55 protein-coding genes and 5 pseudogenes are annotated in these 57,671 nt (G+C 49.9%); 29 read left to right on the top strand and 31 right to left on the bottom strand.

The genetic code is table 11. From position 1 onward, the window contains the following. Positions 1–290 precede the first annotated feature (290 nt). From JK621_RS00555 to JK621_RS00525, 7 genes are all read left to right on the top strand, one after another. Entirely contained in the window at positions 291–1,064 is a 774-nt protein-coding gene (locus tag JK621_RS00555) for an SDR family oxidoreductase (protein ID WP_212558223.1), read from the top strand. Positions 1,065–1,173: 109 nt separating this feature from the next. Further along, complete coding sequence (locus tag JK621_RS00550) at positions 1,174–1,932, top strand: type 1 glutamine amidotransferase domain-containing protein (RefSeq protein ID WP_006319324.1); 759 nt, start codon at positions 1,174–1,176, stop codon at positions 1,930–1,932. A 67-nt stretch (positions 1,933–1,999) separates the two neighbouring features. Then, on the top strand, positions 2,000–2,269 hold the full coding sequence (locus tag JK621_RS00545; RefSeq protein ID WP_212558222.1) for a hypothetical protein: 270 nt from the start codon (positions 2,000–2,002) through the stop codon (positions 2,267–2,269). Beyond that, positions 2,262–4,031: a monovalent cation:proton antiporter-2 (CPA2) family protein gene (locus JK621_RS00540; protein ID WP_212558221.1), complete on the top strand. Its 1,770-nt coding sequence runs from the start codon at positions 2,262–2,264 to the stop codon at positions 4,029–4,031. The genes JK621_RS00545 and JK621_RS00540 overlap by 8 nt, the downstream gene beginning before the upstream one ends. A gap of 5 nt (positions 4,032–4,036) precedes the next feature. After that, positions 4,037–4,618: a DUF924 family protein gene (locus JK621_RS00535; protein WP_212558220.1), complete on the top strand. Its 582-nt coding sequence runs from the start codon at positions 4,037–4,039 to the stop codon at positions 4,616–4,618. A 127-nt stretch (positions 4,619–4,745) separates the two neighbouring features. Then, positions 4,746–5,687 (top strand): LysR family transcriptional regulator, encoded by a 942-nt coding sequence (locus JK621_RS00530; RefSeq protein ID WP_212558219.1) that lies wholly within the window; start codon positions 4,746–4,748, stop codon positions 5,685–5,687. A gap of 765 nt (positions 5,688–6,452) precedes the next feature. Then, a complete protein-coding gene (locus JK621_RS00525) occupies positions 6,453–6,815 on the top strand; it encodes a transposase (RefSeq protein ID WP_212558218.1) in 363 nt (120 codons plus the stop codon). Here the strand turns inward: JK621_RS00525 and JK621_RS00520 are convergent. Next, positions 6,796–8,050: pseudogene (locus JK621_RS00520) on the bottom strand (IS3 family transposase). The gene JK621_RS00525 and the pseudogene JK621_RS00520 sit on opposite strands and share 20 nt — an antisense overlap. A 4-nt stretch (positions 8,051–8,054) precedes the next feature. Between JK621_RS00520 and JK621_RS00515 the strand changes: the two are divergent. From JK621_RS00515 to JK621_RS00505, 3 genes and pseudogenes are all read left to right on the top strand, one after another. Continuing rightward, positions 8,055–8,341, top strand: a pseudogene (locus tag JK621_RS00515) (transposase); the annotation flags it as partial. Between the two features lie 81 nt (positions 8,342–8,422). Then, positions 8,423–9,118, top strand: a complete 696-nt coding sequence (locus JK621_RS00510) for an IS6 family transposase (RefSeq protein WP_212558216.1) — start codon at positions 8,423–8,425, stop codon at positions 9,116–9,118. A 282-nt stretch (positions 9,119–9,400) separates the two neighbouring features. Then, positions 9,401–9,571, top strand: a complete 171-nt coding sequence (locus JK621_RS00505) for a hypothetical protein (RefSeq protein WP_212558215.1) — start codon at positions 9,401–9,403, stop codon at positions 9,569–9,571. Between the two features lie 28 nt (positions 9,572–9,599). On the opposite strand, the gene JK621_RS00500 is transcribed toward JK621_RS00505, so the two are convergent. The 5 genes from JK621_RS00500 to JK621_RS00480 all read right to left on the bottom strand — a co-directional run bounded on the left by JK621_RS00500 (position 9,600) and on the right by JK621_RS00480 (position 14,581). Next, positions 9,600–10,982 (bottom strand): carbohydrate porin, encoded by a 1,383-nt coding sequence (locus JK621_RS00500; protein ID WP_212558214.1) that lies wholly within the window; start codon positions 10,980–10,982, stop codon positions 9,600–9,602. A gap of 224 nt (positions 10,983–11,206) precedes the next feature. Beyond that, on the bottom strand, positions 11,207–11,509 hold the full coding sequence (locus tag JK621_RS00495; protein ID WP_006321892.1) for a PTS lactose/cellobiose transporter subunit IIA: 303 nt from the start codon (positions 11,507–11,509) through the stop codon (positions 11,207–11,209). Then, complete coding sequence (locus JK621_RS00490) at positions 11,502–12,905, bottom strand: glycoside hydrolase family 1 protein (protein ID WP_212558213.1); 1,404 nt, start codon at positions 12,903–12,905, stop codon at positions 11,502–11,504. Before JK621_RS00490 ends, JK621_RS00495 begins: the two co-directional genes overlap by 8 nt. 20 nt (positions 12,906–12,925) lie before the next feature. Beyond that, positions 12,926–14,254, bottom strand: a complete 1,329-nt coding sequence (locus tag JK621_RS00485; protein ID WP_212558212.1) for a PTS sugar transporter subunit IIC — start codon at positions 14,252–14,254, stop codon at positions 12,926–12,928. Positions 14,255–14,266: 12 nt separating this feature from the next. Then, a complete protein-coding gene (locus tag JK621_RS00480) occupies positions 14,267–14,581 on the bottom strand; it encodes a PTS sugar transporter subunit IIB (protein WP_212558211.1) in 315 nt (104 codons plus the stop codon). Positions 14,582–14,878: 297 nt separating this feature from the next. Between JK621_RS00480 and JK621_RS00475 the strand changes: the two genes are divergently transcribed. Beyond that, positions 14,879–15,832, top strand: a complete 954-nt coding sequence (locus JK621_RS00475) for a LacI family DNA-binding transcriptional regulator (RefSeq protein WP_212558210.1) — start codon at positions 14,879–14,881, stop codon at positions 15,830–15,832. Between the two features lie 74 nt (positions 15,833–15,906). Here the strand turns inward: JK621_RS00475 and JK621_RS00470 are convergent, their stop codons facing one another. Next, complete coding sequence (locus JK621_RS00470; RefSeq protein ID WP_249337128.1) at positions 15,907–16,056, bottom strand: hypothetical protein; 150 nt, start codon at positions 16,054–16,056, stop codon at positions 15,907–15,909. Between the two features lie 335 nt (positions 16,057–16,391). On the opposite strand from JK621_RS00470, the gene JK621_RS00465 reads away from it, so the two are divergent. The 3 genes and pseudogenes from JK621_RS00465 to JK621_RS00455 form a co-directional block, all read left to right on the top strand. Continuing rightward, the gene (locus JK621_RS00465; RefSeq protein WP_212558209.1) at positions 16,392–17,426 is read left to right on the top strand and encodes an IS110 family transposase; all 1,035 of its coding nucleotides are present in this window, start codon (positions 16,392–16,394) and stop codon (positions 17,424–17,426) included. A gap of 305 nt (positions 17,427–17,731) precedes the next feature. Beyond that, a pseudogene (locus tag JK621_RS00460) lies at positions 17,732–18,081 on the top strand (transposase); the annotation flags it as partial. A 132-nt stretch (positions 18,082–18,213) separates the two neighbouring features. Next, positions 18,214–18,405 (top strand): annotated as a pseudogene (locus JK621_RS00455) (IS21 family transposase); the annotation flags it as partial. A gap of 190 nt (positions 18,406–18,595) precedes the next feature. Here the strand turns inward: JK621_RS00455 and JK621_RS00450 are convergent. The 4 genes from JK621_RS00450 to JK621_RS00435 all read right to left on the bottom strand — a co-directional run bounded on the left by JK621_RS00450 (position 18,596) and on the right by JK621_RS00435 (position 23,721). Next, entirely contained in the window at positions 18,596–19,453 is an 858-nt protein-coding gene (locus JK621_RS00450) for a sugar-binding transcriptional regulator (RefSeq protein WP_212558208.1), read from the bottom strand. Between the two features lie 119 nt (positions 19,454–19,572). Next, entirely contained in the window at positions 19,573–20,586 is a 1,014-nt protein-coding gene (locus JK621_RS00445; RefSeq protein ID WP_212558207.1) for a hypothetical protein, read from the bottom strand. A 28-nt stretch (positions 20,587–20,614) separates the two neighbouring features. After that, a complete protein-coding gene (locus JK621_RS00440) occupies positions 20,615–22,099 on the bottom strand; it encodes an FGGY-family carbohydrate kinase (RefSeq protein ID WP_212558206.1) in 1,485 nt (494 codons plus the stop codon). Between the two features lie 5 nt (positions 22,100–22,104). Continuing rightward, positions 22,105–23,721 (bottom strand): glycerol-3-phosphate dehydrogenase/oxidase, encoded by a 1,617-nt coding sequence (locus tag JK621_RS00435; RefSeq protein WP_212558205.1) that lies wholly within the window; start codon positions 23,719–23,721, stop codon positions 22,105–22,107. 317 nt (positions 23,722–24,038) lie between these two features. On the opposite strand from JK621_RS00435, the gene JK621_RS00430 reads away from it, so the two are divergent. Next, complete coding sequence (locus JK621_RS00430) at positions 24,039–25,172, top strand: MFS transporter (protein ID WP_212558204.1); 1,134 nt, start codon at positions 24,039–24,041, stop codon at positions 25,170–25,172. An 880-nt stretch (positions 25,173–26,052) separates the two neighbouring features. On the opposite strand, the gene JK621_RS25500 is transcribed toward JK621_RS00430, so the two are convergent. The 6 genes and pseudogenes from JK621_RS25500 to JK621_RS00405 all read right to left on the bottom strand — a co-directional run bounded on the left by JK621_RS25500 (position 26,053) and on the right by JK621_RS00405 (position 32,173). Further along, the gene (locus JK621_RS25500; RefSeq protein ID WP_349305405.1) at positions 26,053–26,427 is read right to left on the bottom strand and encodes a hypothetical protein; all 375 of its coding nucleotides are present in this window, start codon (positions 26,425–26,427) and stop codon (positions 26,053–26,055) included. 32 nt (positions 26,428–26,459) lie between these two features. Then, positions 26,460–27,011, bottom strand: coding sequence for an MFS transporter (locus JK621_RS25290; RefSeq protein WP_249337127.1), 552 nt, complete (start codon positions 27,009–27,011; stop codon positions 26,460–26,462). Between the two features lie 720 nt (positions 27,012–27,731). Continuing rightward, the gene (gene dsbG / locus JK621_RS00420; protein ID WP_212558203.1) at positions 27,732–28,493 is read right to left on the bottom strand and encodes a thiol:disulfide interchange protein DsbG; all 762 of its coding nucleotides are present in this window, start codon (positions 28,491–28,493) and stop codon (positions 27,732–27,734) included. Positions 28,494–28,583: 90 nt separating this feature from the next. After that, positions 28,584–29,936, bottom strand: a complete 1,353-nt coding sequence (gorA, locus tag JK621_RS00415; protein WP_212558202.1) for a glutathione-disulfide reductase — start codon at positions 29,934–29,936, stop codon at positions 28,584–28,586. A 34-nt stretch (positions 29,937–29,970) separates the two neighbouring features. After that, on the bottom strand, positions 29,971–31,194 hold the full coding sequence (locus tag JK621_RS00410; protein WP_212558201.1) for a MalY/PatB family protein: 1,224 nt from the start codon (positions 31,192–31,194) through the stop codon (positions 29,971–29,973). Positions 31,195–31,325: 131 nt separating this feature from the next. Then, positions 31,326–32,173 (bottom strand): annotated as a pseudogene (locus JK621_RS00405) (DMT family transporter). Positions 32,174–32,359: 186 nt separating this feature from the next. On the opposite strand from JK621_RS00405, the gene JK621_RS00400 reads away from it, so the two are divergent. Then, positions 32,360–32,854 carry a thioredoxin family protein gene (locus tag JK621_RS00400; protein ID WP_212558200.1) on the top strand — a complete coding sequence of 165 codons (495 nt, stop codon included), beginning with the start codon at positions 32,360–32,362 and terminating at the stop codon, positions 32,852–32,854. Positions 32,855–32,953: 99 nt separating this feature from the next. Here JK621_RS00400 and JK621_RS00395 read toward each other — a convergent pair whose 3' ends face one another. The 3 genes from JK621_RS00395 to JK621_RS00385 all read right to left on the bottom strand — a co-directional run bounded on the left by JK621_RS00395 (position 32,954) and on the right by JK621_RS00385 (position 35,105). Further along, on the bottom strand, positions 32,954–33,214 hold the full coding sequence (locus JK621_RS00395) for a helix-turn-helix domain-containing protein (protein WP_212558199.1): 261 nt from the start codon (positions 33,212–33,214) through the stop codon (positions 32,954–32,956). Positions 33,215–33,599: 385 nt separating this feature from the next. Next, a complete protein-coding gene (locus tag JK621_RS00390) occupies positions 33,600–34,352 on the bottom strand; it encodes an alpha/beta hydrolase family protein (RefSeq protein WP_212558198.1) in 753 nt (250 codons plus the stop codon). 105 nt (positions 34,353–34,457) lie between these two features. Continuing rightward, positions 34,458–35,105, bottom strand: a complete 648-nt coding sequence (locus tag JK621_RS00385; RefSeq protein ID WP_212558197.1) for a TetR/AcrR family transcriptional regulator — start codon at positions 35,103–35,105, stop codon at positions 34,458–34,460. 311 nt (positions 35,106–35,416) lie between these two features. Between JK621_RS00385 and bhsA the strand changes: the two genes are divergently transcribed. Continuing rightward, the gene (bhsA, locus tag JK621_RS00380) at positions 35,417–35,674 is read left to right on the top strand and encodes a multiple stress resistance protein BhsA (protein ID WP_212558196.1); all 258 of its coding nucleotides are present in this window, start codon (positions 35,417–35,419) and stop codon (positions 35,672–35,674) included. A 335-nt stretch (positions 35,675–36,009) separates the two neighbouring features. Then, entirely contained in the window at positions 36,010–36,252 is a 243-nt protein-coding gene (locus tag JK621_RS25550; protein WP_432761938.1) for a DUF2238 domain-containing protein, read from the top strand. Between the two features lie 214 nt (positions 36,253–36,466). Here the strand turns inward: JK621_RS25550 and JK621_RS00370 are convergent, their stop codons facing one another. Further along, on the bottom strand, positions 36,467–37,438 hold the full coding sequence (locus tag JK621_RS00370) for a LysR family transcriptional regulator (RefSeq protein WP_212558195.1): 972 nt from the start codon (positions 37,436–37,438) through the stop codon (positions 36,467–36,469). Between the two features lie 248 nt (positions 37,439–37,686). Here JK621_RS00370 and JK621_RS00365 point away from each other — a divergent pair, with 248 nt between their 5' ends. Together JK621_RS00365 and metC are read left to right on the top strand one after the other, a co-directional pair. Continuing rightward, positions 37,687–38,973: an amino acid permease gene (locus JK621_RS00365; protein ID WP_212558194.1), complete on the top strand. Its 1,287-nt coding sequence runs from the start codon at positions 37,687–37,689 to the stop codon at positions 38,971–38,973. Between the two features lie 35 nt (positions 38,974–39,008). Beyond that, positions 39,009–40,190 carry a cystathionine beta-lyase gene (gene metC / locus JK621_RS00360; RefSeq protein WP_212558193.1) on the top strand — a complete coding sequence of 394 codons (1,182 nt, stop codon included), beginning with the start codon at positions 39,009–39,011 and terminating at the stop codon, positions 40,188–40,190. 106 nt (positions 40,191–40,296) lie between these two features. Here the strand turns inward: metC and JK621_RS00355 are convergent, their stop codons facing one another. From JK621_RS00355 to JK621_RS00345, 3 genes are all read right to left on the bottom strand, one after another. After that, entirely contained in the window at positions 40,297–41,070 is a 774-nt protein-coding gene (locus JK621_RS00355; RefSeq protein ID WP_212558192.1) for an SDR family NAD(P)-dependent oxidoreductase, read from the bottom strand. 63 nt (positions 41,071–41,133) lie between these two features. Beyond that, positions 41,134–41,835 (bottom strand): DsbA family oxidoreductase, encoded by a 702-nt coding sequence (locus JK621_RS00350; RefSeq protein ID WP_212558191.1) that lies wholly within the window; start codon positions 41,833–41,835, stop codon positions 41,134–41,136. Positions 41,836–41,923: 88 nt separating this feature from the next. After that, positions 41,924–43,030 carry an alkene reductase gene (locus JK621_RS00345; protein WP_212558190.1) on the bottom strand — a complete coding sequence of 369 codons (1,107 nt, stop codon included), beginning with the start codon at positions 43,028–43,030 and terminating at the stop codon, positions 41,924–41,926. 367 nt (positions 43,031–43,397) lie between these two features. Between JK621_RS00345 and JK621_RS00340 the strand changes: the two genes are divergently transcribed. Continuing rightward, the gene (locus tag JK621_RS00340) at positions 43,398–43,961 is read left to right on the top strand and encodes a YbhB/YbcL family Raf kinase inhibitor-like protein (protein WP_212558189.1); all 564 of its coding nucleotides are present in this window, start codon (positions 43,398–43,400) and stop codon (positions 43,959–43,961) included. On the opposite strand, the gene JK621_RS00335 is transcribed toward JK621_RS00340, so the two are convergent. Then, positions 43,945–44,790: a helix-turn-helix transcriptional regulator gene (locus JK621_RS00335; RefSeq protein WP_249337126.1), complete on the bottom strand. Its 846-nt coding sequence runs from the start codon at positions 44,788–44,790 to the stop codon at positions 43,945–43,947. The genes JK621_RS00340 and JK621_RS00335 overlap by 17 nt on opposite strands. Before the next feature lie 288 nt (positions 44,791–45,078). Between JK621_RS00335 and JK621_RS00330 the strand changes: the two genes are divergently transcribed. Continuing rightward, positions 45,079–45,408 (top strand): thioredoxin family protein, encoded by a 330-nt coding sequence (locus JK621_RS00330; RefSeq protein WP_212560095.1) that lies wholly within the window; start codon positions 45,079–45,081, stop codon positions 45,406–45,408. Between the two features lie 121 nt (positions 45,409–45,529). Here the strand turns inward: JK621_RS00330 and JK621_RS00325 are convergent, their stop codons facing one another. Continuing rightward, a complete protein-coding gene (locus JK621_RS00325; RefSeq protein WP_212558188.1) occupies positions 45,530–46,849 on the bottom strand; it encodes a 6-phospho-beta-glucosidase in 1,320 nt (439 codons plus the stop codon). Between the two features lie 141 nt (positions 46,850–46,990). On the opposite strand from JK621_RS00325, the gene JK621_RS00320 reads away from it, so the two are divergent. Continuing rightward, entirely contained in the window at positions 46,991–47,893 is a 903-nt protein-coding gene (locus tag JK621_RS00320; RefSeq protein WP_032693559.1) for a LysR substrate-binding domain-containing protein, read from the top strand. 127 nt (positions 47,894–48,020) lie between these two features. On the opposite strand, the gene JK621_RS00315 is transcribed toward JK621_RS00320, so the two are convergent. The 3 genes from JK621_RS00315 to JK621_RS00305 form a co-directional block, all read right to left on the bottom strand. Continuing rightward, positions 48,021–48,362, bottom strand: coding sequence for a carboxymuconolactone decarboxylase family protein (locus tag JK621_RS00315; protein ID WP_032693558.1), 342 nt, complete (start codon positions 48,360–48,362; stop codon positions 48,021–48,023). A gap of 16 nt (positions 48,363–48,378) precedes the next feature. Further along, positions 48,379–48,948, bottom strand: coding sequence for a TetR/AcrR family transcriptional regulator (locus JK621_RS00310; protein ID WP_024359925.1), 570 nt, complete (start codon positions 48,946–48,948; stop codon positions 48,379–48,381). Positions 48,949–49,131: 183 nt separating this feature from the next. After that, a complete protein-coding gene (locus JK621_RS00305) occupies positions 49,132–49,689 on the bottom strand; it encodes an OsmC family protein (RefSeq protein WP_032693557.1) in 558 nt (185 codons plus the stop codon). Positions 49,690–50,149: 460 nt separating this feature from the next. Between JK621_RS00305 and JK621_RS00300 the strand changes: the two genes are divergently transcribed. Genes JK621_RS00300 through JK621_RS00285 form a run of 4 tightly spaced genes read left to right on the top strand, consistent with a single transcriptional unit; the run spans position 50,150 to position 53,127 of the window. Further along, positions 50,150–50,869 (top strand): cupin domain-containing protein, encoded by a 720-nt coding sequence (locus tag JK621_RS00300; protein ID WP_024359926.1) that lies wholly within the window; start codon positions 50,150–50,152, stop codon positions 50,867–50,869. A 21-nt stretch (positions 50,870–50,890) separates the two neighbouring features. Next, complete coding sequence (locus tag JK621_RS00295; RefSeq protein WP_024359927.1) at positions 50,891–51,466, top strand: DJ-1/PfpI family protein; 576 nt, start codon at positions 50,891–50,893, stop codon at positions 51,464–51,466. Between the two features lie 4 nt (positions 51,467–51,470). Further along, positions 51,471–52,202: an HAD family hydrolase gene (locus tag JK621_RS00290; RefSeq protein WP_049112354.1), complete on the top strand. Its 732-nt coding sequence runs from the start codon at positions 51,471–51,473 to the stop codon at positions 52,200–52,202. Between the two features lie 43 nt (positions 52,203–52,245). Next, complete coding sequence (locus JK621_RS00285) at positions 52,246–53,127, top strand: polysaccharide deacetylase family protein (RefSeq protein ID WP_015689823.1); 882 nt, start codon at positions 52,246–52,248, stop codon at positions 53,125–53,127. 38 nt (positions 53,128–53,165) lie between these two features. Here the strand turns inward: JK621_RS00285 and JK621_RS00280 are convergent, their stop codons facing one another. Beyond that, positions 53,166–54,068, bottom strand: a complete 903-nt coding sequence (locus JK621_RS00280) for a LysR family transcriptional regulator (protein ID WP_015689822.1) — start codon at positions 54,066–54,068, stop codon at positions 53,166–53,168. 425 nt (positions 54,069–54,493) lie between these two features. Beyond that, positions 54,494–55,411 carry a LysR family transcriptional regulator gene (locus JK621_RS00275; RefSeq protein WP_032693554.1) on the bottom strand — a complete coding sequence of 306 codons (918 nt, stop codon included), beginning with the start codon at positions 55,409–55,411 and terminating at the stop codon, positions 54,494–54,496. A 142-nt stretch (positions 55,412–55,553) separates the two neighbouring features. On the opposite strand from JK621_RS00275, the gene JK621_RS00270 reads away from it, so the two are divergent. Continuing rightward, positions 55,554–56,258 carry a type 1 glutamine amidotransferase domain-containing protein gene (locus tag JK621_RS00270; RefSeq protein WP_024359930.1) on the top strand — a complete coding sequence of 235 codons (705 nt, stop codon included), beginning with the start codon at positions 55,554–55,556 and terminating at the stop codon, positions 56,256–56,258. 3 nt (positions 56,259–56,261) lie between these two features. Further along, positions 56,262–57,455, top strand: a complete 1,194-nt coding sequence (locus JK621_RS00265; protein ID WP_049112356.1) for an MFS transporter — start codon at positions 56,262–56,264, stop codon at positions 57,453–57,455. The last annotated feature ends 216 nt before the right edge of the window (positions 57,456–57,671 follow it).

Here is a 57,671-nt window from a genome sequence, read left to right as displayed (position 1 = left end):
TAGCGACTAAAAAAAAACTACGCATAAACACAATCACGTGGCAAAAAAGCTGAGAAAACAGAGAGGCCTTTTACGCTACCGTACATCAATACTTCAGCATGTCATCGTTCGAGCCATTTCGAAATCACAGCCTCTATTGACAATGTGTTACCTCAATCAGCGGTTTTCTTTGGATAATTACTCCTAAAGATTAGTCTGCTTTTCTGGATTGTTTATTCGATTTATTACCACTTATCTTTGCGATAGAAACGTCTAGACTCAGTTTTCTACTACTATCCAAGGAGAGTTTCATGGCAGACCATTCTATCAAAGGCAAAACCGTCCTCATTGCTGGCGGCGCCAAAAACCTCGGCGGTTTGATCGCCCGCGATTTGGCCGCTCAAGGCGCGAAGGCCATTGCCATTCACTATAACAGCGCATCCTCAAAAGCGGATGCCGATGAAACCCTGGCCGCTATCGAAGCCGCTGGCGCGCAGGCGGTGGCATTGCAGGCCGATCTGACGACCGCAGCCGCCGTCGAGAAACTCTTTGCCGATGCCATCGCCGCCATTGGTAAACCGGATATCGCTATCAACACCGTCGGCAAAGTGCTCAAAAAGCCAATGGCAGAGATCAGCGAACCAGAATACGACGAGATGACATCGGTCAACTCAAAAACCGCTTTCTTTTTCCTCAAAGAGGCGGGTAAAAACCTCAACGACAACGGTAAAATCTGTACGATAGTCACCTCGCTCCTTGGCGCTTATACCCCCTTCTACGCCGCCTACGCAGGCACCAAAGCCCCGGTAGAACATTTCACCCGGGCGGCCTCTAAGGAGTTCGGCGAACGCGGTATTTCGGTGACCGCAGTGGGACCAGGTCCAATGGATACGCCCTTCTTTTACCCTGCAGAAGGTGCCGACGCTGTGGCGTATCACAAAACCGCAGCAGCGCTTTCGCCTTTCAGCAAAACCGGCCTGACCGATATCGAAGACGTGGTGCCTTTCATTCGCCATCTGGTGAGCGACGGGTGGTGGATCACTGGCCAAACCATTCTCATCAACGGTGGTTACACCACTAAATAATCTGCCGATATTCAGCAACTATACCGACGGTCACCGCATTAACGTTGCGGATGACCGTTTATTGAGATAATGACCGCCACCGCCGTTAAATCCACCCAGAGGGCTCACCATGTCGATATCCGATCTGAAAGTCGAAACCCGCTTGGGCAAGAAGCACACACCGAGCCGCATTCTTTCCATCGTCTCCAACACCGCTCAACTCAAAGGCTTCCCGGTCGGTTTCTTCGCTGAAGAAATGACCCGCGCCTTCCTTATGTTCATCGAAGCCGGGCATCGAGTGGATCTTGCCTCTCCAAAAGGCGGCGAGGTGATGTTCGATATACACAGCGACCCACGTACGCCAGACGGCGCCTATGCCAACGATCTCATCAGCCTGGGTTTCGTGCACCACGCCACGTTCGGGGAGATGCTGAAGAACACACTGCCCATCAGCACCCTGAACGTAGCCGATTACGATGCAGTCTGGGTCGCCGGCGGCGGCGGCCCGCTGCTGACTTTCAAGGATGACCAGGCGTTACACAAGCTGATCGCCGATTTCTACGAGAAGGGCAAGATCGTCACACTGATCTGCCACGGTTCTGCGCTACTGCTGTGGACACGCCTGTCAAATGGACGGCTGCTGGCCGAGGGCAAAAAGTGGACGGGTTTTACCAATGAGGAAGAAGAGCAAATCAACCGAACCTTCGGCATGACGCTCAACGAATATACGATCGAGAGCGAAGCCGCCGCGCTACCGAACACCCAATTCCTGCGCCGTGCGGCCAACGAACCCTTCGCTATTCGCGACGGCCGGCTAATCACAGGCCAGCAACAATACAGCAGCGCAATCACCGCCGAATTGGTGCTGGAAGCACTCGACGAACGTTAAATGATGAATAGGCACAACGATCGGTCTGTTGGGTTTGAACCCCATTAATGGGAAAGGAGGAAATGGAATGCATGTACTCATGGTTATTGGTGGTGGCCTGCTTCTTTTAGGCATATTTGTGCTGTTCGGCTGGCTTTGGGGAGCCAGCGCCGCAGGTATGGCGCTGGCAGCCAAATGCTTCGTGCCAGCCTGGTTGGCAATATCGGTGATCAATATGTGGGTGGGGGTTGTGCACGCAGGCTACAGCCTGCGCGCGGAGTTGCCCATCTTGTTGCTGGTTTTTGCCGTGCCCGCTATCGTGGCCGGCATTGCACTCTGGCAGTATTCCCGTGTCTGAAGCGTTAGCAAACGGCAGCGCCGGCGATCTGCTCAAGGTCGTAACATTGCTTGGTGCAGCCGTAGTGGCCGTACCCTTATTCAAACGTCTGGGCCTGGGGTCCGTGCTCGGCTACCTCGCGGCAGGCCTGGTTATCGGCCCCTTCGGTCTGGGCCTTTTTAATGATCCTCAAACGATCCTGCATACGGCAGAACTTGGCGTCGTGATGTTTCTCTTTATCATTGGCCTGGAAATGCGCCCGTCCCATTTATGGAACATGCGGCGTGACATTTTTGGCCTGGGTAGCCTGCAAGTACTGATTTGCGGCCTGCTGCTTAGCGGTATAGGACTCCTCTTCGGTTTTTCATTGGCCGTCTCCTTCATCTGCGGGATGGGCTTCGTCCTCACGTCTACCGCGATCGTTATGCAGCTTTTGGGGGAACGCGGTGATAGCGCTACGCCTCGCGGACAAAAAATTGTCGCTGTACTGCTGTTCGAGGACCTGCTGATCGTGCCCCTGCTGGCGTTGGTCGCTTTCCTCGCGCCGGCCGGTTCATCCTCATCGCCGCCCAACGCAATCTGGATGAACATCGCTATCGCTGCAGGCGCGCTGGCCACTCTGGTCGCCGCCGGCATCTGGCTGTTGAATCCGCTGTTTCGCATATTGGCCAATGCCAAAGCACGGGAAGTGATGACTGCCGCCGCATTATTGGTTGTGCTCGGCGCGGCGCTGCTGATGCAATCAGGCGGTTTGTCCATGGCCATGGGCGCATTTCTGGCCGGTGTACTGCTGTCTGAATCCACCTTTCGTCATCAGTTAGAGGCCGATATTGATCCCTTCCGGGGTCTGCTGTTGGGGCTGTTCTTCCTCGGTGTCGGGATGTCATTGGATCTGGCGGTCGTCGCGCGTAATTGGCCCCTCATTATCTCAGGCGTTCTGGCGATGATGTTGATTAAAGGTCTGTGCATTTATGGCGTGGCGCGACTGACGAAGAGTTCACATGCCGACGCGCTGGAGCGCGCCGTGCTGATGGCTCAGGGGGGAGAATTCGCCTTTGTGCTCTTCGCCGCTGCATTAGCCAACCGCGCATTACCCACAGAGGTCAATGCCAACATGACCGCCATCGTCGTACTGTCCATGGCCCTGACACCGCTGGCAGTACTTCTGCATCGACGTTGGCGCGCCGTTCCCGGCGACTCATTGGCAGGAGCCCAACGGCCGGAGTCATTATCCAACTCGGTCCTCATCATCGGGTTCGGCCGTTTTGGGCAGATCGTGAGCCAACATGTACTGGCCATGGGTGCGGATATTGCCATCATTGATCGCCAACCGCAGGTCGCGCGCGACGCAGAGGAATTCGGTTTCAAAGTGTACTATGGTGATGGCGAGCGTGCGGATGTCCTGCATGCCGCCGGAGCCCATCACGCCCGGGCCATTCTGATATGCATCGACGATCCTCGGGCAACCACAATGATTGTCGAGCATGCCAAAACGCATTTCCCTCACGCCCGGGTACTGGCGCGCGCACATGATCGAGAACATGCGATTGAATTAATCAAGGCGAATGTGGATTACCAGGTCCGGGTTACTTTCGAATCCGCCATGGCTTTTGGGCACGAGGCTCTGCTGACACTGGGTTCTTCGCCTGAGGATGCAGCCGATTTGGTGGCTGAATTACGCCGCAAAGATACCGAGCGCCTGGACATGGAAATCTCTGGCGGCATTTATGCCGGTAAATCGATGATTCAGGGCAATGCGGTCATTAAAGCGAAGAAGGATTAGTCCCTATGCCGACAACCTTATGTCAGCACAACAATGTCCCCGTCAAAGTGGCACAACGAGCGAGCGATGTCGTGGCGTTTTGGCGGCAAGTCGGGCCCAGCCAGTGGTTCAGCAAAGACCCGGCTTTTGACGGAAATTTCCGCGAACGCTTTTGGGCCCTGCATTTGGCTGCGGCCAGACGTGAACATGACGATTGGGTAAACACACCTGAAGGCGCGCTGGCACTGGTGATTTTACTCGATCAGTTTCCTCGAAATGCCTTTCGTAACACCAGCCACATGTATGCGACTGATGGACTGGCGCGGCATTTTGCACTCATAGCCATCAAGAAGGGATATATGAATACTGTCGAACCTGCTCTGCGCCTGTTCTTTTGTCTTCCGTTTGCCCACTCTGAAACACTGGCTGATCAGGATCTTTCTGTCACGCTAAACGCTCAGTTGGGCGCGGTTGAACGCTCGCATGCTGAAGGACACCGCGATATTATTCGACGGTTTGGGCGTTTTCCGCATCGTAATCGACTGCTGCTACGCGAAACCACAACACAAGAGCAGGTCTTTCTCGATGCAGGCGGATTCGCAGGTTAGCGGCACCGCACTAACTGAATTTCATACTGAAAAAAGGATGAGTTATATTCTGCGAATCCCGCCCCTCCCAAAGACTGATAGAAAATAGCGAATTTGCATTTTTCAAAAATAACAACGAGATATAAAAATGGACAGGTTCAACCAATATCGCGTATTCGTGCAGGTAGCAGAAATGGGAAGCTTTGTCCGAGCCGCCAATGCACTCGATATACCGCGCGCTTCGGTTTCCGCCGCCATCCAGCAATTAGAATCGCAGCTGGGCGTAAGGCTACTACACCGTACAACTCGTCAGGTGCGACTGACGGCCGACGGCGAACAGTTGCTCGAACGCGTGCGCCCCTTGCTGGCCGAAGTGGAAGACATCGACCAGTCATTTCAGCTCAGTCAATGCCAGGTTTCCGGCAAGCTGACTATTGATGTCCCAAGCCGCATTGCTCGCCGACTGATTGCCCCGGCGCTACCAGGATTATTGCGTCGCCACCCGCAATTACAGCTGGTTCTCGGATCGGCGGACAGGGCTATCGATTTGGTGCAGGAAGGTGTGGATTGCGCCATCCGTGTGGGCGCGTTGCATGACAGCAGTTTGGTCGTCCGCGCTCTCGGCCATATCGCCCTGATCAATTGCGCCAGCCCTGCTTATCTCAGTGAACACGGGCTGCCATCCCAACCGAGCGATCTCACCCAAGGGCATTGGGCCATCGGTTACACCTCATCCAAAACCGGTAAAGAGTTACCATGGGAATATGAGTCAAATAATGGCCACACACATAATCTCCATATACCCAGCCAGGTTGCAGTGAACAATGCCGAAAGTTATATCGCTTGCTGCCTGGCTGGCCTTGGGCTGATACAGATCCCCCGCTTTGATGTTCAGCACCTTCTGAACTCAGGGGAACTGATTGAGGTCATGTCAGACTATCGCGCCGCCTCAATGCCGATATCTCTTATTTATCCGCATCGTCGCCAACGATCCCGACGCCTGGCTGTTTTTCATTCGTGGTTCGAAGCCTTACTGCAACCACATTTGATAGTTAACTTAACCAAGGATAATGCTTTATCAAAGCCATAACTTACGTTTTCACTTACTCACCAATTAATATTTTGATTCCAACAAAGTCATGCTGGTTATATTTTTGCAAAACCCACAAAATCAACTTTCACTATTGGAGATTTTATGCGCGTAGATTACCTTAGCCAAGATGAGATACAGAAACTAAGAAACGTTGAGTTGATAATAGGTCACTGCGTGGTCATCTTACTTGTAAAAAAAATGAGAATCAGCGCAGAAAACATTCTTTCTCAAATAGTAACCGAAATGGAAAGCACCCCTGAAGAAAAAAATTTCAAGCTTTATCGAGATGCATTGGAGTTCCTAGGTACAAACTTGAAATAGCGCTAATAAATCATATTATTAATACGTCAACAGAGGGTTTGAAAACATTTTCACCCACTCAACAATCTTTTAATGGAGACAATCTGTCCGCTCTTTTCGATTTTTATATTTTTATATTTTTATATTTTTAACCAACATATACAATCGAGGCCAGTGACTCTTAAAAATATTCATGCCTATGACTGATTAAATAACAAGCACATCACATTAACCAATTAATTCAACAATTCCCTGATGACGTTCCAAGATTAATTTTTTCACGCAGCGAAAGGGATGGTTAACACTCATTCCGATTTCACGAATGGATATGCCTCAGCTTTCATAATTATCACTAATTCAGCTAAGAAGCACTGGTACTTCTGGAGAAGTGATAGCTGTCGACTGGAGCGGTTATCCGTCTCAGAAATATCATGTCCTTCGTGCCAGCCTTATCTGTGACGGATGTTCCATTCCATAACTCAGCCAGATTATTCCCTCAAAAAACAAAATAATACCTGGCTCAAAAATGAGTTTCTCAACGTGCTTGCCGCAACCATTAATCCAAAAGCAAAAATGATTATCATCACGGATGCCGGCTTTCAAAATTCCGGGTTTCGGTATATCAAGTCATTGGGCTGGGATTTTATTGGTCGAATCCGTGGGAATACCCAACTCAGGTTGAATGATGACGGCGAAACCTGGCTAAAGCTTCAAGGACTCAAAGCAAGCAATAAGTCGGAGTATCTGGAGCCTGGTACATTATCTCGAACTGAATATGCCCGCTGTAACGGTCATTTTTACCTGACTAGTCCTGGCATAGGTTGACACTTTTATGCCTGTAAAACGCCTGATGCACTGCATCGGGCGTTTTGTATTTTAGCGACTGGTGAGGCCGCTCTCTGTTGTAAATTTCTATCGATTCCCTCACCATCTTTCTTGCCTGCTCCAGATCTGCCGGGCGTGATAGCAAAAACTCCGTCTTCAGTATCCCGTTCACCCTTTCCGCCAATGCATTCTGATAGCAGTCATAGCCATCTGTCATTGAGCATATTAGCCCGTGTCTTTCATGGATTGACTGATAACTTGCTGAACAATATTGTATTCCTCGGTCCGAGTGATGGATCAGCGGCTGAGTCGTTTTTCTCTGCTTTAAAGCCTGTTTCAGAGCCTGCACGACATTGTCAGTACGCAGATTGCTGTGTACATGATGGTCCATAATTTTCCTTGAACAGGCATACGTTATCAGGCTCAGATAGACCATGCCATTCCGGGTTGGAAGATAGGTAATATCCGCTACCCATACCTGTTCTGGTCGCCTTACCACCACCTGTTCCGGCCCCGTTTTTAATAAATTGGGGTGTCACCGAAAACGGTGATGGCTGCCCGTTGTTTTATGGTACGCCCGTCTGACTGGCACCAACAGCCTGCGTTCCTTCAGCAGGGAGAACAACCGGTCACGTCCGACATGTAATGCATCATCTGATTGTTTATTAAGAAGATAATGCAGTTTGCGGGTCCCGATACGCGCCTGACGTACTCTTATCGTTTTAACAAAATCGACGATCCGGACATCACGCGCCCGCTGCTTACTAAGCCGTGTATTGTGCTGATACCAGGCCTGTCGGCTGTGTCCCAGGAACTGGCAGACCCGGGTAATGGTTATTTTTTGGGTCTGTTTTTGCGTGAGGACTTGCCTGGCCGCTTTTTTATGACACTGATCCCATAGTCATTTTTCAGCACGTTAACGACAGCATCAAGGAACTCCGCTTTCTGGGTGACCAGCTCAAGCTGTTCTTCAAGTTCCCTGATCCTTTGCTCAGGAGTTAAAGGGGCAGACGGTTGGCTCATGGGCAACTCCCGGCTGGAGAGAGAGAGGGAAGACCTGGGGCCCAGTTAAGGTGGCCATGCTTGCGCAACCAGGTCAGAACGGTCGAACGTCCCTGAATACCATAGCGCAGTTGAGCCTGTTTGTAGGTCATTTCGCCTTTTTCAACCTGCTCAACAACAGCAATTTTAAAAGACAAAGGATAGTCACGTTGTGTGCGTTTAAACTCAGCCATTATCACGTTCTCCGGATTTAAGTCGAAAACGTGTCAACGCTATTCAGGACGGGTCAACCTTCAGAAAAAAGCCCAAAAAAAGCGTAAAAACAGGCGGTCACGAGGACGGTTACATAATCCAACAACTCAGAAAGAACAGCAGGTATCGGGTCGGGAGCCTTGGCTGATATTTACGAGCACCAATGGTTTCAAGTCCCGAGAAATCATGAAGTTGTACAGCAGAAGAATGCAGATAGAACAAAACTTCCGCGATGAAAAAGTGAGTGCTTCGGATTCGGGCGTCGTGCCAGTTACACCCTACAGCCGGTCGAAGGTTCTGTCGCATTAAGGCGTCGTCAGATAACATGCTATTTTTTACGATGTTGCCTAACCATGTCTCTGAGCCGAAAAGCCTTTAAACGCCAGCATTATCCCGTCGATATCATCGCGCAATGTGTTCGTTGGTATCTGGCTTACGCTCTGAGCCTGCGCAATTTGGAGGAGATGATGGCAGAGCGCGGTATTACCGTTGACCATTCCACGCTTCACCGTTGGGTCATCCGCCTGGTTCCGCTACTGAATAAGGTCTTTCGCCGACATAAACGGTCCGTGGGTCGTCGCTGGCGCATGGGCGAGACTTATATCAAAATAAGAGGCCAGTGGAAATACCTATACCGGGCCGTGGACTCTAACGGCCAGACCATCGACTTTCTATTGACTGCCAAACGGGATGCGGGCGCAGCCCTGCGTTTCTTTCGCAAGGCTATTCGTCTTCATGGCGAACCCGAAGTGGTCACTATCGATAAAAGTGGTGCCAACACAGCGGCACTGGCCATACTTAACGGCGATAAAGCAGAAGATGAAACCATCACCGTCAGACAGAGTAAATACCTGAACAATCTGATTGAACAGGACCACCGAAATATCAAACGGCGAATACGCCTGATGTTGGGATTCAAATCATTTCGGCGGGCGCAGACGATATTGGCGGGTATCGAGGTAGTGCACATGATACGCAAAGGACAACTTCAGCGTCTTGGCGGGGGGCATTTATCACCGGCGGAACAGTTTTATCTGTTGGCTGCCTAAATAAACGGCAACACCATGTTTGCTGACCTGCCGCCGTTAACGTGACATAACCCGATGGCTAACCACACGCACCGCCAGCAGGCAGGGATTTATCCGCCGTCGTTCCCAGAGGGAAGGTAGGCTCTCAACGATTTTTTCTCCGACAAAAGGCTTTTATGTAAGCAAGGAAGTCAAATCAAGACATTTGATGCCAAAATAATTCAAATAATTTCATGTCACTAATTTATTAAGCAATCAGGCCTGGCGCCGTCGGACAAATATTAACAAGGAGGAACAAGCTGGATGACGCAACATTCCAGTAGTTCACTGACCCAGATGCCTGGATTTATCATCCAAACGAATCAGAAAATCGATACTGGAAAAACTCTAAAGCTGTGGCCAATTTTTGTTGACCACTTCATTGCGGAGCGCGCCAACCAGACCCAACTTTCCTTGATGGTGATACCGGAGTGACCGTTGATTCGGCCACTCCGGACACTGATCAGAACCAGGCTTCCCACATTGCGCCGACGTTGAACGAATCCAGTTGGGTATCGTCGTCAGTACCGTTCACGCGTGCGGTATGTTTGTTATCCACCTCGCCGCCGGTAACGTAGAAGCGCAGCATAGGACGGAACTCCGGCCCCATCGCAATCGAAATATTCTGCGACAGCGTGAGTTTCCAGCCGTGGTTATCGCCGCCCTGGTCGTAGTCTACTCGTTGGTAGCCCGCCTCCAGCCAGGTTGAATGCACGTCGTTCCACCAATACATCGGCCGCACAATCGCGCCGTAGTTGCGGCGATCGTCAGTGCCGTCGGCGTCGTTGGAGTAATCATGGAAGGCGAGCAGGTATTCCACTTGCGCCTGTTGAGTAAACTTGTAGTTCCCCTCGAAGCTGGCGTAAACCGCCGTCAACTCGTCCGTTTTGTTGTAAACGCTGTTATCCGCATTGTTGGAGTAACGGGCGATGACTCTATTCACCCCTTTGTCGCCGGTATGGCTCAGTACCACGCCGCCCTGCCAGGCTTTCAGGCGCTCATCGCTTTCCACGGCTTTGGAATCGAAGCCATAGTTGGCGTACAGTTCCAAATCCAGCGGGCCGACCTTCATACCGTGAATTTTCGAGGTCAGCGCGTAGTTGCCTTTATCGCCGGTTCCTGAACCACCGGTACAGGTGATACGCGACGGGTTGGCTTCGTCTTCCGCCACTCTCGGATCACAGGATTCGACGGCAGCGACGGCGGCGACGTCAAACTGTACGCCGCCGATATCAAAGTTCTTCACCCCCGCGCCCTGGCCATCGTGGGTCATCCAGAAATAGTCGTTGATGCCCTGTTGCGGACGCTGATGAAAATCGCGGCCGGCCCACAGATAGGCATTCGGGTTCGAGGCCAGAATATTGGTGACGCCGGCATAGGCTTTCTTGAGGTTTACCTCGTCACCCCAGTGGTCGAACATCACATTGACATCCCAGATTGCGCCGTTATCGCCTTTGAACGCTTTGGACAGCTGGAATTCGCCGCCGTTGCCTTCGTTGCCCAGGCGGCCCAGTGCGGACGCGCCGTTGTAGGAGCCGTCAACGCCGACGAATTTCTGATCGCCGCCCTGGAACTGCGCGCCGTAACGGGCGTAACCAGAAAATTTGACGCCAAACGGGATCGCCATATCCGGCGACTGTGCGGCGCTTTGCGGTTCGGTAATGACATCGGCTTTCTTATTCATGGCGGTATCTATTTTCGCCTGCCGTTCCGCCAGGGCTTTATCGACCGCTTTGGCCACAATGGCATCGATTTGTTCTTGGGTAAATTCTTGAGCGAGTACGGATCCAGAGCAAAGCGCGGCCATTACCGCCAACGCCATTGGCAATTTATTATATATTTTCATGGTTATCTCAATTGTACACACGTGATCTTATCAGCCACCTGAAGGCAGCTTTAATGATATGTGTGGGCTGGTTTATAGTTAGATAACAGCCATCCTGTTTTGGTTTTTTTAAAACAAAACCGTGCTATCACCAAAACAAGCTGATTCTTTATTATTGATATGGGTACAGAGCAATTAAACTTTCTTCGTAATTATTTCCCCTTATTGAAATGAACAATGTGTCATTAACGTTGGTAAAGATGAATAATTTCTTCCGATAGTTCACGCGCCAGTAACGACGTCATTAAATGATCCTGCGCGTGTACCATAATCAAGGTCATAGGTTGTCGGGCTTCACCGGCATCCTGCTCGATCAGTTTGGTTTGCATATGATGCGCCTGGCGCGAGAAGCCATCGGCCTGCTGCAACAGCGCTTTAGCTTCGCTGATGTTGCCTTCACGTGCGGCGCGCAACGCTTCAAAACACAGGCTGCGCGACTGGCCGGCGTTGACGATAATCTCCATGACCGCCTCTTCCAATTCAATCATCATTTGTCTCCAGTTCGTTAAACCCATTGTCTGCGGCGGTGGCGGCAAACCACTCTCCGCTTTTCTTGACGGCGCGTTGCTGGCTGGCTAAATCCAATTGCACCAGGCCATAGCGATTTTTATATCCGTTGCACCATGACCAGTTATCAATAAACGTCCACATGTGATAGCCGAGGCAATTACTGCCTTCGCTAATACCTTTATGCAGCCATTTAAGGTGTTCGGAAACAAACTCAATACGATAGCGATCGTTGATTTGGCCGTTTTCCACAAAGCGTTGTTCGTTTTCCACGCCCATGCCGTTTTCGGAAATAAAACAGCGCGGGTTGTCATAGTTAACGCGCAAGTTTGTCAGAATGTCATAAATACCCGGTTCGTAAATTTCCCAGCCGCGATAAGGGTTCATTTTTCTACCGGGCATTTCATAGTTTTCGAATAACCATTCAGGCATAAAGGGCGCTAGCGGGTTTACGGCGCTGTCGCGGCATTTCACGCGGCGTGGCTGGTAATAGTTAACCCCGAGCAGGTCAATCTTTCCTTCGGCGATCAGTGCCCGATCGCCTGGTTGGCAAGCCGGAAGCTGATCCCAGGTTTGCAGCAAAGCCACCAGCTCGGCCGGGTACTCGCCGCGCAGCACCGGATCGAGGAAACTGCGGTTAAACAGCAGGTCGGCGTGATGCGTGGCACTCACATCCGCCGGGTTTTGCGAACGCGGGTAGGACGGAGTCAGGTTCAGCACGATCCCGATCTCCCCGGCGTAAAGCCCGGCACGAAACGCCTGCACCGCCGACGCATGCGCCAGCATCGTGTGGTATGCCACCGTCGCCGCCCGCTTAAAGTCGACCACATTGGGATAGTGGAAATCATACAGGTAGCCGCCTTCGACCGGCACAATCGGCTCATTGAAGGTAAACCAATGCATCACCCGGTCGCCAAACAGTTCAAAACAGACCTGCGCATAGCGGCTAAAGGCCGCGACCACGTCACGGTTTTCCCAGCCACCCTTCTCCTGCATCGCCATCGGCATATCGAAGTGGAACAGCGTAATAAACGGTTTGATGCCCTGCGCCAGCAGCTCATCAATCACGTTGTTATAGAACGCCACCGCTTGCGGATTCACCTCGCCCGTGCCGTCCGGGATCAGCCGCGACCAACTGAGGGAGGTACGAAAACTGTTATGGTTGAGCCGTTTCAGCAGCGCGATATCCTGGCGCCAGTTCCGGTAAAAGGTTGACGTCTCCTGCGGCCCCACCTGCTGATGAAAACGCCAGGGCTCATTGGCGTACCAAGTGTCCCAGATTGTCGGGCTTTTACCGCCCTGCCGGCTATCCCCTTCGGTTTGCAGCGCGGAGCTGGCGCTGCCCCACCAGAAGTGCTCGGGAAATTCGTATTTCATGCTTCACTTCTCCATAAATATCAGTTGTTGCCGAGGGTTCCGGCCAGCGGTGCCCCGTTCTGCACTTTTTGCTCTTCGGTTTTCATTAAAGAGCGCTCGTAAGCACGCAGGAACGGCAAGTACATCAGAGCAGACATCACCATACAGATGACGCACATCACCACCGGGCTGAACGCCCAGTTGGCCGCCCAGGAGGCACCGATGGGCGCCGGCGTGGTCCACGGCGTGAGCGACACCACCTGCGCCAGCCATCCCAAACGCGTCGCGGTATAGGCCAGTACGGCGTTGACCAGCGGAACGCAAACGAAGGGGATGAACAACATCGGGTTCATGATGATCGGCGCACCAAACAGGATCGGTTCATTGATGTTAAAGAAGCTCGGCACCACGCCCATCTTGCCGATGGTGCGCAAGTGGGCAACGCGGCTGCGCAATAGCAGGAAAGCCAGCGGTAACGTCGAACCTACGCCGCCAATCAGCAGATAGTGATCCCAGAACCCCTGCAAATAAACGTGAGGCAATGCCGCCCCGGCCGCCAGCGCCGCCTGGTTTGCCGACAAGTTCGCCATCCAGAACGGGTTCATGATACCGGTGACGATCAGCGCACCGTGAATGCCGGCGAACCAGAAAATCTGGCACAACAATACCGACAGCAAAATGGCAGGCAGCGAATCCGAGGCGGACACCAGCGGCTCCAGCAGATGCATAATCGCCTGAGGCAGGATCATGCCGGTTTGCGCTTCGATAAACAGATTCAGCGGATGCAGCGTACCAATCACCACCAGCACCGGGATCAGGATCTCGAACGAACGCGCCACGCCGGTGGGCACCTCTTTCGGTAGACGAATGGTGACGTTGTTCTGCTTGAGCCAGGCGTAAACGCGGGTTGAGTAAATTGCGGTGATCAGGGCGGTGAAAATCCCTTGCCCGGAAAGATACTGGGTGGATATTTTACCGTCGGCATAAGGGGCAGCCACCAGTAAAAAGGCCATAAATGCCAGCAAGCCGGACATCACCGGATCGAGATTAAACTGCCGCCCGAGGCTGGCGCCAATCCCCACGGAGATAAAGAAGGTCATCACCCCCATACTCAGGTTGAACGGCAACATCAGCTGTGCGCGATAAGTCTGCGAAAAATCCAGCCAGCCACGCGCAAAGCTGTTCGTGGTGTCGGCGGAGAACGGCGGAAAGATAAAGACCAGCATGAACGAGCCAATAATCATAAACGGCAACGCGGCGGTAAAACCATCGCGTATGGCAATGACATATTTTTGCTGTCCCAGGCGGCCGGCCAGCGGGGTGATGGATTGCTCGATGACGGCAACCATTGACTGATATAACGAACTCATAGGAACACCTTTTTAGTGCGCCGCTTCGATCAGCGACAGAGCATAGTCCAGTACCTTCTCACCGCGCTGCATGCCGTAGTCCATCGGATCAATGGGCTGAACGGGTATGCCTTGGACGGCAGCCTTTTCTGACAGTGTTTTAAGCATATATTTTACCTGCGGCCCCAGCAGCACCACCTGATAGCGTGGAAACTGCGTATCGAACTCGGCTACGCCATAGGCGTCGATCTCGACCGGCAACCCCCTTTCATCCGCCGCCTCGACCATTTTTCTGACCAGCAGGCTGGTAGACATCCCGGCAGAACAACACAGCATAATTTTGTACATCGACAACCATCCTCAACGAGTAAATAACCTGAATGCGGGAATGATTGGATATCATACGGAAACCGTTTTCCATTGGGTCAGAATGGAAGTGTGATACTCATCATAATCTAGGCAGTGCAAGGGTTTTTTATTGGATTTGCATCACATATTTTTGCCTCACCCCGAGAGGTTTTGAGATGCTATGGAAAATCGGTTTCCATGAAAAAAAGAAAAAGGTTATACTGCTGGCGGCGATAATGTGAGCCATTACCGGATGGTTTTTTACAGGCTGCAGCTTGGGTCTGTCAGGAGAGAAAGATGTCAACAATCAACGATGTATCACGTTTAGCTGGGGTGTCAAAAGCCACAGTCTCACGGGTGTTGAGTGGATCGCGCGGCGTTAAGGAAGCCAGCCGTCTCGCGGTATTGCAGGCAGCAGAAGAGCTCAATTATCGGCCCAATGTGATCGCGCAATCATTGCTTAGCCAATCGACGGGCTGCATCGGGGTTATCTGCGCGCAGGAGAACATTAACCAGACCACAGGTTATCTTTATGCGCTGGAAAAACAGCTCAGCCAGCATCAAAAGCATCTGCTGCTGCGTTTCGCCAACACCAAAGCGGGCGTAATGAACGCGCTGGACGAACTCACCTGCGGGTTGTGCGACGACGTGCTGATTATCGGTGCCCGTTTCCCGCTCAACATCCCGAATGACAACGTGATCCTGGTCGATTGCGTTGAGGCCGACACGCCCAACAGCATTCAGTTCGACCACGCTTTCGCCACCGAAAGCGCCTGCAATTACCTGATTAGCCAAGGCAGACGCCAAATAGCCTTGATCCATCCGGATGCCGGCGGCTCTGCCGATCAACTGCTGCTCGGTTACAAGCTTGCCCTGGAAAACAACTTTTTGCCGTTCAATCGCAACCTGGTGTTTATGGATTCGACCACCTCTTCCGTCGCGGTACAGGTACTGCTCAATAACGCCACCACGCTCAATTTCAACGCGCTGCTGGTGGCGGACGAGCAGGAGGCACAGCGGGTGATTACTCAGCTACAGGCGTTCAATAAATCCGTACCGGACGACATTATGGTCTTTAGCCTGGCCGGTTCGCTGCATTTACCCGGCATTCCGGCGATCCCCTCCATCGAATATTCAATGGACGCCATGGCGGCGCGCATCGTCAGTTGGTTGACGGAGAAAACCCGGGATATGCTCGGTGCCTGCGTGCTGCGCGGGGATTTGATTATCCCGGACAGACACAAACGTTAAGCGATTGCCGGCGCCGCCGGAAAAAAAACGGGCCAACAAGGTTGGCCCGCGATCGGTACAATTCCCACTGACGACTATTCTACCGCGATAGGCGTCTCAACCAGTTTGGGCTGATTGCTCCCCTGCAGCGTCTTGATCTTGTCCTGATACACTTTCACCTGTTCAGCATCTTTCAGCAAAGCATAGGTCAGCTCAAAGTCGACACTTTGGCCAGGTCCCCCCATGTCAGTTGTCGCCTCCTTCGGAAAAATTATCAGGTGGCTGGGGATGTTGTATGGGTGTTTATTCAACAGAACGTAAAGCCGCGGTGATCGCCAGAATGTTACCTCCGCATAATCAGTCAGTTAATCAAATAGCACGACAGGAAGGTATTCATCCCAAAACTCTTTACCACTGACGTTCATCGGCGGGCATTGCCGAGTCAGCACTGTCTACCAGGGAAAACTCCCCCGAGTGATCCTACTCGCGAATAGTGGACTGTAGTGATGTGATGGACGTCCCTCTGTGTAAGTCCTGCCATACTTATGCTGAGCGATCTTATTCACAGAGGTACTGCATCATGAACAAGATAAAAGTTATCGGTATCGATCTGGCTAAATCTGTCTTTCAGGTTTGCGTCTGGATGAGCGACGGGAGTATTGCATCTAACAGTAATATTTCCCGGGCTAAATTGCTGGATACCATTCGTCAATTTCCTGCAGGTTCAATGATTGCAATGGAGGCTTGCGCTACTTCCCATTACTGGGATCGCACTTTTCAGTCAATCGGCTTTCAGGTCCGGCTGATCCCCACTCAACACGTAAAAGCATTAACACATCACCAGAAAAACGATGCCAACGATGCGCTGGCTATTTGTGAGACAGCTCTGCGCCCGGGCATTCATTTCGTAGCTATAAAAACAGTTGAACAACAGGATATTAAGGCTCTCGGAGCAGCCCGTCAGTTGATGGTAGAACAGCGTACTGCGCTGGCAAATCAGGCTCGGTCACTGGCGGCAAAACAGTGTATCGAGATCCCTGTCGGGATTCATATTTTACAGCAACGTCTGGCCGACATTATTGAAGATGCAGAGCAGTTAATTTCTCCCGTGCTCCGCCAATTACTGTTCTCGTTGCTCGAAAATATACATTCACTTAATGAACGCATTCTTTTTGTAGAGCACATTCTTGCGGCTCTTTGCCAGCAACAACCCAAATACAAAGTACTGATGACAATACCGGGTATCGGTCCACTTATTGCAGCAGCCTTTCTGAGTGAAGTGAACGCAGGGCAGCTTACTAACGGACGGCAATTATCTGCCTGGTGTGGTCTGGTCCCCAGGCAACACAGTTCAGGAGGCAAAAGCAGCCTTTCTTTGATGACCAAAAACGGCAATCATGACCTCCGGACACTGATCATTCATGGTGCGCGGTCTGTTGTGCACTGGGCTCATAAACGCGATGACGCACTGGATGTGTGGCTGAAACGGCTTACTGAACGAAGAGGCAAAATGAAAGCCACGGTTGCGCTGGCCAATAAGATGACACGCATTGCCTGGCGATTATTGACAGAACTTACAAGTTTTAACATTAACAGGGCTTTCGCTATGAGCTAACCGTCGTTGTATCCGGGGAATAGTATTCCTCCTGAGTTTGCAAATACTGATGAGAAAACGGTAAACCGATCCTGTAATAGCCTGAAGTGTGCCGAGGTAGTGACATACCGGTGTAGTGATAAGGAAACAGGATGCGGATGACATCATGGCGCGGGTTGTTTAACCCAGTAATGACGCCGGATATATGGCAGCAAACCGTATCAACTCAGTGCTTGCACAACACGGGACGTCCATATATGGCACACTGATACTGGCCACCTGAATAGAGGTGATATCATCACCTCATAGTCAAAACAGGTGACATTATGACCGGGCGTAACAGACGCAATTTTAGCCCCGAGTTTCGCCTCGAAGCTGCCCAGCTTGTACTCGATCAGCACTACACCGTTGCCGCCGCTGCCACTGCGATGAATGTCGGCAAATCCACGATGGACAAATGGGTTCGACAACTGAAAGAAGAGCGAGCGGGAAAATCACCCATAGCTTCACCCATGACACCTGAGCAGATTGAGATACGTGAGTTGAAAAAAAGACTTCAACGCGTTGAAATGGAAAGGGATATAATAAAAAAGGCTACCGCGCTCTTGATGTCAGACTCCCTGAACAATTCTCGTTAGTTGAGAAACTCAGGGCGCTGTTTCCTGTTGCCGTTGTGTGAAACGTGTTTGGGGTGGGGGTGCGGATGTTTTCTTGGACTATTTTATTGTCCGCTCCACCTAACATGTTGTTTCCTTGAGGCTCTCACACCAGAAAGGACGTCAGCACGCTGAGCAGAGAGGACTTTTACATGATAAAGCAAATGCGCCAGCAGGGTGCGTATATTGTCGATAATGCCACTCAGGTTGGTTGCTCTGAGCGGACTGTCAGACGGTACCTGAAATACCCGGAACCTCCGGCCAGAAAAACACGCCACAAAATGGCCAAACTCAGACCGTTCATGGACTATATCCAGCTGTGCATCGTGCACATGGTGCGAAACAGCCTGCAGTTCTCTACTATTCACTGACTTTCCGGGCTGTGTACCGGAGTGTTTTCGGCTCAAATCCCACTATCCGGGCGAAACGCTATGCCCCATGGACACGGTACGCTGAACCGTTATGTGCCAGTCACTCCACGGGTGAGCCGGAAAGTTGCTGTCGAAGCGACGTTCCGCGGCCCTAGCATAGTCGTTATGCATTTTGTTGTGCCAGGATAGCCTCAGCCAACAGTGAATCCAGCACCAGATGATTTGCAAACCCGCCTTTTAATGTGGCGATAACCGCCGAGAGCTTTTCTTGTCCGGATACCACCAGCAATCCGCTCATCTGGCGTAAATGCGTTAATTCAATTCCCATCAAACGCGCATCAACATTCCCGGTCATTGGCTCGCCTTCCGCATTGATAAAGCGACCAGCAATAATACCGGCGGCACCGTTGGTAATATAGCGTTCGGCCTCCTGTTCGGTGACAATATTGAATTGAGTGACATGGCCGTCGCGGGTTGCGGGGCTGACGGTGAAAATGGCTTTATTGCAGTTTTTTAGCTGGGATAGTTGATCAGCAATAATCGGCTCCGCCCTCAGCATGGCCGCAAGCTCCGATGAACTGCATACCGCCGGGACATTCAGGTTGATGCATTGCGCATTCAGGCGATGGGCTATCTCAATCGAACAGCGTTCCGCCGTTGGCAGCAGCGGGTTTGACATAGCGCCGATAAGCTGACGTATAGTGAGATTTTCCACCGACCAGAACGGGACGCTGTCGGAGATAAGGCTCAATGTTGAGCCCCAACTCACGCCAAGCTGATCGCCAGGCTGGACAAAATTTAACAGAATATGGGCGGCGGCTTCACAGACTTCATGAAGGCGGCTCTCATCAGAGAGCCCCTCCCCAGGAATAACGTTGACTTCATCCAGACTGAATTGCTGAGTCAGGCGATCGGCCAGATCGTTAAGGCGAAAGTGATCGCCGCTCAGACGGACAGAAACAATTTCACGGGCTTTCGCCAGGCGTAAATAGTTAATGACCGTGGGGCGGGAAAGCTTCATTTTCGCGGCAATCTCGCTTTGCGTCAGATTCTTGACATAATAAAGCCACGCCGCCTCCGCAATGACTTTATCCGAAGGCGTTGCGCCCCTGGTTTGGATCTTAATAGCCCTACTCCCGGTTATTTTGCGTCTGACCGGAGGACATCTTCTGTTATCTGGCTATCTGTTTCAAGTGAACGATCCGCCCGCAAGCCCTGCCGTTGAAGATCGCCATGATAGCCGCGAACCGCCTCCAGCGGGCTGACCTCCTGGTCGACAACGCGCCGCATCCACTGCACTATCGTCGGCTGATGTTCTGCGGCGTTAATTTTGCGGCCAAACAGGGCAAGGCGACCGCCGTGGCGTTCAGTCTGCGCAAGAAGCTCAAAGGTATCGCGATGCGTCCCTTGCCCGCCGCCAAGAACCCCTACCACCATGCCGGGATCGTGAGTGACCAGTTCCTCCAGCGCGTCAGGCCCGTTATAGGCCACCTTGAGGAAGGCCGGACGCTCGGCGCGGGTGAGTGATGCCAGCGTGCGAATAATGCAGTCGTTGATAAATGCCGGGATCGCCTCCGCCGTGAGGCCGGTATCGATACCCGGATTAAACACTTCGAGAAAGTGTGTAATGCCGTGGGTTCGCGTGTCGGCCCGAAACCTGGCATAGGCCTCCAGCGAGGCCACATCATGCTGCGCATCATTAACATAGGTCAGGGAGTAGAGACTCAGCGGGACGCGGGCAAACTCCAGCGAGGCGCCACGATAAGGCAGCGGCGCAAAATCGCGATAGCGTCCGCCGCGAATACCTACCCAGGCGTCAGTGGCTTCGTTGCCGCGAAAAGCGGGCGCTATCTGGCTACCGTCAAAGGCATGCTGCTCAATCAGCATCTCCAGGGTGGAGATGGACGTCAGCATAATGTCTAAAACGTCCTGTTCAATCAATGCGCGAATCTGTTGATGAAATTGCGCTCGCGTGCGGTGACCTGCGGGTTGAGCGTCCGCCCCCCGGCGTGACCCCATCGCGGGAACGCCGCCAGCCACATCCACATCTTTTGCGTCGGCGAGGATAAAATCGCCAACGCGATAACGTCCCTCGCGTATCCGCGAGATTTTTGCTGCAAAGCGCGTCTGCGCCATATCAAATAATGCGCTCAAGGTGTGTTCCCTCTGTTATCGTCACAAATTAAACGTCGAGTAATGCCTGTATTCCCTGATCGAGGCGCAAAAACTCATGGTACCGCTCGTCAAGTATCGCGACATTGTCGGCAACCGGCGCGTGATAGCGGGAAATACGACTCATCTCTCCTGCCGCTTCCTCCAGGCTGCTATACAGCCCACCTGCAACCGCTGCGCAGATAGCTGCACCCAGCGCACCGATTTCCGGCGCGTCTACCACTTCAACCGGACAGTTGGTGGCATCCGCAAAGATCTGCGCCCAGAATGGCGAACGTGCGGCGCCGCCGGTAAGGCGAATGGTTTCAGGCCAGCGTTTCTCGCTATATTCCATCAAGGTTTCCGCATGGCGACGATGCTCAAAGGCGACCCCTTCGCAGATGGCGCGAATCATTGAGGCGTGATTATCCGATGCGCTCAGCCGCACAAAACTACCCTGATTAGGTTTGGGGCCGTGAATATAGGGCATGAAGTAGCAGCGCTGGCTGCCAATGGCACAGCCTTCAGCCAGCGTCAGCGCCTCTTCAACGCTCAGGTGATCGCCCATGGCATTTTTCAGATACCAGCCGAGGTTGGCGGCTGAAGAGGGGCTGCCTTCCGCCACCAGACGGGCTGCGCCATCGCGATACAGCATATTCAACAGCGGGTAGCTATCCTGAATCGGTCGGGTGACTTCCAGCGCGTTAATCGCCCAGGTGCCGGCGATAAAAACCATGTGTTCGTCAGAGACCACGCCTGCGCCGAGCGCGCAGGCCGCGACATCCATCATACTGCCCGCCACCGGAATGCCTTCTGGCAAGCCAGTTTCCTGCGCCGCCCTTGCACTGATGCGCCCTGCCGGCGATGAGCTGTTCGCCACCGGCGGCAGTTTATCCCTCAGGCCCGGCTGCCCCAGCATCGTCAGCGCTTCGCTGGAGTAATCTTGTCTTTCCAGGTTCATTAGCCCACCACCGCTGGCATCCGACGGATCGGTCACGGCTTCCTGTGTCAGGCAGAAGCGAATAAAGTCTTTGCAGGCCAACCCCCAGCGGGTTTTCGCCATTACCTCCGGCTCGTTTTGCGCCAACCCAACCAGTTGAAATAGTGTTTGTCCTCCCCACGGGCGGTGCCCATTTTCATGACTGAGAGCCTGAGCCTGATGTCGGGCACTCAGCTGGTCGACAATGGGCTGGGCGCGATGATCAACAGAGACAATGCCGGGGCGGGTTGGCTGACCGGCGTCATCAACTAAAAAAATCCCGTTGCCAAAACCGGTACACCCAACGGCGACAACGCGTTGGGCGATATCGTCCTGAAGGATTTCACGGATGGTCGATCGCGTGGCTTGCCAGAACGCATTGCCATCGCGTTCCACCCGGCCATCCGGGTAGTGCAGCGTAGTGACTTCAGCATTGCGATGACGAACGATACGGCCTGTCGCGTCGAACAGCGCAACTTTTACTGCCGTACCGCCAGCGTCAATCGCCAGAACCAGGGGGGTGTAGGGGGTTGGCATAATAATTATCTTCCATTCCAGATAATACGGGGATCGGCCGCGCAGTTTGTCGTCTGCGTCTCAGCCCAGGTTTCGTCGTAACCCAGCGTCTGCGCCATCACGCGTGCAATGTCTGCCAGCGTGGTTTTCGTCAGTTGCCCGGTCATCACGATATTGGTACGGCGCAGGATCATATCTTCCAGCGATAGCGCCATGCGCCGTTGCGTTAACCAGATTATTTCGCGTTGTGAATAGCTTTCCGTCAGCGGCCGGTCTGTCTGCAAACCGCAGAAGTCGGCCACCTCTTTAGCCAGAGTGCCATAGCGTGTATAAAGTTGCCGGACGCGAGCTAACGGCAGCCCGCAGCTGTCAGCCAGTTCAGTCAGATTCAGTTCTCCGGCGCCCGGATAACGCAGTCCCAGCGTGGTCGTCTGGCGGGGGCGCTTTAACTGTTGCAGCACGGTGTTGGCCGCCAATTCGGCAAACGCGCGGAAGGTTGTCCATTTCCCGCCGACCAGCGAAAGCACCGACGTTTCGCCTGCCCGGTTTTGTTGCAGAGCATGGTCACGCGCCGCCTGCGTGGCGCTACCTTCGCTGGCCTGTAAAGGACGGATGCCGCTGGTGACCGCCACAATATGTTCCGGCTGAACGCGAATATCGTCAAACAGGCTATTCAGGGCATTGAGCAGATAATCGACCTCACTGGATGAAACCTGACGATCGCCGGGGTCCTCAGTTTCCACTTCGGTTGTCCCGATTAAAATGACCTCCTCCACCGGTAATGACACCACCATGCGACCGTGCCCGTCATCGAAATAAAACGAACGTCCTGCCATACGCTGCTGCAACGCCGGATGGCGTAATACCAGGTGCGCGCCTTTCACGCCACGGACGTAGTGCGTCTCCAGGCCCAGCTGTTGATTAACCTTATCAATGGCGGAACCGGCTGCGTTAACAATAATTTTTGGCGTCAGCACGACGCTGTCGTTGCACTGCGTGTTGGTAATTTCAACCTTGCCGGGCGCGCTATAGCGCCAGCTGATATGGTTGATGGCCGCGACGTTTTCCTGCTGTATTGCGCTGCTCAACATCTCAAACATCAGCGCTTCCGGGCCAACAATCTGACCGTCGTAGTAACTGATGACAGAACGCACCGGACGAGGCAGACCGGCAGGAAACTGCGACCGTCTGATGGCGACATTATGATGCGGGAGTGCCCGACGTATCGCGCCAAAGCGTTCATAAGCCAGTAAGCCGCTTTTCAGTGCGACAAAACTCAGTGGCCCCGATTTGCCGGATAAGCCAAAGAAACGTAATGCCGTCCGTGGCAGCCCTTTTATCCAGTGCCTGACTGGCACGACGACTTCCAGCGGTTTCACCAGGTGAGCGGCGTCATGCAATAACATATTGCGTTCACGCGCTGATTCACGAACCAGATCAAACTCACGGCCTTCGAGATAACGTAAACCGCCATGCGCCATGCGACTGGAAGCGCTACTGGCGCCCGAGCAAAAATCTCCGCTGTCTATCAGCGTCGCTGACACATTGTTCAGCGCCAAATCTCTTAACAGACCGATACCATTTACCCCGCCGCCAATAATCAAAACTTCTGGCGCAAGCGTGGTGCGCAGCTTTTCCCACATTTCCTTTCTCTGCGCATTTGGGGAATTTCCTTCTGTGCTGAACATGCGATCTGCCTCACGAAACGATCAAATTAAATGCTGCCCGTCCTTTACATATGTCATGAATGATATACATATGTCAACAATGATGTTGCAGAAAGGTATGGATATGTAACGTAAATGGAAACGGAAGATATCGAGGCGAAGTTTTTAATTTGTTGTTTCTTAAAAAGATAAAACAGCTTCCTTCGTTAAGTGTTACTGCGAAGTGAAGGAGTTTTCATTCATTCACGATTATCACTATGGGTGACCCTGCGAGCAGGGGTGAGGAGTAAGAGATGAATAACGTAAACAGGAAAAATGGCCTGCTGCTGGCAGGGAGCATCATTGCATTCATCCTGATGGGGGCCGGGCAGTCATTGATGGGGCCTTCACTGCCTGAGTTTCGTACCGCATTTAAACTCTCGGTGGCCTCTGCCAGTATGGCGGTGACAGCGCAATGGGTCGGGGCGCTGATTGGCGTCGTGGCGTTGTTTTTAGCCGGTAAACGCGACTGGACACGCGTGGCGTTCGGCCTGTTAATCATCGGCGCTGGCTTGATGGCGCTGCAACTGAGCTGGATTTTAACGCTTATCGGCTCACTGACATTCGGTGCCGGTTACGGCGCCAGCCTGGCGCTGGTTAACTCACGTCTGATGCAGTCGTTTGAAAAAGCAGGACCGTCGCTGGTCAGCCTGGTGAATGCGCTGTTTGGCGGCGGGGCGATTGTTGCGCCGTTAGTTTTTGTCGCGCTGGCGCGCAACCCCGAGCTTTGCTTTGGCATCCTGGCCGCAGGACTGGTGCTTCCCTTTCTGCTCTCTTTCTTCTTTCCCCGGACACATAGCGAACAAACCATCTCGCAAAATACTCACCGGGGGAAAATTTCCTTCCCCACGCTGTTTATCGGGGCTTCCGGAACGGCGATAGAAGCCTGTCTGATTGGCCTCGGGCCGGTGATCTTGCTCGGCGGAGGGTATTCCGATAACGCGGCGGCGAGTGCCTTATCACTGTTTTTTGTCTTTTTCCTTTCCGGACGGATTACATTAAGTCTGGTCGGTCAGCGGCTACCTGCGGCGCCGATGCTGATAGCCGGGTTTACCGGAGGGGCGCTGCTGCTGGTCTGTGCCGGTTTTAACGTTGCCCCTACCCTCACTTACCCGCTAGCGGGGTTCTTCATTGGCAGTCTCTTCCCCAACTTTTTTGTCTTTAGCTCTTATCGGATGGGAAAAGATGCCAGAACCGGCTCGATTATTGTGATGGCTGCGCTGGCCGGCGGGGTTACCGGTCCGTTGATCGTTGGACAACTGGTGACGGCCATGCCACCGCTGATGCCCTTCTGGTTGCTGGCCGCCTACAGCGGGTTGATTGCATTGTGCGGGCTGTATGTTTTACGCGAGTCTGCGCTATCAGGGGCGTCATCGGTTTCTGAATGATGTGAATATTTGAAAGTTTTACACATGCGCTGGAAAGCCGGCGCATTATTACTCCCGTAAGTGTCTCCCCCGGCCGGTGGCTTCGAACAAACAACCACCCGCGAACACAAGATGCTTTGCCTGTTCACACTGAGTAGAAGGGACCCCCGAATTATTGAACAGCAGTTGTTCATCTTCTGCGACAACGACAGTCTCACGACGATAAGACCGAAAGCGATGAAAATACAATACCGGCTAAATCATCTCGCTAATTTATTGATATTAAGTTTTTTCATCGTCAGTCTGGGTCACCTTGCGGCGGCCACAGACGCCACTCGACCCAGCTGCACCAGGGAGAAAGAGTGGTTAACGCGGCGAGTTGTACTGCCTGCCATAAAGGGGCAGAACCCGAGGCATCCGCATTCAGCGGCGGGACGGCAATTTCCACGCCGATGAGAAACATCATTGCCGGCAATATTACGCCTTCGGTCGATATACGGAAGAGTAGTTCCGCCGGCGATTACGGAGGGCCTTCGCCCTGACGGTAGTCACGTTACCCGACAATGCCCTATACCGCCGCCTAACCGACCTTGCGCTCGCGTGCACCCAGTTTTGCCTCGAGGGCGAGTATCCGCACCTCCTGTTCGGCCAGATGCTGTTTAAGGAGGGCGATATCGTCGGGGATAAGTGTCTTTCATGGCGGGCATGGCTACCAGGTTATCCGCTAATTGCCCCATTGGCCCGTTTCCTAACGTCGTCACGAGTAATTCCTATCTTACTGTTCTCCCTACGAGCCAAGAACGCGTCATAACGACCGTCACATAACGTATTAAAAACAAGAAAGCCAGCGGTTGATTTGCCGCTGGCTTCTGAAGACTTTGAGAGGGCTGTTTTGCAGAAATCAGTCGGAGGAAGACCTCTGAACGTTTCTACGTCTGGAAGCGGAGATCTGCATCAACATCCAGAATATACCCAAAACGACGACACCAGCGCCCACCCATGCAGTGCTTACAAGGCCGGAAATATCCAAGGTAACGCCACCCAAAATCGAGCCCAGAGCTATACCACCGTTAAACCCGGCGATGTTCAGACCTGCCGCAACCGCTGGTGCCTGTGGGGCATAATCATGAGACATACCTATCACCCGCGCCTGAAGCGCAGGGACAGCCGCGTAGGTCAGAGCGCCTAGTAAGCCGCTCAGGATCGCCATCAGTACGATCGACGATGCAGCTCCCCATATAGCGAGCAGTACCACCGCCAGCCCTACCAATACCACAATCACCGCATGATCTGCGCCATTACGATCCGTCAGTCGTCCCCCCAGACGTTACCAATGGCCGCCATGACCCCGTAGCCGAGCATGAGCAGGCTGCTGGTGCTTTCACTGACCTGTGTGACCTTCAGGAGGATTGGTGAAATGTAGGTGTCAAGTGCAAAAGAACCTGCATAGGCCAGAACAGTGATGCCAGCCCCCGCCAACAGGTGTGGATTTAACATAGCCTTCAGACCGTCCATGGCATTAACCTGCGCCGATACGTCATTTTGAACAGTCGGCATCAGGACGAGCAATCCCATGAAACCGATCGCACCACTGGCGGCCACCAACATGAAGATCACCTGCCAGTTCAGGAGACTGCCGAAATATGTTCCCAAGGGTACGCCCAGAACCAGGGCAAGAGTCAATCCGCCGAATACAACGGCGACGGCAGCGCCGGCGCGATTACGACCAACAAGTTGCGTGGCAACGCTTGAAGCTACGGCAAGAAAAACGCCATGGCCGAGGCCGGACGCGAATCGAGCAATCAGCATCGGCGTCAATGTATATGACTGACTCACCACCGCATTGCCAAGTGTGAACAACCCCATGGCCACTAATAGCAGCCGCTTACGCGGCTAGCGCCCAAAGACGAAATAACGGTATTCACCCAGGCCGAAGCGTTGTCTCATCTGCAAGGGATTGATTTACCCTTGTCCGACATCGAACGCAATGGCGAGGTGTGGATGGTTCCCTTCCAACAAGATGCTCGTCATTATATCGGGATACTGGATTGTAAGGCGCTGACGGTTGAATACAGCGCCGTGCCAACAGGGCAGCGCGGATAGGCACTCCTGCAGCTGAGTCTCACAGAACCGACATCAATGATAATCGAAACAATGCCAAGCAGGATCAACAGCTAAACGCCCGTTAACGGATAACTATCCCCCCGAAATGGAGCTTCATCATTATAGAGGCGTCTTCTCAGTAACGGGCATAACCGTCCAAACTTTGCCTTTCATATCGTCGATACGGTAAGTGGACAATGTCCCTAAATACCGCCGATCACCCCAGGCCCAAGGTGATGAACGTTAGTGAATGCCCTTGCAGGTTTTTGAATGCCTGATATTGGCTGACGCATAGGCAATCTGGTCCTTGTCCGACACCATACGGCCATTTTTCAATTTCAGATTTAGGCGATTTACCCTAGCACTTGGCTTTGAGAGCCTTACCCTCATCGTCCGAGGCTACCAGTGCGGTGCTGGCTGGAAAATGCACCACCACCTGTTGTTCAGGATAAACCTAAGCGATAATCGACGTGTAAACTACTTGCATGCCACAAGATCGGCCATTTGATCTTTATCCGGCAGGCCGACGATCTGTTGAAGCGTGTTGGCGTGGTTCAGATAATAAATTGCCGGTGTGCCGTTGGCGCCCAGATCGTCCATCAATTTCTGGTTGTACTGGATCTGGGAAAAAATCGGCTGTGGTGTTTTCTCTAGAAGCGCCGGCTTACTTTTACTGCCAGACAGCTCGAAATCCTGCCAGGCCTTCGCAGGATTATCAGCAGACAACATCGCCGCCGCATAACGGCCACTGTCAGGCTGCATGACACCAACCAACTGGGTTTTCATGGCGATTTTATTGTCTTTGATATAGGGCTGAACTTCCTGCCTGAATTTTTTACAGTAAGGGCAGAAGGGATCGGCAAACACGACAATTTGGCAATTTGCCTTATCACTTCCCTCCATGATACCTGGAGCTTTTAAGAGTGTTTGCCACATTTCCCTGCCGGCAGGGATGTAAATCTCGTCCTTTATGATTTTTTCGCTCAGATTATTTCCGTTCTCATCGTACATATAACCTGATATGGCATGTTTTTTATCGGGGGTCAGATAAATTGTCACCCCCGTTCCCTGATATTTTCCCAACCAGCCCTGAACCCCACCGGGAGCCGTGAAGGGTTTAATGATTTCTATACCTTGTTTTTCCAACTGCTTGACCGGTGCGGGAAGCGCTGCGGGCGTTGCTGCCTGAACCTGCGAGCCGATAAGTGCAGCAGATAACGCCAGGATGTATTTGTTCATTCTTATCTCCATATAATACGTACTCATTACGGGTCGTTGTTTAATAAACCTCCGGCCCTCCCGTCACATGCTAAATGGCAATACTCACCATTATCTCATCGTGACAAATTCTTCTGCCGCAGTTGGGTGAATTGCCACGGTATTGTCAAAGTCTCTCTTCGTTGCTCCCATTTTCAGCGCAACAGCAAAGCCTTGCAGTATTTCATCCATGCCTAAACCGATGCCGTGGATACCGATGATTTTCTCTTCCGTCCCCACACATACCAGTTTCATGCGGGATGGCTGGCGATGTCGCGTCACGGCGGTGTACATGGCGGTAAAAGATGACTGATAAACTTTCACCTGATCATCACCATATTCCTCACGCGCCTGGGGTTCAGTCAGGCCAACGGTACCTATTGTCGGGTGGCTAAAGACAACTGTGGGGATATTGTTGTAATCCAGATATTCATCCGGCTTGTTGTTAAACAAGCGTTCTGAAAGGCGACGGCCCGCAGCAACAGCTGCCGGTGTTAACTCAACCGCACCGGTATTATCACCCACCGCGTAAACACCCGGCACGTTGGTATTCTGATATTTATCAACTTTGACGTACCCTTTTTCATCGAGTTCAACACCCGCCATCTCAACGTTCAACTTGTCATTGGCTGGCTCACGGCCAATCGCCCAGATCAAACAGTCAACCGTTTGTTCACGACCATCTTCCAGCTTCAGTGTCAGGCTGCCGTCCTGGTTTTTGACCACAGCAGTGGGGATCGCTTGGGTGTGCAACGTTGGGCCTTCGACGTTCATGACCTCAACAAGTGTTTCTGTAAGCAACGGGTCAAAACTGCGCAAAGGCGCATGCTTACGTACGAACAAATGGGTTTTTGACCCCAATGCATTGAGAACACCTGCCAGTTCAACAGCAATGTAGCCTGCACCAACAACTGCAGTGCGCTCCGGTAGCGCCTCAAGCGCAAAAAAACCATCTGAATCAATTCCGTATTCCGCTCCCGGAATAGAGGAATGGCTAGGGCGACCACCGGTGGCTATCAATATATGGTCAGCGGTAATCGTTTCCCCGTTGACCTCCACCGTATGCGCGTCCACAAACCGGGCAAAACCTTTGATGACATCTACCTTGTTTTTACCCAACACATTTTCGTATGAAGTATGAATACGATCGATGTAGGCACTGCGGTTTTTTAGCAAGGTAGCCCAGTCGAGGCGGTTTAATGTGGTATCGAAGCCATAGTCTGGGCCATAAAGATGAATGGCCTCTGCGATTTGCGCAGCGTGCCACATTATTTTTTTCGGTACACACCCCACATTGACGCAAGTCCCGCCCAACTCCCGGGCTTCTATCAAAGCGCATTTCTGCCCATACATCGCCGCACGGTTGATTGAGGCGATACCACCGCTACCACCACCAATCGCGATATAGTCATAGTGTTTCGTCATTTTGTTCTCCAGGCAGCATCGCTGCGGTCATGGTTCAGGTAGCATCGACAGAACTGGCACTCAATGCCTTGCTTATGCGGTTGAGCCCCTCAGCAAGCATAGCGCGTGGACAAGCCAGATTAAGGCGGATGTGCCCGTCGCCGTTACTGACAAACATTTGTCCCCCTTCAAGCAATACACCCGCATGTCTGGCAAAAAAAAGGGTTACCTCTTCCTGATTACTGACATCTACCAGACGAGAGATATCAATCCAGGCAAGATAAGTCCCTTCAGGAATGATAAAACGGGCCAGCGGATGATATGTCCCCAGGTAGTCCTGCAGAAAACGGAAGTTCTCGTCAATGTAGTGCCTGACCTGAGTCAACCACTCATCGCACTCGGACCAGGCGGCCTTGTTAGCCACCAGGCTCAGCGGAGAGATAAAATCATCATGCAGGCGAAGCCATTCGGCTCTCACTGAGGCATCAGGGATCATGATGTTTGCCAGCAGGTTACCCGCCAGGTTGAACGTTTTGCTGGTCGACATGCAGGTGATAATTTTATGATTTTCAGGAAAAATTGACGCGGCGGGAATATGCGTGACGCCCGAGCGGGATAAATCACAGTGGATTTCATCAGAAATAACCCACACATCATGTTTAAGGCATAACGCTATCATTTTCTGCAACTCATCACGTCGCCAAACTCGCCCGGTGGGATTATGCGGGTTACAGAGAAAGAAGGCTTTAACTCGCTGCTGGTCATCGCTCAGGGCTTGTTCCATTGCCTCAAAATCTACCGCCCAGTGGCCTTCGTTATTTCTAAGCGGGCAATCGACGACGCGACGACCGCTATAGTCTCCGGCTTTTTTAAACGGTGCGTAAGAAGGGGTCAGGATGAGGATGCTGTCTTCTTCGTGGGTCAGTAACGGCACCAATCGGTTAAGCGCAGGGATAATACCCGGGGAGAAAACAATGCTTTCTTCCTGAAACCGGTATCCGTAATGCCTTTCACACCAGGCCCCAAAAATCTCATAGTAATCCCTGTCATAAATGCGGGTGTAGCCAAGAATTTTTTTATCTAACCGGGAACGTATGGCTTCAAGCACCGGCTCGGGGGTGGAAAAAGCCATGTCTGCTACCCAGAGGTTTATAAAACCATTGGCCGGTACTTCCGGCACGGGGCCTTCATGGGCACCAAACATATATTCACGCCAGCCGTCGACGGTTAAGCTGTCTGTCCCTGCCCTGTCCACTGCTTCATCAAAATCGTATTTCATAGAGGTTACCCGATTAGTTTATCCAAAGAGGTCACAGCGTCACTGATTTTTCTAACGATTAGATATTCCATTGCTTTAAAACCTAAAAAACCAATTTGTAGAGTGATCAAGTCATGACTGGCACGTTGATATCAGTGCCGTATTTTCTGACCCGGTGCCTTGATCACCAACAGAATGCCCGCAAGGACTGCCAGCGTTGAAAATGCCATTCTGAGGCTCAGTGACTCGCCCAAAAATGTTACGCCTCCCAGCATCGCCAGACAGGGCACACTCAACTGAACCGTACTGGCTGCAACAGACTCAAGACGAGGTAAAAGTGAATACCACAGCACATAGGCTCCGGCAGAAGCACCCGCACCAGAGAGCACTGCCAGGAGAATTCCGAAACTGTCAAAGTGCGCTCCCTGGCTAATGAACGGCGACAACACCAGGGCAAAAGGCACAGCAAGGATGAAATTTGCCGCAGTGACCTGCGCAGCATCAGGAGAGCGCTTTCCGCAAAGGGTATAAGCCGCCCAGGCAAGGCCTGAAAGTGCCATCAGAACAGCACTGCCCAGGGGGGGCGCTTTGGACCAGGTAAGAGAAGAGCAGCCATGCCGGCTACAGCCAGCCCAAGCCCCGTTGCTCTGGAAAAAGACAGCCTTTCCCCATGGAAAAGGCCATGGGCCACCATCGCCAGTTGCACAACGCCAAACAAGAGCAAAGCACCTGTTCCTGTATCCAAATGGATATAGGCAAGAGAGAAACACAGGGCGTAGGCCATAAGAAAGAACCCGCTTTTCAAGCTCCAGACGCCCTGCTTTTTCCCCTCACGTCTCAACAACAGGGGTAACAAGACCACCGCCCCGCTCATCAGGCGAAGGTCACTGAACGTCACCGGATCAATATGTTCGCCTTTCAACGCAACCCGACAGAGCACAGAATTGGCTGCAAATGCCATCATTGCTATCACTATCTTGAATCCAACAGATCGCCCCATCAGCGTTACGCCTCAAAATTAACAAATTACGTGATAATCTATCAATTAGTAGGTAGAATGGCAATATCTACTTATGGCAGCCAGACACTGAAATGGTACGCCTCTTCAGGTCATGCCTGACCATTGGTCTTTATGATTGCCAGGTTTATGTGCAGCCGTATACCCGTTACTAACAAAGGAGAACACATGCAAGATTTCAACGTACTGCTCGAAGCAGCATCGGATTACAACGAATTTGTTGGCAGCGGAGCAGAAGAAGATCGCAACGCATTGCGGCATTTTGAGGGGCTTGCCAACGAGGCATTACCTGACGATGTCATTAGTAAGCTCTCGCAACTTCCGGGTTCGTACAGCATTCTGGTAGCTGCTGAAATGTGGTGCCCCGACTGCCATAAAAACTTGCCCGTTATCCATGCCATTGCCGCGTCAGCGCCGGCAATACGTCTGGGTATTATCACCCGCGACAAGGCTGAAGCCGTCTTTAAGGCACACTTTGGTGTCGATAAAGTCAAAATTCCGTTTGCCGTGGTACTGGATGAGAACGCGACTCCGCTGGGGCAGTTTATTGAACGACCTAAAACCGCTATCGGCAAGAATGGGGAAGTGACTGAGAGTTACAAAAACGGTGAACTTCTGGCCGATACCGCCCGTGAAGTGACCTCAATTTTTCTTCAGGAGTGATGGTCTCTCAGGAAGATAAAGCAGGTAACCTACCTCTCCCTGGAACATATATTTATGGGTGAAAAACAACGCAGTACACTTGCGGGTTTAAACAAGATTTTAAAAAGTGTTTTTTAACCGTGCCCGGTAACTCTGAACAATATCCATACCGGTTTGAGGCTGAACACCTAGCGCCTCGCAGTACCAGATGAACTCAACAACATCCAGGCGCCGTTCTCCCACTTCAACTTTTTGCACGAAGCTGTGAGGACGACCTATACGTTCCCCCATTTCACGCATGGATATACCCTGGTTTTCGCGAATTTCTCGAAGCCAGTTAAGAAGCGCCTGCATTTCTGGAGAGTGGATGCTTTTTGTCACTCGTACCTTTTACAGGTACTTTACCACCGTACCCAAAACAGGTACGATAGCTACGTAAAAGTAATAGCTTTTGATGCTCAACAAAGTAGCAAATCTCAACTCTAGGCCAGAGAGCCTGAAGTTGAGCAACACCAGGAAATAATAATAATCAAAAATATAATTAAGAACTTTAGCCCTGAATATCACCAGGGCTTTTTTTAAGTAAGCAAACAAAACACGTTATACAAATTCGTATATTCCGGCCAACATAGGAACCAACGCTACTCTTGCCAACCCGACGACTTTAACTTACTAACGCCTTAACGATCCCTATTATCGAAATGAAGTGCAATTCCTCACAGCTTATGCCTCCCACACAAGCCATGTTTTTAAAAACCACTTCTAACTAGAGATAAGCAGAACTCCAGGCAACGATAATGCCAGCGACGTATTCCGCATCCTGAGGATGAGTCAGAAGATGATCCGCTTTACCCAAGGAGATAAAGCTTTTGGGGTGTCTGGCGGCTTTAAAAATTTTCTCTGCCTGTTCAATGAGTACGGTATCATCATTGGGAGCATGAAAAATCAATAGCGGCTTATTCATGGTAAATACCTTTTCCGCTATTTTATGCTCCTGAATGTTATCCAGCATTTGCTTTTTGATCGTGAATACCCTGCCCGCAAGCTCTACCGGGAAAGCGCCATGATTCCTGATATCTTCGATATTGTCTTTGAACAACCGCTGTACATGCGTCAATTCGCCTGGCGAACCGATGGTTACGACCGCTCTGGCCTCAGGCACTTTGGCTGCAATAGAGAGGATTGCCGAACCGCCAAGGCTGTGACCAATCAGCAGCGAAGGAGCCTCGTATTCCCGACGAAGATAATCGACCGCGCACAGCAGATCGGAAATATTCGAGGAAAAATTGGTATTGGAAAAATCACCTTCACTGTTGCCTAACCCAGTGAAATCAAAGCGAAGCACCGCGATTGAATTTTCTGTCAGTTTCTTCGCAATGCGTGCAGCACCTTTCAGATCTTTCCCACAGGTAAAGCAGTGCGCTAACAGTGCAAAGGCTTTTGGGTTTTCAGGCAACTCAAGCAACCCGGCAAGTTCTTCACCTTCTGCATTTTTAAAGGTAAATTTTAATTTTTTCATTATGTTAATTTTCAGTATTATTGATTCAGTAGGCAGAGAACCCGTAAGCTTCAATGATTAACGGCGTCTTTTCTGCATGGTTTGGACTGCTCGTATCCTTGAAGATCAGCCCTTGTAAGTAAGACCTGTGAGTGCTGGCCACTGCCCCATAAAGGTGGCAATAATCTCTTCCAGTTCCGCCAACGTGGCACCTTCTCGGGCACGTACGGACATTCCCTGCAAAAGACAGGATAGATACCGGGCGATAGCAGAGACATCAACATCAGCTGGTAACTCTTGCCGCTGCTGGCGCACTTGCAAATACGTTTCAAGTATAGCTTCCTGCGTGTGATGTTGTTTACGCAACATCTTTGCTACATCAGTTGATGACGCAGCCAGCACCATTGAATTACAGATGACAAAGCACCCCGCAGGTTTACTCTTGTCGGTAAAACTGCGTGCCGTTGAACGCAAGTAGACTTCAATACCTTGGGAGACAGAATACTCTGACTGATCCAGCGCACCTTTTCTAAGATCCTCGAAAACCTCCAGATAGCGATCCATCGCCGCGCGAAAGAGGCCTTCTTTATTACCGAACTCAGCATATAACGTAGGTGCTTTAGCACCTGTGGCATCAACCAGATGCGACAAAGATGTCCCTTCATAGCCGTATGCCCAAAATTGCATCATCGCCTTGTCCAGTACCCGCTCCCGATTGAATATTTTCGGTCTGCCACGCGCACTTTTTGCGGGCTTCTCCGATATGGCTTGCATAAGTTTCTCCTGAGCCATGTATGTTTTAATTAAATTAACAATCATTAATAAAACATGCAATAACTATCTAAAAAATCCGTAAAAAGAAGAGCACCTCCATAAACCAGACCCTACTTGCAAAATACTGAGGAAAGACTCGCTCATCATAAAAATCAATAAAATCCAATAAATACAATTAGATAAATATTTTATTAATGATCATTAAAAAAACATGTTGACGTCAGCACTGCATGAGCCTATCATTTAATTATCGATCGTTAATTAAATAACGTCGCAACCCTATCGTAGTTACATGAATTGAGAGAAACATCATGAAAAATGTAAAAAATGTTCTGCTTGCCGCCACTTTCGCCTCTATGAGCTTCAGCGTGTTTGCTGCTGACCAAGTCAACAGCGCGCCAGTGAATAAAGAAAAAGTGGGCGTCGTTTCAGCCAGTAATGCAGGTACTCTGTCTACTCTGGAAGCCCAGTTGAAGGAAAAGGCAGAGGCTGCCGGTGCAGAAGCATTTCTGATCACTTCGGTTTCTGGCTCAAACAAACTTCATGGTACTGCTGTTATTTACAAATAAGGCCACCCAACGCTTTTTATTATTGGAACCTTATTATCAGGCCGCCTTCTTGAGGCGGCCTGATTTTTAATTTTCAGGTAATAGTTTCCTACCAAACTGATCCTGCAAGCGGGATGCTTACACGCCAAACACCAACACCTTGCACTTTCCCTCTTTTCAGCTAAAAGCTACTTTCACCACCATAAAGGCTCGCTGATAACCCCCGTCCGCTCTATGTATTACTGGGCATTGTGCTTATTGCGTTACTGCTGTCTTTCACAGCCTTTAGAACCGGCCGCAGGATTACTTGTCCACTTGAAGTCATACCGATTTTTATTATCGCGTCAGTGCTGTAGATCACCGCGAAACGCTATCCGCAGCCTCCTATACTCTATTATTCACTGATTTTCATCGGCTACATTTCCCTTATCGTCGGCGGGATGTACTCGTATACCAAAGTGCCCCTCGGGTTTGAAGTGCAGGAGTGGTTTAATCTCAGCCACCTGTTCCAGGGCTTAGTTCCGGTGCTGGCGGCGCAGAAAGTATTGATTCGCAGCAGTTACATCAACGGCCGCAAAATGCTGGTTTTCCTGGTGTGACGTATCGCGCCAGCAATCAGCGCGTTCTATGAGTCGATTGAATGGTGGGTGGAACTGATTCTCGGCCAGGGTGCCCCATGTGATACTCAATCCGATATGCTGCGCGCTCTGCTGAGCTCGATGATCTCAGTGTTTATTCTCGCCCCCTGGCATTCGTGGCAACTTGGAAAGTTATGAAGCTAGCCCACCGCAAGGTGTTTTTACTTCTAGCGAGCTACACCGGCCCCCCTTCCCCCAACCATTTATCCCATGCTGGCGAAGAGGAAATCCTCTCAACGATAAAGTCGATAAAACTTCGTATCTTGGGGTCCTGGTGATATCCGGGATGATAAAGTGCATACAAACTGTATTCATGCTGTTTAACTTCATGGTCCAGCAGTACCGGCAACAGCTCGCCCCGCGCAATATAGTCACCAAGCAAATAGGTCGGCAAGCTGACAATCCCCTGATGTTGCAGAGCAGCGTTCAGTAGCCCCAGTGTGCTGTTAACCTCGATAATGTTATTAACTTTCAATGCCCTGGCCTGATGTTGTTCATCGATGTAATACCAGTTATCCGAAACGTTCGGGTTAATTAAACAATCGTGCTGTTCCAGATCGGCCAGCAACTTAGGAATACCACGCCGTTCGAAATAGATTTTGCTGCCACAGTACACCCAGTTGATTTTACATATTTCCCGGATGGCAAAATTGTTTGGCGGGCGAGCAGTAATGCGCAAGGCGATATCAAAATTCTCCTCATTCAAATTCACGTTCTGATCGTTAAGATCGACGGACAAGCGCACATCCGGGTACAGGGCCCGGAACTCGCTGTACAGCCGCATCAGATGCGACACACCAAAAGCAATGGAGCAGGTAATTTTTAGCTGTCCCTGCGGGTGTTGGTGAAAACTGGAGGTGTTGATTAACGAATCATCAAGATCGCCCAGCAGCCGCTGCGCACGGCTCAATAAGTATTTACCCGGTTCGGTCAGGATCAGGGTTCGGGTGGTTCTTTTTAACAGCACGATCCCGAGACTCTCTTCCAGTTGCGAAATACTGCGGCTCACTGAAGACGGCGTCAGATTCAGTTTTTGCGCGGCAACAGAGAAACTATTGCATTCAACAACTTTGATGAAAATTTCCAGTTGACGGAAGATCGCATGGTTATCAATTTTTGCTTTAAATGGCATAAAAAGCTTGTTCATCAACGCCCCTCACCAGAATGAATCAACCATACCCCAGCATACTGCGACTTACCCAAACAGCGATACTCATCAACTTTTGCAGTTTACGCACAAGTCTTATTAATACTTAGCACCGCCGACCTCTTTTCGTTTCGCTTGACATTACATACCATGTTCTTGCACTCAGAAGGTTATTTATCTTAATAATTATTACCGTCGTTACCATCATGCACCACTATTATTTTAATAAGTTACGACAGGAAAACATTATGAATAACATTTATCACTCTCTACCAGGCTACGAAAAATTTAATGAATCCGTTCCGTTTACTAAATATGACGCGGGATGGGTGGTTCTGTGTATTGGCATGGCAATTGGTTCCGGCATTGTTTTTATGCCAGTGCAAATTGGCATAAAGGGTATATGGGTACTTATCGCCTCGGTTATTATTGCCTACCCCGCTATTTACTTATTGCAGAGCTTATATTTAAAAACGCTATCAGAAAGTGAAGATTGTGAAAGTTACGTTAATATCATTACCCAGTACCTTGGTAAAAACTGGGGATTCTGGCTGGGGACAGCCTATTTTTTAATGTTACTGCACGGAATGTTCTCTTATTCACTGGCCGTCACCTTCGACAGCGCTTCGTATATTCAGACCTTTGGGTTAACAACAGATTTGCTGTCAGACTCCGTCTGGTACGGGCTGGTTATCCTGATCGTACTGGTGAGTATCGCCTCGCAGGGTGAACGCCTGTTATTCAAGGTGTCCGGGCCAATGGTCTGTGTGAAATTCGGTATTATTGTCGCGCTGGGTCTGGTAATGGTGCCACACTGGAATGTTAATAATATTAGCGAGTTTCCGCCGATGGGGCCATTTTTTCGCGATGTATTCTTAACGCTACCATTTACCCTATTTTCCATTCTGTTTGTGCAAATTATCAGCCCAATGAATATCGCTTACCGTAAAGTGGAGGCAGACAGACGTATTGCGACCTACCGCGCCATTCGCGCTAACAGGATAGCGTATATTATACTGGCAGTAGCGGTTTTATTTTTTGCCTTTTCATTCACTTTTGCAATCAGTCATGACCAGGCCGTATCAGCATACGAGCAAAACATCTCAGCACTGGCAATTGCCGCGCAGGTTATTCCTGGCTCCGCGGTAAAAACAATGAGTGCGCTATTGAATATCTTTGCAATATTAACGGCATTCCTCGGAATATATCTGGGATTCTATGAAGCAATTAAAGGGATTGTGATAAATATTATTAGCCGTTTTATACCTGAAGAAAAAATAAACCAGAAAGTATTGCATATCGCCATTAGCGCAATTGTTGTGCTTGGGTTGTGGGCATGGATTTCAACTCGATTTTCGATCCTGTTTTTTATGCAACTCGGTAGCCCACTGTTCGGGTTAGTCTCTTGTCTGATCCCCTGCTATTTAGTCTACAAAGTAAAAACGCTGCATCAGTTTAAAGGTCCGGGCGTGTGGTTTATCACCTTTTTTGGCATCTTGCTGTGCCTGGCTCCTTTCTTTAAATTTTTCGAATAACACGGTCAACATGACGCTGGTTGAAGAGGTATCTAATGAGTAAAGAAACAAATTCTAATTTCAGTATCGGTACGCGCATTACCCAAATAGGCAGAAACCCGGCAGAGCAAAAAGGTTTCGTGAACAGCGCAGTGTTTCGCGGTTCGACGGTAATTTTCCCCACCGTTAGCGATATCGAAAACGACCGTGCTGAATTCAATTACGGTACTATGGGTACACCAACTATAGCCAATCTGGAAAATGCATGGAGCGAACTGGCAGGTGCAGTAGGAACTGTGCTCTCACCATCCGGCCTTGGTGCTATCGCCCTGGCGCTGCTTACCACGGTAAAAGCGGGTGACCATTTGCTGATGCCAGACAGCGTCTACAAACCCACGCGTTTGTTCTGTGCGAGCTTGCTGGCCAAAATGGGCATCGAAACCCAGTATTACGATCCGCTGATCGGCGCGGGCATTGAGACTTTATTTCGCCCGAATACCAGCACGTTGTTCCTGGAGTCACCCGGATCGCAGAGTTTTGAGATCCAGGACGTACCCGCTATGACAGCACTGGCGAAAGTACGCGGTATCGCCACCATCATTGATAATACCTGGGCGACGCCGGTTTTTTTTCGTGCCCACGAGCACGGCTGCGATTTATCAGTTGAAGCAGGGACCAAATACCTCGGCGGCCATTCCGATCTGCTGATGGGGGTCGTCTCCGCTAACGAAACCTGGTGGCCTGAACTACGTAAAACCTATGACCTGATGGCAATGTTACCTGGTGCGGAAGACTGTTTCCTGGCGCTGCGCGGAATGCGCACTATGTACTTGCGCCTCAAAGAAGCGGAGAAGCGTGGGCTGGAAATGGCGCAGTGGCTGCAATCCCGACCGGAAGTGTTGAAAGTACTGCATCCGGCCTTCCCGGACTGCCCCGGTCATGAGATCTGGAAGCGCGACTTTACCGGGTCCTCCGGCCTGTTCTCCATTATTCTGCAACCGGAATATGGCAAAGCCAGCGTCGATCACATGCTCGATAACATGTCGATTTTCGCCATGGGCTATTCCTGGGGCGGTTTCGAGAGCCTGATAATTCCGTTCAACTGTGCGGAATACCGTACAGTGACGACGTGGCAGCCTGGCGGTAGGGCACTGCGCCTGCAAATCGGGCTGGAAGATATGGATGACCTGAAAGCCGATCTGGTCGCCGGGTTGGGGCGGTTAAAAATGTTCGCCTAAACGATGGTCGTGTATTCAATATGATGACACTCATTCAGTGGCGACTGGGAAGGCAAATGTAAAAAAGCCGCCTGTCATAAGGCGGCTTGGCAAGGGTACGAAAAGCTTATCTGCGAACGGCCATGATACCGGCATCGACATCCCAGATTGCGCCAGTCACCCAGGAGGCTTTGTCGGACAACAGGAAGAAGATGGTATTGGCCACATCCTCCGGCGTGCCGACACGCCCCAGCGGATGGAAAGCGTTCAGCGATTGCATCGCGCCGGCAATGTCTTCTTTCGCCATAAAGCCTTCATAAATCGGGGTATGCACGATCCCTGGCGAAACGGCGTTCACGCGGATACCCGCACTGGCCAGCTCAATAGCCAGGTTGCGCGTAAACGCGTGCAGGCCAGCTTTGGCCATGGAATACGCGGAAGCCGGTGAGTCGCCGAGTGCGGCTTGCGCCCCAATAGAGCCCACGTTAACAATTGCCCCTTCACGGCCGTCGGCCAGCATATTCTTCACCACGTCCTGCGTGATGAAGAAGGTTGCCCGGTTCAGTGTCAGGTACATGTCGTAATCCGCTTCCTGATGCTCGGTAAAGCCTTTTGGCATGAAAATCCCGGCCGCGTTGACCATCAGGCTGATATCGCGATGATTGGCATTGATCTCCTGACGAATGGCGTTCATACCCTCTTCGGTCATCAGGTTTGCCGCAATAACGGACACGGAACCCAGTGGGCTCAGCTCTTTCTGAACCGCTTCTGCCTTGTCTTTTTTATTGCCCGTCAGTACCACGCTGCCGCCGGCTTTCAGCACCATACGCGCCGTTTCCAGACCCATGCCGCTGGTGCCACCCACGACAAGCAGTTTTTTGCCTTTAAAGTAATCGCTCATTTTGAACTCCGTTATTTGCAGGGTAGATTTGCCGGCAAGCCATACCGCCGGTCCGTTCAGATTTCAGATGCTGCAACCGTCAGCGCCGCAGGTCTGGCCGTCGGTTTTTGCCAATTCAGCCGCTTTTTCTTCCCAGACTTGCTTCAGCGCGTTCAGGAAGTTGTCCGCAGATTGCGCGCCGCTGATGGCATATTTTTCATTGAGCAGGAACAGCGGGACACCGCTGACCCCGATCGACCGGGCATGGGCTTCATCTTCGGTCACCGATGCACGGAAATCCTCATTGGCAAGGGCGCTTTCAGCGTCGGCTCTGGGCATGCCCACTTCGGTAGCTAACGCAATGAGCTCCTGCGGATCGAAAATGGAACGCCCCTCAGTAACACTAGCCTGATAAAACCGTTCTGCCATAGCATCGCCCATATTGGCGTGACGTGCAGCCGCGAGCAGCGTGTGAGCATCTTCGGTATCGCCAAAGAGCATGGTGTCAAAGTTATACTGGAGCCCTTCAGCCTTCCCGGCCGTGCCCACCTGATTCATCATCAGTTCCGCCCCATGTTCCCCGCCAAACTTCTTGTAAAGGGCTTTGCGGAACGGCACGGCAGGCCGGTCGCCGGAAATACGGAAACTGTGGTGGCGGACTACGACCTGTTCCTTATGCTCAAAGGCGGTAAGGCCCTTTTCGAAACGTTTTTTGGCGATCCAGCACCATGGGCAGACCAGATCTGACCAAATATCTATCGTAATAATCGGCTTAAGGGCTTGCATATTGGCTCCTGAATACCTCATTAATGTCCGCTTTCGGTTTGCGGCGCCCCTGCATGCGGGCACCGCGAATACCGACAGCGGCGTGGTGTTAGTTGACTTCCCAGGCGGGATAATCGGTATAGCCTTTTTCCGGCGAACCCGTCACGCCGTAATACGTCGTGCGATCGCTTTCAGCCAGCGGCCAGCCGTTCTGCATTCTTTCGACCAGATCAGGGTTGGCGATGTATGGCACGCCAAACGCGACAAGATCCAGTTCATCGGCCTCAAGTGCAGTTTCGGCAATCTCGCGGGTGAAACCGCCGGCGGCAATAACGGTGCCCCCCAGGGTTTTACGGAACGCGGATTTGAAACCGTCAGGAACCGGTGCCTTGGTGTAAACAGGCTGATAGTAAAGGTGTACATAAGCCAGCTCACGCTGGCCGAGGGCCGCAGCGATACTTGCCCAAATCTCCGCTTCACCTTCATAAGGCGCCAGGTCGTAAATCCGCCCGAACGGTGAAATGCGTAAGCCCACCTTATTGCTGCCAATGGCCGCAGAAATGGCATCAACGGTTTCCAGCAGGAACCGTTGACGGTTTTCTACGGAGCCGCCGTATTCGTCCGTACGATTGTTCAGCTCGCTGCTAAGGAACTGGTCGAAAATGAAGCCGTTCGCCGCCATGATTTCCACGCCATCAAACCCGGCTTCCATTGCCAGACGCGCTGAATGAACAAAGTCAGCGGTAACGCGTCGGACTTCTGCGGTTTCCAGCGCACGCGGCTGGCTTGGAACGACAGGCCCCGGTTCGCCAGACTCGGTCAGTGCAAAGACGGTGGTGTTAACCGCTTGTACGGTACCGGCGGAAACTGGCGCGATGTTGCCCGGCTGAATTGAGATATGAGACATCCGGCCCACATGCCACAACTGAGCAAAAATACGGCCGCCCTTCGCATGTACCGCATCGGTCACTTTGCGCCAGCCCTGAACGTGTGCAGCGTTGTAGATCCCCGGGGTATACAGATAACCGCGCCCTTCTTCAGAAACAGGCATGCCTTCGGTGATAAGCAGCCCCGCAGAGGCGCGCTGGGCGTAGTAAAGTGCAACGACGTCATCCGGCACGTCGTTCATGGTGCGGGTGCGGGTCATGGGGGCCATGACCACGCGGTTTTTTAACTGCATGCCGGGCAGATTGTAGGGGGTGAACAACTTACTCATCGTGTACCTCGCAAGGCGAAAGAGAGAAAAGCCCCGCTGGGGCCGGAGTTATGCTCAGAAAGCAAAGAAACTGTCTGTCAGTTCCTGATGCCGGTTGAGCGTATGGCTGCACTATACCTATCTACTAGTTGATTGGTCAATAGGTAAAAGAACAAATCATGCTGTCCTTTTGTCACCGGACACGGACACAGGGAATGCTGCGCAAGGTGAGCTGCCGTCGGCGAGATGGCCGCCATCCTGTGAAATCAGGGGATTACAAATATCATTATTGGGCGTTATGGAGCTAAGACTGGCCGATTCAGGGCGGCGCGGGATCTTTCTCTCCCCTTATCATTGGGATGTTAATCACCCCGATGGAGAAGAGTAAATGTCCAAACTTCACCTTACTGTTATCAGTACATTATGCCTGGCGTTGTCGAGCCAGGTGGCTTTTGCGGCTGGTTTTACGCTGACAAGCCATGAGCTTGAAAAAAATCATTTCCCCGCGGCTCAGACCCTGAGTTCACCTTATGGATTTGGGTGCAGTGGTGGAAACCTTGCCCCCTCTTTTAACTGGAGCGGCGCGCCGGCAGGAACGCAAAGCTTCGCTCTCAAAATTTATGATAGGGATGCGCCGACAGGTCTGGGTTGGATCCACTGGCAGGTGGTGAATATTCCCTCATCACTTCACTCGTTGCCGGCCGGGATAACGGCGGATAACAAAAATCTCCCGCAAGGGGCTCTTCAGACCCGAACTGATTTCGGTATCCCGGGTTATGGCGGCCCTTGCCCGCCGAAGGGCGAAAAGCACCGTTATGAGATCACGCTGACGGCACTTCGTGTCGACAAACTGCCGGGAATAACGGCGGACTCGACGCCTGCCCTGGTCGGCTTTATAACAAAAGCGAACTCACTGGGCGAAGCGCACCTGCAGATTACGCAGGGCCGCTAACCGCAGCCTGGTTGCCGATAGCCTGGCCGGAAACCCGGACCAGGCTGGGGCTGAACCCGAAACGAGTTCGAAATCTGGCGGCGAACTTGGACGGATTTTCATAGCCGACTTCCAGGGAGATGCGGGTGACAGAAAGGTCGGTCACCTGCAAAAGTGTCAGGGCGCGACACATGCGAATGTCAGTCACCAGATGGGTGAATGACGTATTTTCGGCATGCAGATGACGTCTCAGGGTGGTGGCCGACATACCCAATTCAGCCGCTACCTGCGCAGTATTCCAGTCTTGTGATATATCTGCTGCAACGAGTTTGCGGATTTTTATCGCCAGCCCGGCATGTTGTTTCAGCGCGAAGAAAATGCGGTATTCATCCAGCCAGCTCAGCATCTCTTCCATACGCCGGGCCACGATACTTTCAGGGATGTTTTCAGTATCTGTAATGGCCTGTGCGGTGTGATAAAAGGCCTGGAGAAAACTGTTGCCTGGCTCCGCCATTTTATCTGCTTCGTTCATGCTCATACGTGGGGCATGCATGAAGCAGTAGTTTTGGACGAAATCGGCACAAAAACTCAGCCATGATGCTTCGTACGTACCCGTTAAAGGTGATGGCGTATTGATAATATCAAAAGAGTGCCCTTCACCGATGACCACCGCGTCACCCGCTTCCAGCGTTATCTCCTTTTGCGCCCAGCGGATTATTTTCCTGCCATGGCGGACCAGAATGATTGTGGGTTCATCTATAGTGATATGGCGCATCATCAGGGGTTGCGTATGCAGCACATGCGCTGTACTCCCCACATTAATACGACTGGATAATGTTCTTTCCATCATCGCCTTACGAAAAGGAATAGGCCTGCCCTGTAGGCCGACACTTTATGGATGGGCTTGCTTTTTTATAAAGTAATCCCGATTTTACAATACGTCAGTTTTCTCATTCAGATGGAGTGAAATATCATAATCCTCAGCACGCCGTCCACATAAGATGACGCTTAGCCCTTGATAAAACATGGCATTGTCTTCGCTTAAGCACCTTTCTATCGATGATAGCTTTTTATGTTAATTAAATCTACCAACTGGTAGGTAGTATTACTACAAAGTTACATCCTGCAGGAGTGAATGATGCGTGAATTAACCCTTTACAATGAAGATAATTTTAGAGAAATCGAGAGGCATGAAGGAGTTGCTGTGGTGCGCTTCTCTGCCCCCTGGTGCCCACCTTGCCAGATGAGCGAAGACATTTTTAACCATTTTGCCGAGCAGATTGAAAGCGACGTCAAAGTCGGCAAAGTGAATGTGGATCTGGCACCGGTGCTGACCACCAAATATGAAATTTGGGGCCTGCCGTCCGTACTGATATTCAAGGATGGGCAGTTGGTCCAGCGTATACCGGGTGTTAAATCGGCAGGGTTTTATCAGCAAGCATTGTCAGAGCTGAAAAAAGGGCAGTAATGCCCTTTTATCTATGTTTAAAAAAGTCTCTTAGCGGTCTGATGCCTCATCGGCAAGCGGTTACCCCTCGCTCAGAGTGATAACCGCTTTGTTATAAAATAACCGACCAGTCTGCTTAGCGTTATTTATTGTGTTGGAAGGCCGGCATCAACGCTTTGTTATGTTCGATCACTTCATCCAATGCATTTTCAAGCAGTTGCCCGCTTTTGACCAAGGGATTAATAACCAAAGCGCGCCATGCCGTATACCGATTACCACTGATGGCTGCCTCAATGGTCAATTGCTCAAAGCTTTTCATCAGTTGAATCAGACGAAGTACATCTTCCGGGAAAGGTTCGACATTCAGTGGTATAGGTCCTGAACGGGTGATCATTGAACTGACCTCAACCGCACAGTCATCCGGCAGGCCCGCAATCGCACCATCGTTTCGCGTATTGACATGCATGATGATGCGTTTGTCGTTATATATTGCGCTCATCAATTCACATGCTGCATCCGAATAGTACTGCCCTCCCCGACCTTCCAGCGCTTTCGGTTTCTCGGCGAGTTCCGGGTTTCGATAAATTTCGAATAGTTCTCTTTCGAGCTCCTTTACGATCTCACCACGAGTCCCTTCCCCTTGTGCTTCGCCAAGCTCCTGACGGTACATGTCGTCGCTCATGTAGTAATAACGCAGGTAGGGGCAAGGTATCATTCCCATATTCGCCAACAACCGATCCGGCCATTTGAAAGGAGGAATATTTTTAGGCACCAAAGGATCATTCCCCTCTGAAATCAGCTCAATAACCTGAGGCAGCTTATCCTTACCTTCATGAAAAATATGGCGCGCAAAAATGAAGTGATTAAGTCCCGCGACCTGCATGATAAATTCATTGATGTCACTGACACCTAAAGCACTGGCAATACCTTTTTGCATGATAACAGGCACATTGCACAGCCCTACGGTTTTGACTTTGCTGTATTTCAGTATCGCTTCAGTGACCATTCCCGACGGGTTGGTAAAGTTCAGCAACCAGGCATCCGGGCACAGTTGTTCCATTTCTTTCGCTATAGCCAATGCAATCGGGATAGTGCGGCATGCATTGGCAAACCCACCCAGCCCATTGGTTTCCTGACCGATCATGTCGTATTTCAGCGATATCCTTTCGTCGCTGATCCGTGCTTCCAGGCAGCCGGCCCTGAACTGAGAACAAACAAAATCGGCACCGAGCAGTGCTTCTGTGCGGTCAAGGGTTTCATAAACCGGTATATCCAGCCCATTTTTTTCCAGCATCCGTCGGGTGAGGCCAGCAATGATCGCCATTTTTTCACGGCCATCCTCAATATCAACCAGCCATAACTCGCGGATCGGAAATTCATTTTGACGCTTGATAATGCCTTCCATCAGTTCAGGTGTGTAGCTTGAACCCGCTCCAATAACCACTAACTTAAGACCCTTCATTAGATATTCCCCTCATCGTTGTTGTCAGGACGTCTGTTGGGCCAATTAAAGAGGACAAGGGGCTTAGTGGACAAACGATCAATTCCGGGGTATGCATTACTGTAAATAATGCATAAGAAAAATTAAGAAGGAAAATGATGAATGCTCGCTCAACAGAACATACTGGCACTATTGCATACGTTTGAAACGGCAGCACTGCATATGAGCTTTACTAAGGCGGCGACTACCCTCAATCTGACGCAAGGGGCCGTTAGCCAACGCATTCGTTCTCTTGAATCCATGCTCGGATTCAGGCTATTTATCAGAATGACCAGAAAGCTTCAGTTGACCGATGAAGGGGAGCGTTTACTTGGCGTACTCGCGTTTTCACTTAAACGCATCAGTGATGAAATAGAAGATATTCGCGTGCAGGGGCTGAGAGGAACCTTGTCTGTCGGCCTTCCACCTACCTTCGCTTTTCTCTGGCTGATGCCGCGCTTACCGGTATTTACCGAACGGTGGCCGGGGCTGAATATCAATTTCAGAGTGAGAGCCGGTCTGGTAGATTTTAATCTCGAACGAGTAGATGTCGCTATCTACTACAGTAATCTGAAATACCCCGATCTCTACTGCGAACGGTTATCTGAAGAGACGCTGGTTCCCGTCTGTATTCCATCTCTTGCAAAAAAAATCAGGCAAGCAAACCATTGGTTAGCTGAAGTCCCATTCATTCATACGTCTGAATCCGTTGACTCCCAGAATGTTTTTTCCGAATGGCGAGAATGGTGCAGGGAGTCTGGCAAAAACCTGCCTGTTGAAGATAATTTTTTGAGCTTCAACAATTGTCAGATGTCGATTGAAGCGGCACTCAATGGCGGCGGTATCATCATGGGCAGAAAACGACTCATTCGACATTACCTCGATGAGGGCCGACTGATTGCCCCTTTTGAAATAGAAATACCCGCCGGGCGAGGATATGACCTCATTATGCCACGAGAAAACCTTAACCGACCAGGCGTTCAGGCTTTGGCCGAATGGGTAAGAAATGTGTTTAACGAGGAATAAAGTCTGTTTTCGTTCTGATAAGTGGCAATGTAAGTCATATCAGACCTAATGCCAGAGAGCATGATGACAATGTCTGTCAGAAGTGAAAAAAGGGCAGTCATGCCCTTTTATATTTTCAACGCGATAACTATTGCGCTTTCAGTTGCTTAATCGCATCCAGCGTACGTGCGGAATAGACAACGGCAGCGCCTGCATTCAGGTTGATTGCCACACCCAGGGCTTCAGCAATTTCTTCTTCTGTGGCGCCAGCTTTAACGGCAGCTTCGGCATGGACGGCGATGCAACCATCACAGCGAGTCGTCACCGCACAAGCCAGTGCAATCAGTTCACGCACTTTCGCGCCCAGGAGGTTGGTCTTATTGCCGGCGTTGCCCAAAGCCATGACGCCTTTTAGTGTTTCCGGGGTCAACTTACCCAGATCACCAACACGTTGCATCACTTCTGAGCGGTATTCATTCCAATCTAACATGGGGTCATCTCCAGAATTATTTTCTTTTAACAATCATTAGGATCTGTTCAAGCGTATCGTTGAAAAGCTCAGGCTTATTAATCGCCCGGGAAACAACGCTTGCGCCCTCGCATAAATTCAAAATAAGCAGAGCCATTTTTGATGGCAGCAGGTCAGCAGTCAGCTCCCCTGCATCAACGCCACGGCTGACAATCTTGGTCAACCAGGCAATCTGCATATCGAAATATTCGGTCGCCTGTACTCTGATATTCGGTGGCAGATTGGCCATTTCCGAAGACAAAGCACAGCATAGCGGCATACGCGACGTGCGATAGCTTTCGATGAAAAGCTCTACATAGGCGGTAAGCATCTGCGCAACCGTATTCTCCGTCGCTTCAATCTGTTCAAATCGGTTTTTGGTATCGGTATGGGCCTGAATCACCACTTGTTCGCCCAAAACGTCTTTTGTTGGGAAGTGGTGATGAATACTGGCCTTGGTGATACCAATGCTCTTTGACAAATCAGCATAGCTGAATGCAGAGTAACCCCGTTCGCGCATCAGATGGTCCGCTTCATTCAGAAGCCTTTCTCGTGTCATGACTGACATATAATCCTCACAATTATAATCTACTAGTTGGTAGATATTATCTGCGCCTGTTGTTCCCTGCAAGGGGACATCAGTTCACAACAGCGATTTAACCTTCTCTGATAACGCGTTTTGGTCGGGGTTAATAGCCATCAGGCAGTAGGGAAATGACAGTGTTCAGGCATTTCCCTCTCTGAGGTTTACCTACACCAACCGGGTATCAATACTGACCGGGTTCGCCAACGTATCGTGGATCGGCGAGCTTTCTGGCAGTGCACGAACCATTTCTTCAAGCTGTTCACGGCTGGCGGTCGGACTGGAGAGCTTAACGCCAACACGGATCGCTTTCGCCCCGTTGCGAACTTTTTCGTCAAGACCCAGGAAACCGTTCAGATTAATGTCGAAGTTCAGGTCAAGTTCAATACCATCAAGCTCAATGCCCTTTTCTGCCGCCATCACAGTCAGAGTCGCGGTATAACAGCCGGCAAGTGCCTGCAAAATGTACTCAGCTGGGCCCATACCGCTATCAGTACCCGATAAATCAGCAGGTTCATCGCCAACATTAGCAAATTTTCCGGAGCGACTGGTATCAACCTGGCCGTTCTGGATAGTCGCATGAGTTTCCACACGGACGGATACCCCACCGTTGGATTTACTCTTCATGTTAAAGGTGAGATTGCCCAGCTCTGGCTGCTGGCGAATAGCTTCTCGTGTACCGCGAATAACATTAGCGTCAGCAAAAGGTTTTTTTGAATTAGTCATGACAACTCCTGAAGTGTCGAGTGATCTCAAAGATAAGGTTGGTGCCAAACGCAATCAACCTACTAGATGGTAGATTACTTTAAGATTGAGGTGTTGTCTACCACTATGGGGGCAACTTCTTAAGATAGAGCTACAAACAGGGACGTAAACGCTGCGATATCTACATTATGCGATGTATCGTGCTGACGTCCGAGTTCGGCATCTTGCTAAGCATCTTAATCGCTTGTGAGCTATGACCTCCTGACGGCATAGAATCTATGCATCTTTAACAGTACCCAAGTATAGAAGCATAGTTTTCAGTAATTATTGAGTATGAAGGACTGATCAAAAGAAACAATATAGGCAATCATCATAAAAGTTATTTCTCTCGTACTAAATAACCGTTATAGACTGAAATCACAGAACGATTGACCGAAGTGAAATCAACATTCAGCAATTCAATTAGCGGGGGAGCGACCATATGGAAATCCACAACCGGACTCCAAATGTATATGACTTGCTTGAAATAAACAAAATCCTACTTTCAACTTCAAATAATGGTGAGTCATTTGAGAAAGACTTACATCTCAATGGATTCATAGAAAAACCATGGGGATATGAGTATAGAGTTTATTGTGATTCTATTTTTGATGTATGGCGCCTTCATATATCAAAGAATCAATCCACGTCAATGCATTGTCATATACTCAAAGACACCGTCCTTATATGCCTACATGGTGATGGCGAGACCAGATTTCTTGATGGTACACATCAGGCGTTAAAATCTGGGGACAGCATATATATTGCAAAAGGTGTATTCCATCAGACTATTTCGGGAAAATCAGGCATCGAATTAATCGAAGTTGAAAATCCAAGAAACAAATTCGACTTACTCAGACTTAAAGATAATTATGGCCGGCAAAATATGGCATATGAAAAGAAATCACAGGAACATGATCTTTTACCTCCTTTGCAACAGATAGCTGCAGGCACATTGATCAGAGAACATGACCTACACAAATTAGCATACTTTTCCGTCAAAAATCTTGATAGAAAAATGTTGAATGACGAGGATGATTTTATTTTTATTTCATTAGATGTAAAAAGCCATCTAATGGGAAAGATTCATATCCTACGAGCTAAAGATGCCATCTCAGAAATGTACTGTGGTCAGAATGTATTTTTAATTAACGTCCCGTAACGCAATAAGAAGGAAAATAACATGTCTAATCCGACACGAGTAGTGATAATCACTGGTCCAGGTTTTCAGGATCACGATGTAGTTTATACTTACTATCGTTCTAAAGAGGAAGGATACGATATATCTATTGCAACAAAGGATGGAAGTGCAGTGACAGGGAAATATGGCATCACTGTTCCTATGGATAAAAGATCCAAAGACAATATTAATTTTGATCAACTCAACGCCACTGATTTTGATGCTGTTATTCTCACTGGCGGTCATGAAGCGCCTGATAGAGTTCGCCAAGATCAGAGAGTTAAAGATTTTCTAAAGCAGATGGTAATACAGGGGAAAGTTGTGGCTGGGCTCTGCCATGGTCCCTGGATTATGATTTCTGCCGGTATTCTAAGAGACAAACTCACCTGCGCTTATGTTGGTCTGAAAGACGATATGGTTAATTCCGGCGCCAATGTAATTGAAGCAGATGTAGTTGTCGACGGGAATATCATAACTTGCTCCTATTATGCTGAATGTGGAAAATTTATGCGTCAGACATTCGATGCAATAGATAGATGGAAACGCGGCGAAACTCTTAAAGAACCGCTGGTGGTATAATTCGATGTTAATAGCAATGGATTTCGACGGGGTCGTGGTTGATGGAGTAGACGAATGCATGCTAATTACATGGAATGTATTACATGACAGACCTCTCAGTGATTTTAACCAAGATGTACTTCAAAACATCCCACGCCTGATGGCTAAACGATTCAGGAAATTAAGGAATTTTGTACGCCATGACGGTCACTTTATTGCCTCATTCACTGAATTTGGTAATGAAGCTATAGATAATGACAGATTCACTGCTATATATGAATCAATTCCAACTGAAGATAAGAAAATATTCAGGGATAAGTTCATCCATTATAGGAAGCTGGCAAGAAGTCTCTACCCTGATCTTTGGGCTGAACTACACCGTCCGCTATTGGATGTTTCAAATTTATTTGAAACAGCTAATGATATCTATATTGTATCAGGAAAAGATGAAGAGTCTATATTATACATTCTAAGTAAATATGGTTTAAACATACCCGCGAATAAAATATATGGGAGGATGACTGACAAAAACAAGACTCTTACCTTGCTAAAATCAATAGCCTTCGATAAAAACGAGGATATTCTATTTATTGATGACAATATCCAAAATGTTATTGATGCATTAGATCATGGCATTCAATCATTTTGGGCTAATTGGGGATACAACATCCCTGAGCATAAATTAATGGCACTTCAAAAAGGAATTAATGAATTAGATACCGAGGATCTCTTGAAATTAGTCAAGAAACCCTCTTAACGCAATATTATTTCAATTTTTTCTGTATGAGGAGTAATAACTCATGGCGAAAGAAATACTATGTGGTTTTGGAGTGGGTGTAGATGCCGTTGCAGGCTGGCTATCTTCTTATGGGGGAGAAGATTCTCCAAGCGATATATCTCGCGGTATGTTCGCTGGCGAAGTAGGTACTCCACGTCTTCTGAATCTATTTGACCAGTTTAATATCCCCACCACCTGGTTTATGCCTGGTCATTCCATCGAAACCTTTCCTCGGCAAATGGAAGCAGTTGTCAATGCTGGACATGAGGTAGGGGTTCATAATTACAGTCATGAAAACCCAATATCTATGTCGCCTGACCAAGAAAGAGAAGTCCTTCTAAAAGGCATTGACATGGTCACAAAATTAACAGGGAAGAGACCTACTGGGTATGTCGCTCCATGGTGGGAATTTTCTCCTGTAACCACAGATCTTCTATTAGAAAATGGCATCAAATATGACCATTCACTAATGCATCATGATCATCAGCCTTATTATGTCAGGAAAGGTGATTCCTGGACCAAGATAGATTATTCCAAGACACCGACCGAATGGATGAAACCGCTGGTACGCGGAGAAGAGACGGACCTTATTGAATTACCCGCCAGTTGGACAATCGACGATATTCCTCCTTTCATGTTCATGAAAACAAAACCCAACAGCCAAGGTTTCATGAATCCCAGGGACATCGAACAGTTGTGGAGAGATCAATTCGATTGGGTCTACCGTGAGCATGAATATGCGATCTTTACTTTTACGATTCACCCGGACGTATCTGGACGCCCGCACGTGTTAATGATGCTCGAACGCCTCTTAACTCATATGCTTGGTCATCCAGGGGTGAAATTCCTAAAATTGAATGACATTGCAGATGACTTTGCCAAGCGATCTCCACGGATAAAATAATGACACGGCAGCCGATAAGGCTGCCTGTTTTATGTATCTCAAACCATAAATCCGCTATTTTTTGATAGTTCGAGAATTCTGTCTCTTATTCCTGAAACGAGTGGGTTACGTAATGAGCTATCAATCCATACCAAATAGATTGAATTTATAGGGAGTCTCTCATGGACATTCACTTCAACGATCTGACCTCCTGCTATGCTTTGGGCGCATAAATACTCAGGCATCACAGTCCAACCAATATTTTCTCGGATCATTCTTTCTAAAATCCGCAAATCCGGTACAGTAATAGACGGACGAAGCAGTGCAAAAAATCGCGAAGAATCCTGGAAAACTTCCCTTATCAAGGGTAACTGTTCATCGTAAGCTATTAGAGGAAGCTTCGACAGCGTATCAATCACGTCCTCATTTTCTTTGAAGTTGTCTGCTATGAGTGACGCTACCACAACTATTAACTTTTCCATTCCAATTTCAGCATATCCAAATTTTTGTTTATCCGGCATAGAAGTTGTGAAACCTAGTTGACAACTTCCGTCCAGAAGACAGCTGTATATGCGCTTCCTATTTCCTGTCAAAACTTTAAATTTAATACCTTCATTGAATAATATTTTCACCAAGTACGGTAATTTTGACCACATTAATTCTGCTGGCCCGATGAAAGATACTGTCCCCGAGGACTTTCTTGTACGTGATCTAAGCATCGACAACTTCAGTTCAATCGTTTCTAAATCTGAAGCCACCAATCTCGCCAATTCCTCCCCATCCACTGTAGCCACCACACCATGTGAACGACGAGTAAAGAGAACACACCCGGTAAAAGCCTCAAGTGAATGAATGTGGGCAGACATTGCAGGCTGGCTTATGCCCAACCGCATTGCCGCTTTTGAAATCGAACCAGCTTTGTATACTTCAACAAAACTTCGTAACTGAACCAGATAGCTCATACTGCGCATCCTTAAGAGCCTGAAGCTCTCCGATTACGACATAAAATCGAAAGCCTGCACAGTATTATGTTATAAACATGTTCCGTTAATGCTTCTATACATATTAACTTATTTTAACAATTAAAGGATTTTATAGGGCAAGGATAGAACATATCAAGATAACCCATTGATATACCTATATTTTACGTGCGTTATACTGGTTGGCATTAAGGTTTCAAGCATGCTATGAGATTCGGATTGGCGTGTTGTCTTCTATTACATACTCTGGGGAGTGATAGTCGCTAAACCTTTAAATTGACTAAACAATCATTGTATTTTTATCTATTAACGTTGACGACCTCAACTCAAATCGAGTTATCACAAATTCCGTTGGTCAGTGAAGCGGTTAGCTTCTTTTAGACCGGTTCGGACTACCTCTCGGAACATTAATCATCATCCCATGGTGCCCGTTTCCATTTTTCAGTCATGAAATCAATAAATACACTTAGCCTACGGGGTATTGGTTCTCGCCGCGCCCGGACAACACTGATCTGAGATGTGTTTGCTTCCCAATCAGGCAGAACTCGGCAAAGTTTCCCAGCTCTCAATTCATCATGAATATCCCAAGTTTCTCGAAGAGATATGCCAAGCCCCGCCAAACTCCAGGCATGCAATACGTCTCCGTTGTCACTGATAAGGTTGCCAGTAACGCTGATGCTTCTTTCATGACCGGCTTTACGTAACGTCCATGAATTGTGTAAAAAACCCGGGTAAGCGAATACTAAGCAGTTGTGATTTAAAAGATCTTCTGGTCGCTCAATGGGTGGATGATTCTTCAGATATTCGGACGATGCGATGAGAATACGTCTATTATTTGCTATTTTTCTGGCCAGAAGGCGAGAATCAGCCAGATCCCCCATACGAATAGCCAGATCGAAATCACCACTGTAAAGATCCTGGATTTGGTCAGATAACCTTAAATCAAAGCCCACCCTCGGATGTACTTGGCAGAATGCAGCGATCGCAGGAGCAACATATTTTCGGCCAAACGGTGCGGGCGCAGTCAAACGAATATTTCCGCTTAACTCCTCACTATCCCCTCGGGAAAGTTCCTTCATCTCATCCAGAACGGCCAACGCTACGCGAGCCCTCTCAGCTATAGCTCTGCCCTCGTCTGTAATACGTAGATTACGGGTGTTTCTTTCAAAAAGTGTAGTGCCAAGTGCAGTTTCCAGCCTGGCTATCTGCTTGCTCACCATCTTGGGGAGTATCTGTAGGTCTCGTGCTGCGGCAGAGAAATTGTTTCTGTCGACGACGTGTAAAAACACTTCAAGGTCGTCATTTCTCAAGTTTATTTTGTTCATTTTGGGGTAAGTGTTTGTCCGTTTAGGTCTATTTAAAGGATAAATAGATTGTTCCACAATAAGACTCAATATGACAAGTCTGTTATGTCGCATGCAGTCAGAAGAATTTTGCTTTAAGTCCCCCCATATAGAGGAAGTTAAAATGCCCAAACGTATCCTGTTTGTATTGACCAGCCATGACCGTAAAGGTCAAGCCGAGAGTAAAGATGCCGCACCCAGTGGTTTCTATCTTTCTGAGGTGTCTCACCCCTACGATGTACTCACAAAAGAAGGATATGAAATTGATTTCGTGAGTCCCAAGGGAGGCAAGACACATGTTGACGGTTTAGACCTCAGCGATCCGGTTAACGCCTCCTTTTGGAATAATGATTCCTTACGCGAGGCAACTAAAACCACATTAAAACCCTCGCAGATTGATCCTGACGTCTATGACGCCGTCTACTATGCAGGAGGGCATGCGACGATGTGGGATCTCCCTGACAATATAGAGTTGGCGGGTGTTTCATCACGAATTTATGAAAAGGGTGGCGTTGTCGCTGCGGTTTGTCATGGCCCCGCCGGATTGGTGAATATTCGGCTTTCCGATAATGAATATCTGGTTGCGGGCAAAAAGGTGTCAGCTTTTACCAACGATGAAGAACGTGCTGTAGGGTTGTACGACATTGTTCCATTCTTACTTGAAGACACGCTGAAGCAAAGAGGTGCTGAGCATCTTGCAGCCGCAAATTTTCAGCCACAGGTGATTGTCAGCGAGAGATTAGTGACCGGACAGAATCCCGCTTCCGCAAAAGGAGTCGCTGAGGCAATGCTGCCTTTGTTGGCTTCTATTGAAAATAGAAGAGCCTGAGTTATGAAAGAACGCATGCCTTTTGTTATATATGTCTTTGCACTCTGCGCTTTTGCTTTGGGATTCACTGAATTTGTCACGATCGGCTTAGTTTCCAGGATATCAGCTGATCTAAACGTCAGTGTCAGTCATGTAGGTACAGCGGTGACAGCCTACGCCCTCGGTGCCGTAATTGGTGCTCCGGGATTAACTGCGTTGGCAACACGATGGCCTCGTAAAAGATTATTACTTGTTGCTATGGGCCTGTTTACAGTTGGCAATGGTATCGTCGGTGCGTCTGAGTCCCTAACGCCTATGTTGATTGCACGATTTGCTTCCGGTTTAGGGCACGGAGTGTTTCTTGCTGTTGCTTCAAGTGTGGCAACCCAACTGGCTGGGCGACATCGTGCTGGCGCCGCTGTTTCGGTCGTTTTTGGCGGTCTTACAATTGCGTTGGCATTAGGCGTACCACTTGGTACCTACATCGGTAGTCTGTTGAGTTGGCAGTCTATATTCATGGCAGTAACGGCAAGTGGAGCGATCGGTTTCATTGGATTGGCAATGCTGATGCCCACGGATCAAAATGATCCCTCCTTGCAAGCAAATGCCATGGACGGTTTAAAAGCCATGTTCAACCCACTACTGCTTGCGGGAGCAGGAATTACAGTTTTGGCCTATGCAGGATCTTTTGCCCTGTATACGTATATTTCCCCGATTCTACTTCAGGTAACGCATGTAGACGAGCGTACGAGTAGTTTGCTTATGTTGGTCTACGGCGTGATGGCCGCTATCGGGAATGTCTGGGGTGGTCGCCTGACTGACAAGCAAGGTGCAGATCGTGCCGTGATGACAATTCTTATTGGTCTGGCGATCGTCCTCTTTGCTATGTGGTTCTCTGTCTCATCCTTAATGTTAATGGCACTGTTTATTGGGTTGCTTGGAGCATTGACATACGCAGCGGTCCCCTCAATGCAAGCAAGAGTGATAGGGCTATCTCACATACATGCACCTGAAGCTCCAGCTGTGGCAGCAGGACTGAATATTGCCGGTTTTAACGGAGGAATTGCATTAGGGTCGCTATTGGGGGGGGTAGCACTGAATGTTACTGGTCTTACAAGCCCTACTTGGGTTGGAGGCGGAGTAGTAATCGTTGGTATTTTATGGATGTTATTACAAATAAATTCTAATAAAAGACGCACCACCTCCGATTACTCCTGATAGTACACATAGCATTTAAAATGGCTCAGTGAACACCAAATCACTGAGCCATTTTATTTTACCTCTTTGAAAAATGTCACAACAAAACATAGGTTATTTTTTATTTTATAAAATCAGCCCATATCATTCTGATCTATTTCATATCAATCAGAATTTTAAACATCTTTCAAAAACACAGCGAAATTCATCAGCAATATCATTGTGTGAAAGGAGATG

The sequence above is a fragment of the Serratia plymuthica genome (assembly GCF_018336935.1).
GTDB lineage: Bacteria > Pseudomonadota > Gammaproteobacteria > Enterobacterales > Enterobacteriaceae > Serratia > Serratia plymuthica_B.
The sequence above is the reverse complement of the archived record's forward strand: the minus strand, read 5'-3'. Positions and strand labels throughout refer to the sequence as shown.

Coding starts and splice junctions, on each gene's coding strand:
- JK621_RS00335 (WP_249337126.1), bottom strand. CDS start 44,790: ATGATGGAAAGAACATTATCCAGTCGTATTAATGTGGGGAGTACAGCG.
- JK621_RS00535 (WP_212558220.1), top strand. CDS start 4,037: ATGCCGACAACCTTATGTCAGCACAACAATGTCCCCGTCAAAGTGGCA.
- JK621_RS00485 (WP_212558212.1), bottom strand. CDS start 14,254: ATGAGTTCGTTATATCAGTCAATGGTTGCCGTCATCGAGCAATCCATC.
- JK621_RS00410 (WP_212558201.1), bottom strand. CDS start 31,194: ATGAAATACGATTTTGATGAAGCAGTGGACAGGGCAGGGACAGACAGC.
- JK621_RS00340 (WP_212558189.1), top strand. CDS start 43,398: ATGTCCAAACTTCACCTTACTGTTATCAGTACATTATGCCTGGCGTTG.
- gorA (WP_212558202.1), bottom strand. CDS start 29,936: ATGACGAAACACTATGACTATATCGCGATTGGTGGTGGTAGCGGTGGT.
- JK621_RS00350 (WP_212558191.1), bottom strand. CDS start 41,835: ATGCAAGCCCTTAAGCCGATTATTACGATAGATATTTGGTCAGATCTG.
- JK621_RS00320 (WP_032693559.1), top strand. CDS start 46,991: ATGCTCGCTCAACAGAACATACTGGCACTATTGCATACGTTTGAAACG.
- JK621_RS00430 (WP_212558204.1), top strand. CDS start 24,039: ATGAATAACGTAAACAGGAAAAATGGCCTGCTGCTGGCAGGGAGCATC.
- metC (WP_212558193.1), top strand. CDS start 39,009: ATGAGTAAAGAAACAAATTCTAATTTCAGTATCGGTACGCGCATTACC.
- JK621_RS00400 (WP_212558200.1), top strand. CDS start 32,360: ATGCAAGATTTCAACGTACTGCTCGAAGCAGCATCGGATTACAACGAA.
- JK621_RS00285 (WP_015689823.1), top strand. CDS start 52,246: ATGGCGAAAGAAATACTATGTGGTTTTGGAGTGGGTGTAGATGCCGTT.
- JK621_RS00505 (WP_212558215.1), top strand. CDS start 9,401: ATGACGCAACATTCCAGTAGTTCACTGACCCAGATGCCTGGATTTATC.
- JK621_RS00470 (WP_249337128.1), bottom strand. CDS start 16,056: ATGGGGGGACCTGGCCAAAGTGTCGACTTTGAGCTGACCTATGCTTTG.
- JK621_RS00480 (WP_212558211.1), bottom strand. CDS start 14,581: ATGTACAAAATTATGCTGTGTTGTTCTGCCGGGATGTCTACCAGCCTG.
- JK621_RS00355 (WP_212558192.1), bottom strand. CDS start 41,070: ATGAGCGATTACTTTAAAGGCAAAAAACTGCTTGTCGTGGGTGGCACC.
- JK621_RS00390 (WP_212558198.1), bottom strand. CDS start 34,352: ATGAAAAAATTAAAATTTACCTTTAAAAATGCAGAAGGTGAAGAACTT.
- JK621_RS00295 (WP_024359927.1), top strand. CDS start 50,891: ATGTCTAATCCGACACGAGTAGTGATAATCACTGGTCCAGGTTTTCAG.
- JK621_RS00270 (WP_024359930.1), top strand. CDS start 55,554: ATGCCCAAACGTATCCTGTTTGTATTGACCAGCCATGACCGTAAAGGT.
- JK621_RS00310 (WP_024359925.1), bottom strand. CDS start 48,948: ATGTCAGTCATGACACGAGAAAGGCTTCTGAATGAAGCGGACCATCTG.
- JK621_RS00500 (WP_212558214.1), bottom strand. CDS start 10,982: ATGAAAATATATAATAAATTGCCAATGGCGTTGGCGGTAATGGCCGCG.
- JK621_RS00300 (WP_024359926.1), top strand. CDS start 50,150: ATGGAAATCCACAACCGGACTCCAAATGTATATGACTTGCTTGAAATA.
- JK621_RS00385 (WP_212558197.1), bottom strand. CDS start 35,105: ATGCAAGCCATATCGGAGAAGCCCGCAAAAAGTGCGCGTGGCAGACCG.
- JK621_RS00290 (WP_049112354.1), top strand. CDS start 51,471: ATGTTAATAGCAATGGATTTCGACGGGGTCGTGGTTGATGGAGTAGAC.
- JK621_RS00330 (WP_212560095.1), top strand. CDS start 45,079: ATGCGTGAATTAACCCTTTACAATGAAGATAATTTTAGAGAAATCGAG.
- dsbG (WP_212558203.1), bottom strand. CDS start 28,493: ATGAACAAATACATCCTGGCGTTATCTGCTGCACTTATCGGCTCGCAG.
- JK621_RS00510 (WP_212558216.1), top strand. CDS start 8,423: ATGTCTCTGAGCCGAAAAGCCTTTAAACGCCAGCATTATCCCGTCGAT.
- JK621_RS00280 (WP_015689822.1), bottom strand. CDS start 54,068: ATGAGCTATCTGGTTCAGTTACGAAGTTTTGTTGAAGTATACAAAGCT.
- JK621_RS00365 (WP_212558194.1), top strand. CDS start 37,687: ATGAATAACATTTATCACTCTCTACCAGGCTACGAAAAATTTAATGAA.
- JK621_RS00315 (WP_032693558.1), bottom strand. CDS start 48,362: ATGTTAGATTGGAATGAATACCGCTCAGAAGTGATGCAACGTGTTGGT.
- JK621_RS00550 (WP_006319324.1), top strand. CDS start 1,174: ATGTCGATATCCGATCTGAAAGTCGAAACCCGCTTGGGCAAGAAGCAC.
- JK621_RS00345 (WP_212558190.1), bottom strand. CDS start 43,030: ATGAGTAAGTTGTTCACCCCCTACAATCTGCCCGGCATGCAGTTAAAA.
- JK621_RS00305 (WP_032693557.1), bottom strand. CDS start 49,689: ATGACTAATTCAAAAAAACCTTTTGCTGACGCTAATGTTATTCGCGGT.
- JK621_RS00275 (WP_032693554.1), bottom strand. CDS start 55,411: ATGAACAAAATAAACTTGAGAAATGACGACCTTGAAGTGTTTTTACAC.
- JK621_RS00495 (WP_006321892.1), bottom strand. CDS start 11,509: ATGATTGAATTGGAAGAGGCGGTCATGGAGATTATCGTCAACGCCGGC.
- JK621_RS00265 (WP_049112356.1), top strand. CDS start 56,262: ATGAAAGAACGCATGCCTTTTGTTATATATGTCTTTGCACTCTGCGCT.
- JK621_RS00465 (WP_212558209.1), top strand. CDS start 16,392: ATGAACAAGATAAAAGTTATCGGTATCGATCTGGCTAAATCTGTCTTT.
- JK621_RS00475 (WP_212558210.1), top strand. CDS start 14,879: ATGTCAACAATCAACGATGTATCACGTTTAGCTGGGGTGTCAAAAGCC.
- JK621_RS00530 (WP_212558219.1), top strand. CDS start 4,746: ATGGACAGGTTCAACCAATATCGCGTATTCGTGCAGGTAGCAGAAATG.
- JK621_RS00525 (WP_212558218.1), top strand. CDS start 6,453: ATGTTCCATTCCATAACTCAGCCAGATTATTCCCTCAAAAAACAAAAT.
- JK621_RS00450 (WP_212558208.1), bottom strand. CDS start 19,453: ATGAAGCTTTCCCGCCCCACGGTCATTAACTATTTACGCCTGGCGAAA.
- JK621_RS00440 (WP_212558206.1), bottom strand. CDS start 22,099: ATGCCAACCCCCTACACCCCCCTGGTTCTGGCGATTGACGCTGGCGGT.
- bhsA (WP_212558196.1), top strand. CDS start 35,417: ATGAAAAATGTAAAAAATGTTCTGCTTGCCGCCACTTTCGCCTCTATG.
- JK621_RS00370 (WP_212558195.1), bottom strand. CDS start 37,438: ATGAACAAGCTTTTTATGCCATTTAAAGCAAAAATTGATAACCATGCG.
- JK621_RS00545 (WP_212558222.1), top strand. CDS start 2,000: ATGCATGTACTCATGGTTATTGGTGGTGGCCTGCTTCTTTTAGGCATA.
- JK621_RS00435 (WP_212558205.1), bottom strand. CDS start 23,721: ATGTGGGAAAAGCTGCGCACCACGCTTGCGCCAGAAGTTTTGATTATT.
- JK621_RS00555 (WP_212558223.1), top strand. CDS start 291: ATGGCAGACCATTCTATCAAAGGCAAAACCGTCCTCATTGCTGGCGGC.
- JK621_RS00490 (WP_212558213.1), bottom strand. CDS start 12,905: ATGAAATACGAATTTCCCGAGCACTTCTGGTGGGGCAGCGCCAGCTCC.
- JK621_RS00325 (WP_212558188.1), bottom strand. CDS start 46,849: ATGAAGGGTCTTAAGTTAGTGGTTATTGGAGCGGGTTCAAGCTACACA.